The 55295-nt window shown below is 55.4% G+C and carries 56 protein-coding genes and 1 tRNA gene (2 of these 57 cut by a window edge); 22 read left to right on the forward strand and 35 right to left on the reverse strand.

Annotated features, from left to right (window positions below):
• Nucleotides 1–199 carry the end of an urease accessory protein UreG gene (gene ureG, locus IM267_RS14190; RefSeq protein ID WP_063867682.1) on the forward strand. The gene continues 419 nt to the left of window position 1, outside the view, so 199 of the gene's 618 nt are visible here — the last part of the coding sequence; its start codon lies beyond the left edge, outside the window; it ends in the stop codon at nt 197–199.
• Nucleotides 200–283: 84 nt separating this feature from the next.
• Here the strand turns inward: ureG and tsaD are convergent, their stop codons facing one another.
• On the reverse strand, nt 284–1297 hold the full coding sequence (gene tsaD / locus IM267_RS14195) for a tRNA (adenosine(37)-N6)-threonylcarbamoyltransferase complex transferase subunit TsaD (protein WP_193033628.1): 1014 nt from the start codon (nt 1295–1297) through the stop codon (nt 284–286).
• Between the two features lie 236 nt (nt 1298–1533).
• On the opposite strand from tsaD, the gene rpsU reads away from it, so the two are divergent.
• The 3 genes from rpsU to rpoD all read left to right on the forward strand — a co-directional run bounded on the left by rpsU (nt 1534) and on the right by rpoD (nt 5608).
• On the forward strand, nt 1534–1749 hold the full coding sequence (gene rpsU, locus IM267_RS14200; RefSeq protein ID WP_001144069.1) for a 30S ribosomal protein S21: 216 nt from the start codon (nt 1534–1536) through the stop codon (nt 1747–1749).
• 115 nt (nt 1750–1864) lie between these two features.
• Nucleotides 1865–3610 (forward strand): DNA primase, encoded by a 1746-nt coding sequence (dnaG, locus tag IM267_RS14205; RefSeq protein WP_063867680.1) that lies wholly within the window; start codon nt 1865–1867, stop codon nt 3608–3610.
• 153 nt (nt 3611–3763) lie between these two features.
• Nucleotides 3764–5608: an RNA polymerase sigma factor RpoD gene (gene rpoD / locus IM267_RS14210; RefSeq protein ID WP_006812010.1), complete on the forward strand. Its 1845-nt coding sequence runs from the start codon at nt 3764–3766 to the stop codon at nt 5606–5608.
• A gap of 102 nt (nt 5609–5710) precedes the next feature.
• Here the strand turns inward: rpoD and mug are convergent, their stop codons facing one another.
• Entirely contained in the window at nt 5711–6217 is a 507-nt protein-coding gene (gene mug, locus IM267_RS14215; protein WP_063451124.1) for a G/U mismatch-specific DNA glycosylase, read from the reverse strand.
• 124 nt (nt 6218–6341) lie between these two features.
• Between mug and IM267_RS14220 the strand changes: the two genes are divergently transcribed.
• Nucleotides 6342–6417, forward strand: a tRNA-Ile gene (locus IM267_RS14220).
• A 444-nt stretch (nt 6418–6861) separates the two neighbouring features.
• Here IM267_RS14220 and IM267_RS14225 read toward each other — a convergent pair.
• The 12 genes from IM267_RS14225 to IM267_RS14275 all read right to left on the reverse strand — a co-directional run bounded on the left by IM267_RS14225 (nt 6862) and on the right by IM267_RS14275 (nt 14816).
• Nucleotides 6862–7440 (reverse strand): hypothetical protein, encoded by a 579-nt coding sequence (locus IM267_RS14225; protein ID WP_045288659.1) that lies wholly within the window; start codon nt 7438–7440, stop codon nt 6862–6864.
• A 46-nt stretch (nt 7441–7486) separates the two neighbouring features.
• A complete protein-coding gene (locus IM267_RS14230) occupies nt 7487–7837 on the reverse strand; it encodes a hypothetical protein (protein WP_039274453.1) in 351 nt (116 codons plus the stop codon).
• Nucleotides 7834–8448, reverse strand: a complete 615-nt coding sequence (locus tag IM267_RS14235; RefSeq protein ID WP_039274456.1) for a tail assembly protein — start codon at nt 8446–8448, stop codon at nt 7834–7836. The genes IM267_RS14230 and IM267_RS14235 overlap by 4 nt, the downstream gene beginning before the upstream one ends.
• A gap of 13 nt (nt 8449–8461) precedes the next feature.
• Nucleotides 8462–10123: a terminase large subunit gene (locus tag IM267_RS14240; RefSeq protein WP_039274460.1), complete on the reverse strand. Its 1662-nt coding sequence runs from the start codon at nt 10121–10123 to the stop codon at nt 8462–8464.
• A complete protein-coding gene (locus IM267_RS14245) occupies nt 10107–10463 on the reverse strand; it encodes a phage terminase small subunit P27 family (protein WP_039274462.1) in 357 nt (118 codons plus the stop codon). The genes IM267_RS14240 and IM267_RS14245 overlap by 17 nt, the downstream gene beginning before the upstream one ends.
• Nucleotides 10464–10591: 128 nt before the next feature.
• Nucleotides 10592–10744 carry a hypothetical protein gene (locus IM267_RS21290; RefSeq protein WP_197347195.1) on the reverse strand — a complete coding sequence of 51 codons (153 nt, stop codon included), beginning with the start codon at nt 10742–10744 and terminating at the stop codon, nt 10592–10594.
• The gene (locus IM267_RS14250; RefSeq protein WP_039274465.1) at nt 10737–11180 is read right to left on the reverse strand and encodes an HNH endonuclease; all 444 of its coding nucleotides are present in this window, start codon (nt 11178–11180) and stop codon (nt 10737–10739) included. Before IM267_RS14250 ends, IM267_RS21290 begins: the two co-directional genes overlap by 8 nt.
• Nucleotides 11180–11473: a head-tail connector protein gene (locus IM267_RS14255; RefSeq protein WP_039274468.1), complete on the reverse strand. Its 294-nt coding sequence runs from the start codon at nt 11471–11473 to the stop codon at nt 11180–11182. Before IM267_RS14255 ends, IM267_RS14250 begins: the two co-directional genes overlap by 1 nt.
• Nucleotides 11466–11804 (reverse strand): phage head closure protein, encoded by a 339-nt coding sequence (locus IM267_RS14260; RefSeq protein ID WP_023304516.1) that lies wholly within the window; start codon nt 11802–11804, stop codon nt 11466–11468. The genes IM267_RS14255 and IM267_RS14260 overlap by 8 nt, the downstream gene beginning before the upstream one ends.
• Nucleotides 11801–13036, reverse strand: a complete 1236-nt coding sequence (locus IM267_RS14265) for a phage portal protein (RefSeq protein ID WP_039274471.1) — start codon at nt 13034–13036, stop codon at nt 11801–11803. The genes IM267_RS14260 and IM267_RS14265 overlap by 4 nt, the downstream gene beginning before the upstream one ends.
• A 1-nt stretch (nt 13037) precedes the next feature.
• Nucleotides 13038–13598, reverse strand: coding sequence for an HK97 family phage prohead protease (locus IM267_RS14270; RefSeq protein WP_039274474.1), 561 nt, complete (start codon nt 13596–13598; stop codon nt 13038–13040).
• A gap of 51 nt (nt 13599–13649) precedes the next feature.
• On the reverse strand, nt 13650–14816 hold the full coding sequence (locus IM267_RS14275; RefSeq protein ID WP_039274477.1) for a phage major capsid protein: 1167 nt from the start codon (nt 14814–14816) through the stop codon (nt 13650–13652).
• A gap of 258 nt (nt 14817–15074) precedes the next feature.
• On the opposite strand from IM267_RS14275, the gene IM267_RS14280 reads away from it, so the two are divergent.
• Complete coding sequence (locus tag IM267_RS14280; protein WP_039274480.1) at nt 15075–15848, forward strand: hypothetical protein; 774 nt, start codon at nt 15075–15077, stop codon at nt 15846–15848.
• 631 nt (nt 15849–16479) lie between these two features.
• On the opposite strand, the gene IM267_RS14285 is transcribed toward IM267_RS14280, so the two are convergent.
• From IM267_RS14285 to IM267_RS21560, 5 genes are read right to left on the reverse strand one after another with little or no spacing between them, the layout of a single operon-like run.
• Nucleotides 16480–17844 carry a helicase RepA family protein gene (locus IM267_RS14285; protein WP_063927086.1) on the reverse strand — a complete coding sequence of 455 codons (1365 nt, stop codon included), beginning with the start codon at nt 17842–17844 and terminating at the stop codon, nt 16480–16482.
• Nucleotides 17841–18209: a hypothetical protein gene (locus tag IM267_RS14290; RefSeq protein WP_039274484.1), complete on the reverse strand. Its 369-nt coding sequence runs from the start codon at nt 18207–18209 to the stop codon at nt 17841–17843. The genes IM267_RS14285 and IM267_RS14290 overlap by 4 nt, the downstream gene beginning before the upstream one ends.
• On the reverse strand, nt 18206–18427 hold the full coding sequence (locus IM267_RS14295) for a hypothetical protein (RefSeq protein ID WP_006178882.1): 222 nt from the start codon (nt 18425–18427) through the stop codon (nt 18206–18208). The genes IM267_RS14290 and IM267_RS14295 overlap by 4 nt, the downstream gene beginning before the upstream one ends.
• Nucleotides 18420–18605 carry a hypothetical protein gene (locus IM267_RS14300; RefSeq protein WP_014072027.1) on the reverse strand — a complete coding sequence of 62 codons (186 nt, stop codon included), beginning with the start codon at nt 18603–18605 and terminating at the stop codon, nt 18420–18422. The genes IM267_RS14295 and IM267_RS14300 overlap by 8 nt, the downstream gene beginning before the upstream one ends.
• Nucleotides 18598–19119, reverse strand: a complete 522-nt coding sequence (locus IM267_RS21560; RefSeq protein ID WP_341474817.1) for a host cell division inhibitor Icd-like protein — start codon at nt 19117–19119, stop codon at nt 18598–18600. The genes IM267_RS14300 and IM267_RS21560 overlap by 8 nt, the downstream gene beginning before the upstream one ends.
• Here IM267_RS21560 and IM267_RS21305 point away from each other — a divergent pair.
• Nucleotides 19004–19300, forward strand: coding sequence for a YlcI/YnfO family protein (locus IM267_RS21305; protein WP_014072029.1), 297 nt, complete (start codon nt 19004–19006; stop codon nt 19298–19300). The genes IM267_RS21560 and IM267_RS21305 overlap by 116 nt on opposite strands.
• Before the next feature lie 309 nt (nt 19301–19609).
• On the opposite strand, the gene IM267_RS14310 is transcribed toward IM267_RS21305, so the two are convergent.
• The 4 genes from IM267_RS14310 to IM267_RS14325 form a co-directional block, all read right to left on the reverse strand.
• The gene (locus IM267_RS14310; protein ID WP_039274487.1) at nt 19610–20389 is read right to left on the reverse strand and encodes a phage antirepressor KilAC domain-containing protein; all 780 of its coding nucleotides are present in this window, start codon (nt 20387–20389) and stop codon (nt 19610–19612) included.
• A gap of 8 nt (nt 20390–20397) precedes the next feature.
• On the reverse strand, nt 20398–20607 hold the full coding sequence (locus IM267_RS14315; protein ID WP_071882736.1) for a helix-turn-helix domain-containing protein: 210 nt from the start codon (nt 20605–20607) through the stop codon (nt 20398–20400).
• A gap of 142 nt (nt 20608–20749) precedes the next feature.
• On the reverse strand, nt 20750–21475 hold the full coding sequence (locus IM267_RS21310) for a hypothetical protein (protein ID WP_226848088.1): 726 nt from the start codon (nt 21473–21475) through the stop codon (nt 20750–20752).
• Nucleotides 21472–22893: an integrase family protein gene (locus tag IM267_RS14325; RefSeq protein WP_039274488.1), complete on the reverse strand. Its 1422-nt coding sequence runs from the start codon at nt 22891–22893 to the stop codon at nt 21472–21474. Before IM267_RS14325 ends, IM267_RS21310 begins: the two co-directional genes overlap by 4 nt.
• Nucleotides 22894–23335: 442 nt before the next feature.
• Here IM267_RS14325 and IM267_RS14330 point away from each other — a divergent pair, with 442 nt between their 5' ends.
• Both IM267_RS14330 and IM267_RS14335 read left to right on the forward strand, forming a co-directional pair.
• The gene (locus IM267_RS14330) at nt 23336–23908 is read left to right on the forward strand and encodes a serine acetyltransferase (protein ID WP_193033630.1); all 573 of its coding nucleotides are present in this window, start codon (nt 23336–23338) and stop codon (nt 23906–23908) included.
• A gap of 212 nt (nt 23909–24120) precedes the next feature.
• Complete coding sequence (locus tag IM267_RS14335; protein WP_193033631.1) at nt 24121–25290, forward strand: DNA repair protein; 1170 nt, start codon at nt 24121–24123, stop codon at nt 25288–25290.
• Here IM267_RS14335 and IM267_RS14340 read toward each other — a convergent pair whose 3' ends face one another.
• Complete coding sequence (locus IM267_RS14340; protein ID WP_193033632.1) at nt 25291–26055, reverse strand: siderophore-interacting protein; 765 nt, start codon at nt 26053–26055, stop codon at nt 25291–25293.
• Between the two features lie 145 nt (nt 26056–26200).
• Between IM267_RS14340 and IM267_RS14345 the strand changes: the two genes are divergently transcribed.
• On the forward strand, nt 26201–26695 hold the full coding sequence (locus IM267_RS14345) for a PadR family transcriptional regulator (RefSeq protein ID WP_193033633.1): 495 nt from the start codon (nt 26201–26203) through the stop codon (nt 26693–26695).
• Here the strand turns inward: IM267_RS14345 and IM267_RS14350 are convergent.
• Together IM267_RS14350 and IM267_RS14355 are read right to left on the reverse strand one after the other, a co-directional pair.
• Nucleotides 26692–28251, reverse strand: coding sequence for a methyl-accepting chemotaxis protein (locus IM267_RS14350; protein WP_193033634.1), 1560 nt, complete (start codon nt 28249–28251; stop codon nt 26692–26694). The genes IM267_RS14345 and IM267_RS14350 overlap by 4 nt on opposite strands.
• Before the next feature lie 240 nt (nt 28252–28491).
• A complete protein-coding gene (locus tag IM267_RS14355; RefSeq protein WP_193033635.1) occupies nt 28492–30012 on the reverse strand; it encodes a PAS domain-containing methyl-accepting chemotaxis protein in 1521 nt (506 codons plus the stop codon).
• Nucleotides 30013–30434: 422 nt separating this feature from the next.
• Here IM267_RS14355 and ygjG point away from each other — a divergent pair, with 422 nt between their 5' ends.
• Nucleotides 30435–31814, forward strand: coding sequence for a putrescine aminotransferase (ygjG, locus tag IM267_RS14360; protein ID WP_052682963.1), 1380 nt, complete (start codon nt 30435–30437; stop codon nt 31812–31814).
• Nucleotides 31815–31957: 143 nt separating this feature from the next.
• Here the strand turns inward: ygjG and lsrG are convergent, their stop codons facing one another.
• Genes lsrG through lsrA form a run of 6 tightly spaced genes read right to left on the reverse strand, consistent with a single transcriptional unit; the run spans nt 31958 to nt 37643 of the window.
• Nucleotides 31958–32251: a (4S)-4-hydroxy-5-phosphonooxypentane-2,3-dione isomerase gene (lsrG, locus tag IM267_RS14365; protein ID WP_193033636.1), complete on the reverse strand. Its 294-nt coding sequence runs from the start codon at nt 32249–32251 to the stop codon at nt 31958–31960.
• Nucleotides 32248–33135 (reverse strand): 3-hydroxy-5-phosphonooxypentane-2,4-dione thiolase, encoded by an 888-nt coding sequence (gene lsrF, locus IM267_RS14370; RefSeq protein ID WP_193033637.1) that lies wholly within the window; start codon nt 33133–33135, stop codon nt 32248–32250. The genes lsrG and lsrF overlap by 4 nt, the downstream gene beginning before the upstream one ends.
• Before the next feature lie 11 nt (nt 33136–33146).
• Entirely contained in the window at nt 33147–34148 is a 1002-nt protein-coding gene (lsrB, locus tag IM267_RS14375; protein ID WP_107533906.1) for an autoinducer 2 ABC transporter substrate-binding protein LsrB, read from the reverse strand.
• Between the two features lies 1 nt (nt 34149).
• Nucleotides 34150–35127 carry an autoinducer 2 ABC transporter permease LsrD gene (lsrD, locus tag IM267_RS14380; RefSeq protein WP_193033638.1) on the reverse strand — a complete coding sequence of 326 codons (978 nt, stop codon included), beginning with the start codon at nt 35125–35127 and terminating at the stop codon, nt 34150–34152.
• A complete protein-coding gene (lsrC, locus tag IM267_RS14385) occupies nt 35128–36159 on the reverse strand; it encodes an autoinducer 2 ABC transporter permease LsrC (RefSeq protein WP_193033651.1) in 1032 nt (343 codons plus the stop codon).
• On the reverse strand, nt 36159–37643 hold the full coding sequence (gene lsrA, locus IM267_RS14390; RefSeq protein WP_193033652.1) for an autoinducer 2 ABC transporter ATP-binding protein LsrA: 1485 nt from the start codon (nt 37641–37643) through the stop codon (nt 36159–36161). The genes lsrC and lsrA overlap by 1 nt, the downstream gene beginning before the upstream one ends.
• Before the next feature lie 215 nt (nt 37644–37858).
• Between lsrA and lsrR the strand changes: the two genes are divergently transcribed.
• The 3 genes from lsrR (at nt 37859) to IM267_RS14405 (ending at nt 42650) form a co-directional block, all read left to right on the forward strand.
• The gene (gene lsrR / locus IM267_RS14395) at nt 37859–38830 is read left to right on the forward strand and encodes a transcriptional regulator LsrR (RefSeq protein ID WP_193033639.1); all 972 of its coding nucleotides are present in this window, start codon (nt 37859–37861) and stop codon (nt 38828–38830) included.
• Between the two features lie 32 nt (nt 38831–38862).
• Nucleotides 38863–40443: an autoinducer-2 kinase gene (lsrK, locus tag IM267_RS14400; RefSeq protein WP_193033640.1), complete on the forward strand. Its 1581-nt coding sequence runs from the start codon at nt 38863–38865 to the stop codon at nt 40441–40443.
• 185 nt (nt 40444–40628) lie between these two features.
• Nucleotides 40629–42650, forward strand: coding sequence for an NADPH-dependent 2,4-dienoyl-CoA reductase (locus tag IM267_RS14405; RefSeq protein WP_193033641.1), 2022 nt, complete (start codon nt 40629–40631; stop codon nt 42648–42650).
• An 82-nt stretch (nt 42651–42732) separates the two neighbouring features.
• Here IM267_RS14405 and rlmG read toward each other — a convergent pair whose 3' ends face one another.
• Nucleotides 42733–43869 carry a 23S rRNA (guanine(1835)-N(2))-methyltransferase RlmG gene (gene rlmG / locus IM267_RS14410; RefSeq protein ID WP_193033642.1) on the reverse strand — a complete coding sequence of 379 codons (1137 nt, stop codon included), beginning with the start codon at nt 43867–43869 and terminating at the stop codon, nt 42733–42735.
• A gap of 83 nt (nt 43870–43952) precedes the next feature.
• Here rlmG and IM267_RS14415 point away from each other — a divergent pair, with 83 nt between their 5' ends.
• From IM267_RS14415 to sstT, 4 genes are all read left to right on the forward strand, one after another.
• Nucleotides 43953–44456 (forward strand): YgjP-like metallopeptidase domain-containing protein, encoded by a 504-nt coding sequence (locus IM267_RS14415; RefSeq protein ID WP_063451100.1) that lies wholly within the window; start codon nt 43953–43955, stop codon nt 44454–44456.
• 70 nt (nt 44457–44526) lie between these two features.
• Complete coding sequence (locus IM267_RS14420) at nt 44527–45525, forward strand: Gfo/Idh/MocA family protein (protein WP_193033643.1); 999 nt, start codon at nt 44527–44529, stop codon at nt 45523–45525.
• Nucleotides 45526–45777: 252 nt separating this feature from the next.
• Nucleotides 45778–46743: a TerC family protein gene (locus IM267_RS14425; RefSeq protein WP_063867641.1), complete on the forward strand. Its 966-nt coding sequence runs from the start codon at nt 45778–45780 to the stop codon at nt 46741–46743.
• A gap of 257 nt (nt 46744–47000) precedes the next feature.
• Nucleotides 47001–48242, forward strand: a complete 1242-nt coding sequence (sstT, locus tag IM267_RS14430) for a serine/threonine transporter SstT (protein WP_193033644.1) — start codon at nt 47001–47003, stop codon at nt 48240–48242.
• Nucleotides 48243–48328: 86 nt separating this feature from the next.
• Here sstT and IM267_RS14435 read toward each other — a convergent pair whose 3' ends face one another.
• Nucleotides 48329–49816: a UxaA family hydrolase gene (locus IM267_RS14435; protein ID WP_193033645.1), complete on the reverse strand. Its 1488-nt coding sequence runs from the start codon at nt 49814–49816 to the stop codon at nt 48329–48331.
• 16 nt (nt 49817–49832) lie between these two features.
• On the reverse strand, nt 49833–51245 hold the full coding sequence (gene uxaC, locus IM267_RS14440) for a glucuronate isomerase (protein WP_107533925.1): 1413 nt from the start codon (nt 51243–51245) through the stop codon (nt 49833–49835).
• 475 nt (nt 51246–51720) lie between these two features.
• On the opposite strand from uxaC, the gene IM267_RS14445 reads away from it, so the two are divergent.
• The 4 genes from IM267_RS14445 to mzrA all read left to right on the forward strand — a co-directional run.
• Nucleotides 51721–53019: an MFS transporter gene (locus tag IM267_RS14445; RefSeq protein ID WP_063451094.1), complete on the forward strand. Its 1299-nt coding sequence runs from the start codon at nt 51721–51723 to the stop codon at nt 53017–53019.
• Nucleotides 53020–53199: 180 nt separating this feature from the next.
• The gene (gene exuR, locus IM267_RS14450; RefSeq protein ID WP_063451093.1) at nt 53200–53976 is read left to right on the forward strand and encodes a transcriptional regulator ExuR; all 777 of its coding nucleotides are present in this window, start codon (nt 53200–53202) and stop codon (nt 53974–53976) included.
• A gap of 341 nt (nt 53977–54317) precedes the next feature.
• On the forward strand, nt 54318–54980 hold the full coding sequence (gene yqjA, locus IM267_RS14455) for a DedA family general envelope maintenance protein YqjA (RefSeq protein ID WP_022649475.1): 663 nt from the start codon (nt 54318–54320) through the stop codon (nt 54978–54980).
• 2 nt (nt 54981–54982) lie between these two features.
• Nucleotides 54983–55295: the 5' portion of an EnvZ/OmpR regulon moderator MzrA gene (gene mzrA, locus IM267_RS14460; RefSeq protein ID WP_063867631.1), read on the forward strand. 71 nt of this gene lie beyond the right edge of the window; only the first 313 of its 384 coding nucleotides appear in the window; it begins with the start codon at nt 54983–54985; its stop codon lies off the right edge, out of view.

The raw sequence follows: 55295 nt of genomic DNA on the forward strand, positions 1-55295 counted from the left end.
GGGGATCACCAAATCCGATTTCCTGGTGATCAACAAAACCGATCTTGCGCCCTACGTGGGGGCGTCGCTGGAGGTGATGGAGCGCGATACCAACCGCATGCGCGGCGAGCGCCCGTGGACGTTTACCAACCTGAAGGCGGGTGACGGTCTGGGTACGATTATTGCGTTTCTGGAAGAGAAAGGGATGCTGCGGGTGTAGTGCGGATATTGCCCGGTGGCGCTGCGCTTACCGGGCCTACAAAACCGTAGGCCGGGCAAACGAAGTGCCGCCCGGCAAAAAAACTCACGCCTCCGGCAGTTCCGCCAGCGGCCAGCGCGGACGGACGGACACGCTCAGGTCAGCCGTGGCGCCGGCGTTCAGGCGCACCATCCCGGCGTAGGCGATCATCGCCCCGTTATCGGTACAGAATTCCGGACGCGCATAGAACACTTCCCCGCGACGCTTTTGCATCATTTCGGCGAGCTTCGCGCGCAGCGTACGGTTGGCGCTGACGCCGCCCGCCATCACCAGGCGCTTAAACCCGGTCTGATCCAGCGCGCGCTTGCACTTAATCATCAGCGTATCCACCACCGCGTCTTCAAACGCGCGGGCGATGTCGGCGCGGGTCTGCTCGCTGTCGTCGTTATTGCGGATGGTGTTCGCCGCGAAGGTTTTCAGCCCGGAGAAGCTGAAATCCAGCCCCGGACGGTCGGTCATCGGACGCGGGAAAACAAAGCGCCCTTCCGTTCCCTGCGACGCCATTTTAGAGAGCATCGGGCCGCCCGGGTAATCCAGGCCCAGCAGCTTGGCGGTTTTATCGAAGGCTTCACCGGTGGCGTCGTCGATCGATTCCCCCAGCAGCTCGTACTTGCCAATACCCGTTACGCTAATCAGCTGGGTATGCCCGCCGGAAACCAGCAGCGCCACAAACGGGAACTCGGGCGGATTGTCTTCCAGCATCGGCGCCAGAAGATGCCCTTCCATGTGGTGAACCGGAATGGCGGGAACGTCCCACGCGAAGGCCAGCGAACGCCCTACCGTTGCGCCGACCAGCAGCGCACCGACCAGGCCCGGCCCTGCGGTATAGGCTACGGCATCAATATCTTTTGCACTCAACCCGGCCTCTTTCAGCGCCGCCTGAATCAGGGGAACCGTCTTACGCACGTGGTCACGAGAGGCCAGTTCAGGCACGACGCCGCCGTAGTCAGCGTGCAATTTCACCTGACTATACAGCTGGTTGGCCAGAAGCCCTTTTTCGTCGTCGTAAATGGCGATGCCGGTTTCATCGCAGGATGTTTCAATACCCAGTACACGCATGACTTGTTTTACCTCGTTTCAATACCGCGCAGTGTAGAGCCTGGGCGGATTGTTGTAAAACTTTGTTCGCCCCAGGAAGAAGCCTCGTGTATACTCCTCACCCTTATTAAAGTCCCTTTCAAAATCGCATCGGTGCTTTACAAAGCAGCAGCATTTGCAGTAAAATTCCGCACCATTTTGAAATAAGCTGGCGTTGATGCCAGCGGCAAACCGAATTTATTAAAGGTGAGAGTTACATGCCGGTAATTAAAGTACGTGAAAACGAGCCGTTCGACGTAGCACTGCGTCGCTTCAAACGTTCATGCGAGAAAGCAGGTGTTCTGGCTGAAGTTCGTCGTCGTGAGTTTTATGAAAAACCAACGACCGAACGTAAGCGCGCTAAAGCTTCCGCTGTGAAACGTCACGCGAAGAAACTGGCTCGCGAAAACGCACGCCGTACTCGTCTGTACTAATCTGTTGAGGGCCAACGCCCTCAATTGACAGACAGAGTTGTAGTCGTAAGGCCGTGCTTCCGGAAGGAATGCGCGGCTTGTTTTCGTTTATAAGTCGCTTAAATTTTTGGGGCATATGGCCGGAAGAATCCCACGCGTTTTCATCAATGACCTGCTTGCCAGAACCGACATCGTCGATCTCATCGACGCGCGGGTGAAGCTAAAAAAGCAGGGCAAGAACTACCATGCGTGCTGTCCGTTCCATAACGAAAAAACCCCCTCTTTCACCGTAAACGGTGAAAAGCAGTTCTACCATTGCTTCGGCTGTGGCGCACACGGTAATGCCGTCGATTTTTTGATGAACTACGACAAGCTCGAGTTCGTTGAAACCGTTGAAGAGCTGGCGGCGATGCATAACCTTGAAGTGCCGTATGAAGCGGGCAGTGGGCCAAGTCAGATCGAGCGCCATCAGCGGCAAACGCTGTATCAACTGATGGATGGCCTGAATTCGTTTTATCAACAGTCTCTTAAGCACTCTGCGGCTGAGCCTGCGCGTCAGTATCTGAACAAGCGCGGACTGAGCGACGATGTGATTGCGCGTTTCGCTATTGGTTACGCCCCGCCCGGCTGGGACAACGTGTTAAAGCGTTTTGGCGGCAATAGCGAAGATCGTAAATCCCTCATCGACGCAGGCATGCTGGTCACCAACGACCAGGGACGAAGCTACGACCGCTTCCGTGAACGGGTGATGTTCCCGATCCGCGACAAGCGTGGCCGGGTGATCGGTTTTGGTGGTCGCGTGCTGGGTGATGCCCTGCCGAAATACCTCAACTCCCCGGAAACCGATATTTTCCATAAGGGCCGCCAGCTGTACGGTCTTTATGAAGCGCAGCAGGAAAATGCGGAACCTCCGCGGCTTCTGGTCGTCGAAGGTTATATGGACGTCGTTGCGCTGGCGCAGTACGACATTAACTATGCCGTTGCGTCACTGGGTACGTCCACTACGGCGGACCATATCCAGCTGCTGTTTCGCGTCACCAACAACGTGATTTGCTGCTACGACGGTGACCGCGCAGGACGCGACGCGGCCTGGCGCGCGCTGGAAACCGCGCTGCCGTACATGACCGACGGTCGTCAGTTACGCTTTATGTTCCTGCCCGACGGTGAAGACCCGGATACGCTGGTGCGTAAAGAGGGCAAAGCGGCATTTGAAGCACGGATGGAGCAGGCACAGCCGCTCTCCACGTTTCTGTTTAACAGCCTGATGCCGCAGGTGGATTTGAGTACCCCGGACGGGCGCGCGCGGCTCAGTACGCTGGCGCTGCCGTTAATCAGCCAGGTGCCCGGCGAAACGCTGCGCATCTATCTGCGACAGGAGCTAGGCAACAAGCTCGGCATACTGGACGACAGCCAGCTTGAACGTTTAATGCCAAAGCAGGCTGAAAACGGTACGGCACGTCCGGCGCCTCAGCTAAAACGCACAACCATGCGTATACTGATAGGGTTACTGGTGCAAAACCCCGAACTTGCTCCGCAAGTGCCGTCGCTGGCGGGTTTGAACCACGAAAAATTGCCCGGACTTGGCTTATTTTCAGAATTGGTCAACACTTGTTTGTCTCAGCCAGGTCTGACCACCGGACAACTTTTAGAGCATTATCGCGGCACAAAAGAGGCCGCTACCCTTGAAAAACTGTCGATGTGGGACGATATAGCAGATAAGGATATCGCAGAAAAAACGTTCACCGACTCACTCAACCATATGTTTGATTCGATGCTTGAGCTGCGCCAGGAAGAGTTGATAGCTCGCGAGCGCACCCATGGCTTAAGCAGCGAAGAACGCCGGGAGCTCTGGATGATTAACCAGGAACTGGCGAAGAAATAAAAAATTTAACGGCTTAAGTGCCGAATATCGATCGGGAAGCCCCCGGCAGCCGCACTGAGAGGCAGCGGCAAAAATATAAGTACGCCCTCGCTTTAAAGGTTGGCAGCCTCATCGCCGACACCAATCAAACGAATTAAGTGTGGATACCGTCTTATGGAGCAAAACCCGCAGTCACAGCTGAAACTTCTTGTCCAACGCGGTAAGGAGCAAGGCTATCTGACCTATGCCGAGGTCAATGACCATCTGCCGGAAGATATCGTCGATTCAGATCAGATCGAAGATATCATCCAAATGATCAATGACATGGGCATTCAGGTGATGGAAGAAGCACCGGATGCCGATGATCTGTTGCTGGCTGAAACCTCCAACAACACTGACGAAGATGCGGAAGAAGCTGCTGCACAGGTCCTGTCCAGCGTGGAATCTGAAATCGGGCGTACCACTGACCCGGTCCGCATGTACATGCGCGAAATGGGTACCGTTGAACTGTTGACCCGCGAAGGCGAAATTGACATCGCAAAACGCATCGAAGACGGGATCAACCAGGTTCAGTGCTCTGTTGCCGAATACCCGGAAGCGATTACCTATCTGCTGGAGCAGTACGATCGCGTTGAAGCGGAAGAAGCGCGTCTGTCCGATCTGATCACTGGCTTTGTCGACCCGAACGCTGAAGAAGATATGGCGCCAACCGCCACTCACGTCGGTTCTGAGCTGTCTCAGGAAGAGATGGATGACGACGAAGACGAAGATGAAGAAGAAGACGACGACAGCAGCGACGACGACAACAGCATCGACCCGGAACTGGCGCGAGAGAAGTTTGCCGAGCTGCGTACCCAGTACGAAGTGACGCGTGACACCATCAAAGCGAAAGGCCGCAGCCATGCCGCCGCTCAGGAAGAGATCCTGAAACTGTCTGAAGTGTTCAAGCAGTTCCGCCTGGTGCCAAAACAGTTCGACTACCTGGTTAACAGCATGCGCGTGATGATGGATCGCGTACGTACCCAGGAACGCATCATCATGAAGCTGTGCGTTGAACAGTGCAAAATGCCGAAGAAGAACTTCATTACCCTCTTCACCGGCAATGAAACCAGCGAAACCTGGTTCAACGCCGCTATCGCGATGAACAAGCCGTGGTCTGAAAAGCTGCACGACGTGAAAGAAGACGTCCAGCGCGGCCTGCAAAAGCTGCATCAGATTGAAGAAGAGACCGGCCTGACCATCGAGCAGGTGAAAGACATCAACCGTCGTATGTCTATCGGTGAAGCGAAAGCCCGCCGTGCGAAGAAAGAGATGGTTGAAGCGAACTTACGTCTGGTTATCTCTATCGCCAAGAAATACACCAACCGTGGTCTGCAATTCCTGGATCTGATTCAGGAAGGCAACATCGGTCTGATGAAAGCGGTAGACAAGTTTGAATACCGTCGTGGTTACAAGTTCTCCACCTATGCTACATGGTGGATCCGTCAGGCGATTACCCGCTCTATTGCAGACCAGGCGCGCACCATCCGTATTCCGGTGCATATGATTGAGACCATCAACAAACTCAACCGTATTTCCCGCCAGATGTTGCAGGAGATGGGCCGCGAGCCGACGCCGGAAGAGCTGGCTGAACGCATGCTGATGCCGGAAGACAAGATCCGTAAAGTGCTGAAAATCGCTAAAGAGCCTATCTCCATGGAAACACCAATCGGTGACGATGAAGATTCGCATCTGGGTGATTTCATCGAGGATACCACCCTCGAGCTGCCGCTAGACTCGGCCACCACCGAGAGCCTGCGTGCCGCCACGCACGACGTTCTGGCTGGCCTGACCGCCCGTGAAGCCAAAGTGCTGCGTATGCGTTTCGGTATCGACATGAACACCGACCATACGCTGGAAGAAGTGGGTAAACAGTTCGACGTTACCCGCGAACGTATCCGTCAGATCGAAGCGAAGGCGCTGCGTAAGCTGCGTCACCCAAGCCGCTCTGAAGTGCTGCGTAGCTTCCTGGACGACTAACCCAGGTAAACAGCAAAAAGCTCCCAATCGGGAGCTTTTTTTTTGTTTATTCCCTCTCGCTGTGGAAGAGGGCCAGGGTGAGGGCCTCAGGCCGCAGAGGCTCTAAAGCCCCCGCACCATCAGCGCCTCATCAAGTTCCCGGTATGCCTCCACCAGCTTATCCAGCGTCGCCCTGTTCAGCCCGCTCGGATTCGGCAGCACCCACACCTGCGTTACGCCAATAGTAATGTTTTGCTTACCCCACTGAGCACCGCGCTGGCTGAACGCCTGCTCGTAGGCCTGCTTGCCGAGGATCGCCAGCGCTGCGGGCTGATAGTCTTCAATCTTCTTCACCAGTTCCCGCCCGCCGGTGCGCAGCTCATGCAGATTCACTTCGCTTGCCTGCACCGTGGGTCGCTCGACCAGCATGGTGATACCGCAGCGCGTATCCAGCAGCTGCTGCTCTTCTTCCGGCTTAAGCTGTTTTTCGGTAAAACCGGCCTGATGGATCACCTTCCAGAAGCGATTTCCCGGATGAGCAAAGTGAAAACCGGTGTGCGCCGATGACTTGCCCGGATTGATACCGCAGAACACCACCCGCAGGCCAGGGGCCAGAATATCGTTAATCATCTCTACTCCTGTTTATGCATCATAAGATAAGTATAAAGGATTGATTATGCATTGTTTATAAAAACAGCAGGCAGGTGCGAATGGCTGGATTGCTGAGGGGAGTTACTTTATAATTCACCGCCACGGCCCCTTAGCTCAGTGGTTAGAGCAGGCGACTCATAATCGCTTGGTCGCTGGTTCAAGTCCAGCAGGGGCCACCAAATTTTCAATGACTTACGCTATAGTTAGTTATTCAGAAATTCTCTAGGATACCTATAGGATACTTCGACTAGGTATCATCGAGTAATGATTTGGCTGAAAAGCCTAAACGTCCAGTTGGGTCGTAGCGGCCACTTTCACTGGAAAGATGTCCTAAGAAAAAAAGCGCTACGGGTCTGAACACCTTACTCCCAACTCTGTAAGAGACGGTAAGGACCTTTGTGGAGAGATTCAATGAATCAGTACATAAAGGGCTCAGACCTGCTGTCAGCACGCGTGATTGCCATTACTGGTTTAATCATTGCCCTCGGCAACATAGGTTTAGGCCCATTAGCTGTGGTGACAGCATGTATTGTTTTAGTGTACATGCTTAAGTAAAGACAGCGTAACAAGCCCGGCCCGGCTTTTGCCGGGCCCCCTTCGGGGGGATATGACACCCAATTGAACTAATTGAAGTCAAACTCATCCGCAATCTCGTTAAATAAAGCTTGGAATTTGTCCCAATCAGCAGCCCCATTCCTTTTTCGAATATTCAAATTGCCATGCCCTTTGACTCTATCGGTGAGTACACTTGTGGCTAATGACCAATAATCTTTTAATTTTTCATCATCACATTTAACTGGGACAGGGTAACGGCCAGTCCAAACGATGGCGGCAGTATAAAATTTCAGTAATTCTTTTCTCTTTGGATTAACCGATATCTCCGCCAAATTAGCCAAATGATTCAAATCATGTATCCCGGGAACTTTTTTTGAACGCTGGACAACTACTGCTTTCATGATTAATTCTAAAGCTAACCCACAAAGCATGTGGTAAACGGGATTACACGCAACCTCAAGCGAGAATCCACCGCCATACCCCATTTTCTGTTGAATATCTTTTGACTCCATCGATATCCATAAAACATGCGCCGAAGCTCTTAAGTCCGATGCTCTGTTAAACCAGTGGTTTGGATGCAAGCGTTGTTCCGTAATGGTTTTTCTATTCTTGATCCAAAAATCATAATCATCGTCGTACTCACTCATGCCCCCTCCTTCTTGTTTGGGGTCTCTTGCTTTAAGATGATGCTCATCAGTTGATAGCCTGACTGCGTACTGAAAACAAATGTTCGTTTTCAATCAGTGCCTCATTCATATACTTACACCATCCGGAAAAAATAGCCTCGTCAGTACCAGGATAACCCACCAGAAAAGATATCAGAATGTCGTCAGTGAGTTTGTCCTGCTGATCCCAGTCAACAATAAACTGTCGAAACAGTGCATATGACTTCGCCGGGTCTTTGTTTTGCCAAGTTTCAACAACGATATCGAACGGAGGTACGATGTAAGTCACCAGCACCGGCAATGGATCGTACTTAGTCGGGATAAATACCTCTCGGGTAAAAATCTCACCTTCCGGCCAGAGTTGCGCCTGATTTGTCAAAGTTGATCCTCCACATAGATACCTGCTGAGATTATTGCACCGCCGATACGGCGCTTACCGTAAAGCAATGGTACCGGATAACCTTGCGCAGCAGTATTAGTAACGCCACCAAATGCGTATGAAGCCTTATTATCGGCATCCTGTTTGCTGGCCAAGCCCGTGGGCTGAGGAGATAGCATTTGCACAATTCCACCAGCAATCATGGCTGCGCCAAGCTTCCATGCAACCGGCCCCCATGTACCACCGCCCCAAGCCTGCCCCACCGTAACCCCAATTGCCCCTACCACTACCAGCACCGCGCCGAGAATAGTTTGCAGTACCCCTGCTTTTTTGCTGCCGATTAACACAGGCACGATATGAATCTCGCGCCCATTGTTCGGAAACTCCAGGTCATCTGCTCCAATGTTCTTTTTCCCGACATAAATTGCATACGTTAAACCACGAGCCCTGCTTGAATTCATGTATTTTTCGAACCCGGGAATCGTTACGGCAAGAGCCCGGAAAGCCTCATGCGTAGTCCGTACCAGGCGCTGGTGAGTTCTACCGAATGTCTTGCCGAGCGGGCCAAACATACGGATGGTAGCAAGTGTTTCATTGTTAGCTGTATTCATCGTTTTACTCCTGTCAGATACCGTTAAATGTCGCCAGCCGTTGTTTATGGCTGTCGCTCATATCGAAAGCAAAATCCTCATGCTCAGCCTGGAATGTGCCGAATGCCATTAGTGCAGAGACCGCCGGGTCTATCTTGTTGGAGGATTTCTTTTTATTGGGCTTAATGTTGGCGTTAGCGTCGGACTCCATCACCACGTTACCAATCGCCCAGGCCAGAACCGGATCGCCACGGTGGCGCACCACTCTGCGATTAACGAACACCTCAAAGGATTTCGCTACCGGACTGAATTTGAGATAGGTTTGCGGGAATGGCTCCACATCAAGCCCCGCCCCCTGCAGCTGGGTGCGCAGATGCGTGGCGTTCCACGTATCGAAACCCACCAGCCTGATATTGAAGGTTTCAGCGTCGCGCAGAATATCGTCACGGATGCGGTCATAGTCGATACAGTCGCCGGGGGTGGTGCGTATCCAGCCCGCTTTCACCCACTGGCGGTAGATGGCGCGGTTTTTGTTGGCGACGTTAAGTAGCTGGGCTTCCGGCAGATAATGACGGGTCAGCAGGCGGATCTCCCTGTCGAACGGGAACGCGTAGCTCACGCTGGTGATGTCGCTGGTAGAGGACAGGTCAAATCCGGCGTAGCACTCCATTCCGGCGAGGTCTTTTTCTTCGTAGTCGAGTTGGCAGGCATCCCATGCGCCGGCACCCATCCACGGAGTGGAACCCTGACACCAGATATTGAAACGTTTGGTCAGCATTTCGACCCACTGCGACGGTATGCCCCGCGCTTTCTGGATAGTGGACTCCAGTTTCGCCGCGTCAACGGACACATGCAGGTTAGGGTTAGCCTTGATCCACATTTCCGGCTGCTCAACCTCGCTTTCGTCGTCCAGCTCGTAGATCAGGACAAACAGCGAATCGTTGCTCTCTTCCCCGGCCAGAATCTGGCAGCAGTAGTCATAGTGCTGTTTACAGGCAGAGACAACGTTACTCCCGGCGGTCGTGATGGCGAACAAAATCGCCTCAGGACGTGCGCCCATACCCAGCTCAAGTGCGGAATAAACGCCGTTATCCGGGTGAAGGTGGTATTCATCGACAATTGCCAGGCTGGGGTTAGTTCCTTCAATGGTGGCCGCTTTCGCCGCCAGCGGCTTTAACAGGCTGTTGCTCTTCGGGAAAATGACCTTATGCGCCTGAATATTGACGCGCTTTTTCAGCGGTTTTGACAGCAGGCACATCTGGCGGGCATCGTCGAACACGATTCGGGCCTGATCCCGGCTCACCGCCGCCGTGTAGATATCCTGCTGGCCCTTTTCCATCACCAGAAACCAGTTAGCCAGCATGGCGGCCACAGTGGATTTAGCATTCTTGCGTGGAACCTCAATGAAGGCGCTGCTGTATTTCCGGCGTCCTGACTCCCTGACCTTAAAGCCCAGCAGGTTAGCAAAGGCGAACTGTTGCCACGGTTCCAGCTCGATAGGCTGGCCCCGGAGCGGGCCTTTGACGTGCGGACAGAGCCGGGAGAACGCAATAAACCGTTCTACGGTCGCCGTATCGAACTCAAAACGGGGGTCATTCAGGTCTGAAAAGTACCTTTCAACGGCCTGTTTTACGCGCTTACAGGCCGGAATTTCACCGGATTTAATGGCGTTTGCGTAATCATTCCAGACGGTCAAGATCGTCCTCCTCTTCCGTTTCTATCGGATTACGGCGGCGGCTTACCGGATCAAAGCCCAGCAGCGACGACATTTTTATGAGAATTTTTTCGGCATCCGCTTTTGCGCTCAGTGCCGGGTTACGGCTCTCACCGCCCTGGCTGTTCACAATGCTGAACCCCCGCGTGGCAAGGTCTTCCACGGCTTTGCGGTACATCGAGTAGTTGACGCAGTACAGCTCAAGATTGTTCCAGTCGGCAGGCGTCAGATCCCCGCGCTCCGCCAGCTGCTTCGCCTTTGCTTTCCACTGCTGCGCCGCGATTTCATCAAGGTAGGCGGGCGGTTTGGGTGGTCTTGCCATAACTTACTGTTTTCCTGTCTGTTTTATTTTCAAAAAAATTACCGTGCGTAAAAATTTGAGGGGGCGGGTGGTTCCTCGCCCGGAGGGGTTTGTCCTAAAAACCTCCCCCACCCCGTCCATGCGCACTGTCAGCGGTTGCGGAAGCATTCCATAAGCTCCCGGTCACGCTGGCTCATGCGCTTTGCTACGGGCTTCGTGCGCGCTCTCTGTCTGGCTGGTTGCCATGCCTCGCGCTGCTTTATCAGCCCACTAATCAGGCGCTGCTGTTCCTGCTCAGTCATTGTTTGCCTCATAGATCCAGTCGGTGCGATGACGTGCTGCTTCCTCCTGCTCACGGAACTTACCGGCTTTACGCTGCTGCTTAGTCACCGGGTCTGTTGTAGTTGTCTTCCGGCCATGACAGGCAGCACATAACGACTGGTGATTACTGGCGGGCCAGAACAGCACATCGGCCTCACCCTCGATAGGGATGATGTGATCGACGATAGTTGCCGATGTATAGACGCCAGCCTTGAGACAGTGGACACACAGCGGATTAGCTTTCAGAAAATGACGACGGTATTCGCCCCAGCGGTTGGAGTAACCACGCTCTGTTCGTGTACCTCTTCGGCTGTCGCTTTGTCGGCGGGCATCCCGCTTATGCTCATCACACTTGCCGGACTTCACCCGCTTATTACATCCCGGCTCAGTGCACCGGCGCATTGGTTGCCACGGCATCAGTACACCCCGACATCTCGGTAGACAGACCACAACGCAGAGACAGCCATCGGTATCTCTTTGGCGTCGGTATCACCAATCATCGTGCGGTACTCGTACAGCTGAGAGACGTACATCAGACAGCCGATCTTGATAGCAGGGGTGAACTCCAGACCGTTATCAAATCGCTTACCGATATGCTTCTGGCAGACCTCCAGCGCCGCTTCTATGTACGCCTGTATCAGTGTGTCTTCATAATCATCATCAATACGGCAATGCAGCTTTGCTTCTTCGAGTTCGATTAACTCACTCATTGAAAATGCCTCCCTTACACAGCAGCTCAAGCCGGGTGTGATCCACATCAGGAATGACGGCCACGATGCCGTAAACCTGCCCCCTGACGTTTGGCGAGCGGTACAGAATGCGGTTTGCGGTGGTGATATCGTCGCGGTAGCGCGTCCAGATTCGCACAGTGGCTTCGGAGTAAAGCGCCCCGGAAGACATGCGCTCACGCCCGCTGATAGCACGAATTTCAGCCCAGACGGTGGCAAGGTCAGCCCATTCATAGATAACCTGACCAGTCGGGTCGCGGTGAGATTCAGACTTTTGAAAGGTAACGCGGCGTTTCATCTTTCCGGCTCTCATTCGTCACCTTCCTTACCGTCTTTGCTGATCTTCACTTCCTGCTTCCATGCCTGGCTGAATTCGTCACCACCTTCACGCGGCGGCATCCCCTCACGTTCACGGGCTTCGTTCGGGTTCATAATCCCGTTCTTAATGCCGCGCTCATAAGTGGCGTAGCGTTCGGTTGGCGTGGCGCGGAGAAGGTCAGCGGAGTCAAACTCCACCTGATAGCGGGTTCCCGGAACCGGAGAGGCCACCAGCAGCGCAGATTTGATTTGTTGTTCGAAGTTCGCCAGCCACGGGCGCATCGTCATGGTGAGGAATGCGCGGCTCGCTTCACTAAAGTTGCTGTAGGTGCTGTTGCTGTATTCCTGGAGGAAAATAGGCGACACGTTGAACATGCGGGCAATGTCTTCGATGGTGAAGCGACGGGAGGCCAGCCATTCAGCATCCTGATTGCTCATGCCAAGCTGCTTGTAGTCCATCCCCCCTTCAAGGATCGGCGTTTTCCCGGCGTTTTTGGCCCCTTTGTAGCGCTCCAGAGCATCCATTGCCTGTTTGCCCTTCACGCTGTCGAGCCACTCTTTAGTGATCACCACACCCGCCGCCATCATGCCATCTTTCATAATGCTGGCACCGTGGCGCTGCTGGGCCAGCCCTAACCCCAGCGCCTCACGGCAGACGGTGATAGGCGAACGCCCCAGAAAACCATCATCGGTGGAGTAACGCAGGTGCAGAATCTCTTCCTGTAGATAGGTGCGCACAGCCCCGGTAAACGGCTCTGTAACGGTGTATTTGTACTTATGCTGGCCGATACGCTCAGGAACAACCGCCCCCGGAGCATACGGGTGCAGGGATTGCGGCTGACCGTCGCGGCCCCACTGGATCACCGCATAGGCGTTACCATTCAGCAGACAATGGCGCATCATCGTGCGTTTAAACTGATAAGGCGTCTGGCAGTCGTTCGGCTGCTCGTTCAGCAGAAAATCCACCGGATGATTACTCAGCCATTCTCGCGCCTCACGACCATTATCATTACGGACGCGGTAGAGATAGCAGGGCATTGTTGCCACCGCCTCACTGATAACTGATACGGCGTTCATGACCGCCGGCAGAGATTCCGCAGTACCCGCAGACACATACTCGCCTGATCCGGTATTTGGAATCCCTGCCATCGCCAGCCACTCATCAATGGTCATACTGCGCTGTTCGGAGGGTTCAGACTTACGGCCAAACGGCCAGATATTCCACATATCAAAGCCCCGCTAATTCAGCCCAGCGGCGACGGTTATCGCCAGCGCGGCGCAGTTCAGGATGTTGGGAGAAAAGCGAACGGTGCGCGATTTCCACGCCAGACTCAGGATAAGCAGGTATAGAGGTAACGGTAATCTCCCGCAGTTCGGCAGCGGTAACAGTGCGCAGGTATGGAGACTGAGCAATATCCCACGCCTCTTTCAGCGCACGAAAACCGAAGCTCATGCCAGAGATATCCCCGCGCTCCACCAGCTCCAGCACATCGTTGCCAAGCTGGGTATTCGGCGGGGTCAGCTCGAAGCGCAGCCCGGTATCGTCTTCGGACAGCACCAGCGTGCCGGATTTGGTGCGGCCCAGCAGCTGGGTATAGTTATGCTCGTACAGCGCACGCACATCGCTACCGGATGCCAGGCTGTCTTTAAACGCTCCCGGCGCAAACTGCTCGCGGAACTCGTCCCAGATAATTTCTGAGAGACTGTTCCAGCGCACGGCATAGCCCACCAGCTTTTTGTTGCTGGCGCTCACTTCGGAGGTACGGATTTCAAAATCGATGGTTTTCATTACTGGACTCCACAGAGGGCAAAAAGGGGCCGCAGCCCCTTAAACGTCAAATCAGGAACCGGAGCCGGAAAGCTCAAGCACCTTGATGGCGTTGGAGTCCACCACGCCGCCGCCCAGGTATTTATCGGTATGCACCTTGTAGAAACCCGGTTCGGTGATGTTGTCAGGGCGGGTACGCACGCCAGTGGTGTGATCCACGATGAAATAGCCGCGCTTGAAGTCGCCTACCGCGAGGAATGCTTTACCTGCCTCCGCATCCGGCATGGTTTCCAGATACTGCACAGGACGGCCCAGCAGCGTATCGGGAGAACCGGCAACCAGACGATCGCGCCAGATGTAATCCCCGTTGCCGTTTTTCAGCTTTTGCAGTTTGGCTGCGGTGTTGGAGTTCATCACCCATACGGCGTTTTTGCGGTATTTGGCTTTCAGCTTATACAGCAGGTCGATCAGGCCATCAGAGGAAACGTCAGCCGCTTCCATCTTCTCCAACGTGCCGAACGGACGGGTTTTATCGGCAGTGGCCGCGCGAGGGTAAGACAGGAAGCCTTTGGATTTTTTATCACCGTCGCCGTTCACAAAGTCGCTTTCTTCGGTAGCGGTGAAGGTGTCGGCGATTTCAGAAGACAGCCAGCCCAGAATATCCACCTCGGAGAAGTCGAGAATCTCCTGAGTGGTTTTCGGGTAGGCGTAGATCGGGTTGAGTTTGATATCAACGCGCTCCATCTTCGGCGTACTGGTTTCGGTACGTGCCTCACCTTCGGTACCGCGATGAACGGTAGTGCCGCCCACAGATACCAGCTTCTGGTATTCGTTGGTTTTGGTGGTCTTCACCGTTGCGATCGAGCGCATCACGCTATCATCCTGCAACTGGCGCATGATCTCTTTGTCCAGCTCAGGGATAACGGTATAACCGCCGTCAGCCTGCACCAGCGTGGAGAGAGAGCGGGTATCACCGGTCATGATGTAGTGGCGCAGCTCGTCGTTGCTTACTGGCTCACCTTCAACGGAAGTACCTGGCAGATTGCGCTGATCGTCGGCGACGGCTTCAAGACGGGTGATTTCAACTTCAAGCGCATCAGCCTGGGCGCGGAGTTCATCGAACTTTTTGCCCTCTTCTTCGTTCAGGCTGCGCTTTTCGGTGTCGGCTTTGTCCAGCATGGAACGCATCTGTGTTTTGAGTGCGGCTTTCTGCTGGCGTAATTCGAGTAGTTTCTTCATGGAGTGGTTTCCGTAACAATTAACGTTGAGACGTGAAACCAGCGCTTGGAGGGGAGGCCGTTAAATCTTTTTCTGCCTCTCGCAGGCTGTACTCGCTACAGCTTGACTTAACGGCCAGTGGCGGCTCACGTCTGAGTGCCACTCTTCAAGATATACATGAGAATATTAAATAAAACCCCCTCTTGAGTAAGAAGGAGGAAGGAGTAGAATCAGGTATAAGTAATTTACAATTCTCTCCAAATTGATACGGGTGTGTGGATGCAGGGATATAAAGAGTTTTTAGAATCCTTACAAAAAATGACTGACGTTCGGTTGAATATCGCTATATTGCTGACTTGCTTAGCCGCTATCATCTTATCTTCACCAGACCATTTCATTTTAGATCCAGTTCCCAAATTGATTCCACAAAGTTTAATCCTAATAACTTCAATTCGCTTGGTGTTTTCTGTCATTAATACTATACACACTATGATATCCAAGAAAATAGAGAAACAAAAATTAGAAGCACAAGCTCTAAGTGAAAAACAAAACAAAGAGCGTGAAAAAGAATTGCTAAAAGATAAAATTAGTTCTTCCATTGATGAACTGGATGTCTTTCAACTTTACATAATAAAAAAACTAATTGGCAAAAATAATGCTTCACATGCTAAAGGTGCTACGTTGTTTTCTTTATGCAATTTAAATATCACCTATGTTGTTGCAACAGGAGAACGCTCACAGAGTGTGGCGTTAACAAGTATCGCAAAAGATATACTTGAGAAAAAATTCAATAATGACATTTCTCAATTGGAAAAAAACGCTGCAACCAGAGCGTTTAATGCCATGGCTGAAAAGGAAATATCTTCATTTAAATTACTTTTAGAAAAAGATGTCACAAAAACAACATGGACAGATCGCAATGGAAGATTACATTACTCACCTAGCGAATATATTTTTAGAAATTTCAGTGATTCCATCATCTTTGAACAGCCGCAAAAAGGCTATGAATATACATTAAACTCTAATTTAAGAAGCATACTTGAAAAGTATTGATAGATAGCCGCCAACAAGCGGCCATCTTTCATCACTTGCGGTTAGGATGACATTTTGTCACTAATGCTTTGTAAGTATTCAATCAACGTTTCCAATTGTTCCCGGTTTGTAGTCAAGATCTCCTCTGATAAAGTGCTTCGCAGAAAGTCATGGTGATCGATCCAGAAGAATGCCCCATCAGACAAGGCCTTTCGGTATTCCTCTGTGCTCATCGTGTCCAGGTCATGCAGCCCGTATTGGTCCTTGTGAGTTTTAATATCCTGTATTGTGATTGGCATAAAATCTCCTTAATGAATTTTTTCGCCGCGTTCCGGCATATCTTTACCATATTTAAGCGACATCTGGAGTCGGTTTAATACCTCCTCCGCTTGAGCCATGACCCTTTGCCAGATCGATAGTCGTTTTTATAATTCCCTTGCTTACTCCTGATTTGTCCATGATGCCGCACTTAGCGCCGCGTTTAGCAATGCCGCACTTAGCGCCGCACCAGTTTTCTCAAAAAATTACGCAAACCCAGTAATGACGGGGGTTTCAGTGAAATGCCGCACTTAGCGCGTGTATACAGGGACTAAGAGCGGCATTTGGTCATAAAACATACTAAATGCCGCACGTGCCGCACTTACCGCCGCATTTACTCGACTGTTACTGGGTAAAGGTTCTCACCCTCGATGCGAATGATTTGCTCACTCTCCAGCTTGTCCAGCCAGCGCGGGAATGACTTTCTCACTTTGTCTGCACCCAGCGTTGCACGTAGATCGTCTTTAATGACGGAGATAGTGCATGGCTCCCCCTTAGCTGTGCGGCTGCGTACTGCCTGCCATAGTGCATGGTGGTTATCGCTAAGACGGGAGACATTGGCCAGTTCAGGCTCAACCTCTTTAGCCTCTCTCGGCTGATCGTGCACAACCAGAGAGCAAACAAGCTCACCATCTTCATCGGTGTAAAGCTCTGCCGTTCTCAGGTCATACGCTTTACGCTCTGGCTCCTCCGCGTCTTTCATCTTGGTACAGGTCAGAATAAGCGCCTTTCCATCCCCTTCACGCTTAACGTTAAATTCAGTATCAAGCGCAGCACGGAAAGCACTGGAACCGCGAGCGCCTTTCCCTTCATCCTTGCCGGAGTGGTGAACTACCAGCACCGTTGCACCCGTTTTCTGTTTGATAACGTCACACCCCTCAATAAACGCCCCCATATCACGAGCATCGTTCTCGTCATTCCCCCCAAAACAACGGGCCAGCGTATCGATCACCACCATGCGAACCGGCACACCACATTCGACTTCAATCTGCCTGGCAGCCAGAAGAACTTCTGTGACCTCTGACTCACGCACAGGGAACACCGGACGATTGACCAGCCAGAGGTTGTCTGCCTGTGTGCCGTGCGCCTGCTCCCAAGCCTTTATACGCCGGGGAACGCCTACGCCCCCCTCACCAACCACATACAGCACCGCGCCGGGAGTGACCTTCTTCCCCGCCCATGGAAGACCCGCAGCGATGTGACAGGCCCACGATACGGCAAGAAAACTCTTATACGAACCGCTTGGGCCGTAAATGCTGCACAGAGACTGAGCTGGAAGAAAGTGTTTAAGGATATAGTCCTGACGGATATCAAAGCCCTCAGAACCGCGAGAGAGAGGCAGCTTTGTCCTGAACTTTGCTCCAGCATCAGGGAAGACGCGGTGAATGCGCTGCACGTCAGACAGCATGGCATTCATTTCCCCTTCGCCTATCTCTTCCACCAGCACAGAACGCCGCGCGGTAATCATTTGTTTGCGGTCCGTGTCGAGATACCCGGCATCACAAAGCTCCTCATACGGCATTGCTGCTATCTGGTTGAGGCGAGCCACCAGCTTTCCGTAACGGGTAGTGGGGTCCTTATGCTGGTGGAGGGCTTTATCCAAATCGCTGCGACTGTACTGCTTGCCATGCGCCCATAGATATGAACAGGTGAACAAGGCATCAGATACAGTTTCTACAGCTGTCAGTTGTACCGTCATTTTGGTATGCCTCCGCTCATCTGGAATTTGCCGATCAGAGGATGGAACCAGTACGCAGAGCCATATTTGCGCTTAGCACTGCGCAACACCAGCCGCGCCGCTTCCCTGAACTTTTCATCAGGCGCAACGAACCCGCCAGATTTCAGCTTAACCAGCATCACCCCTGTGTTTTTCGCCAGCTCCTCAGCCTTTTTGGTTGAGATACCGTATTCAGCGGCCAGTGTTGCTACTGGCGTCATACCCGGAGGGATTTCTCCTCCCTGACTATCGGTGAGTGACTTAATCTGTGCCTCAAGATGCAAAATCTTTTCAACCAGCAGATCAACGCGGTTAGCCAGCTCGTTGAATTTCACGTTACTGATCATTTGCGTTCCCCTTCAGCTGGAAGGACGAATGACTTATCCAAAGCGTTAGCCAGATCATCAGCTAAGCGCGATGCAATATCCATTAAAGCCATCAGGTGGATGCGCTTCTTTTCATCGTTAGCTATAGCTACAAAAGCTGCACACGAAAGAAGAGCCGAAACCTCTTGAGCAGTGGTCAATAAGTCCTGATCGCTCTTGTAGGTATAAAGGTTATCCATTGATCGCCCCCTTTGAATTCTGCTCTATCATGCTTGCCGCCAGTTGATCCGATACTCGTCTGGCCAGGCTGATTAGGTTTTCACGCTCTACCTGATCAACGTCGCACTCTTCGACAACCATCAACAACGCAGCCAGTTCACAGGCTATTGACGCACTTTTATTGGTTAATTCACGCATGGCGTACCTCCACAACCTGAAAGACATGGAATGGGAGGCGAGCAGCAAAAATGAGGTTTACCCCCGGCATAGTGTTGCGGGCTTCCTGTTCGCTGGATGCGTTGACGTAGATCACCAATGGTTTGGCGGTAGGGTAGCGCTCAGAAGCGGAGAGAAATCTCCATGTAAATTCCGGGCGAGTTTGGGTAGACTTCTTGAAAGCCATAGCTGTTACCTCAGATAACGGTTTGGTTAGAGGCCCGTTGGTGTTGGTAGCGCCAGCGGGCTTCGTCTTTTCTGTACCCTGATTATCAATCAAGGTGTAAGTAACTTTATTTTTAGGTGGCTTACATGTCAATGCTTTTGTGTAAGACTGATTCTGTGTATATTGTCTTACACCAGCATACGGAGGATTGCAGATGGCTACAGGCCCCAAAAACACGAAGTCACAATCATTAACCGCCCGCATCCCACACGATGTCATAGAGGGAATGGAGTCCGTCAAACGGAACGACGAAAGCAATGCAGCGTTCATCGTAGCCGCCATGCGCGGGGAGATCGCCCGACGCCAAGCAGAAGGAAACGGGGAAAATATCCTTGTTTCTTCCCTCGATACGCTAGCGCAGGTAGAAAAGATTGGAGTCAAAGCCTCCGAAGAGATCGGACAACTTATCAGCGTTGTTCGTGACGAACTCCAGCGCAGGAAGGCCAAGTAAGCAGACAAGGAGTGATACCCGATATCTTGATAACGGTCGAAACTACGGGATTTTCCCGGGGTATGCTGCATTGCAGTACACCCGGCACTCTGTTCCAGTTCTCCCGAAGTTTCGGGAGATTGGGTATGCGGCAATGCCGTACACCTTAAACAGCCCAATTTCTGGGTAGTTTCACGTAACCTCGCCAATGGCGCAGTTCCTGCAATCACAGGAGCGCTCAGGCTTTGACCACCAGCATTAACCCTGGTATCCTGACTTTGCTTGATTTTTTCGTAGTGGCATTGGCAGCTCTGCAAAGCTGCCTTTGTTTTATTTAGCGTCAGCATTCGGCACCTCCGGCAATACACCATCAGCGATCAGTTTCTTCGTTAACCACTGCTCACCCTTCCCCGTCAGCATCGTTGTGAATGAGGCTCTTACCTCGCCATTCGTTTCATACGTTCCCTGGCGTACGGCAAAATAACCGCTATCGATATAACGCTGCATAGGTAAGTTGTGGCGCTGGCCGCCATTGATGAGTATTCCATGTTGCCTCATCCAGCCGAATAATTTGATGGGGCCAAGCCCTACGGCTTTGGCATAGTTGGGAATGGAAATACCCTTGCTGATCTCCGCCACGCGATCAGCAAAATCAACTTTTGGCGCAGCGGCCAGCAGCCGGTTTTCAAGTTCACTTGCCTTTTCTGCCAGATCAGCAGCAAGGCGCAGGGCGTCCGGTAACGTCTGCGGGATATTAGCGGCGGCTTTTGCCTGACGTTCGCAGTTGATGAAGTAGCGGCGAACCTCCCGCCCTTTTTCGTTGCGCTCAACCATTGCCAGCTCTTTACCCATGTCGATGGTGATCAGGTAATCATGTGCAATTTGTTGGCGGTATTTTGAGCTCCCCGAAACGGGGGCGCTCAAATTTTCTACCACAGTAAAATCTACGCCAGCAGTAAAACCATACTGGCTGATGCGTCCTTTTATCCATGTGGTGAAATCACGCCCAACGCCAAGAAAAGAATGAAGACGTTTTGCGCTCACAAGCGCGGCTGGTTGCCCGTCGATACTTCCCGCTGTAACCGGGATAAGCTCTGGTAATTTTCCCATGCTGATTCTCAGGCTGTTTGCGTGCGACGGGTTGATGCCAGATAGCTATCGAGATCTGACCTCATGTAGATAACCTTGCGACCAACCTTATGGTGTGGAATTTCCACCTTTCCGGTATGAGCCCAATTAGCTAGAGTTTGAGAATTAACACCAAGATAAGCGGCCGCTTCTGCACGGGTAAGGCGCTCTAACGAGAAAGGAGAATTGACTAACTTCATATTTATCACCGTGTATTAATGGTTAACAGCGGTGATAAATATCCATGATAGGGTAGCGAATTATCAGCCCAATAACAGGCTACTGGTTCTCAACTGCCGGATGCGACAACACAATAACCAGTAACGCCCCCCCAGCAGCCAGCTATTGGGGGAATACTAATTCAAGTCGTGTATATTTTTCTGGTTTTGGGGGCCTCAATCCAGAGAGGGAGATCCAGTTATCTAATGCGTTACGACTTACCTTGCCATGATAATGAGCAGCCAAGGCATCAAGCAGCGCTGTTTTTGCACCACAAGGATATTTTTCCCAAGTTAGTTTAATGACTTCAATAACCTCTGAATAATATGGGCTACGGGGTCTTTTCGCCTTTTCTCTCTGAGCATCTGAAATCGCCTTTTGCGCTATTTCATTAAACTCCCTAATGGATATTTCGTCACTAAAAACACCTTCCATTAGCAATTTAATGCCAATTCTTGCAAGATTATCACCGTTATTCTTCATTCCTAAAAAATGTAACGCAAGCGCAGCATTCAATGCTGTTATTCCATCACCTGATAATGGTATATCGGTTAAAAATGGTGTTTGTTTTTCATCCATATACAACAATGTGTTGATTGACTGGTCATCCACCCCAGTTTTAGCGCTCTCAATTCCAATAAAATAGAGAAATTCTTCAATGGGATTATCAGAGCATTCGAAATAATGAATTATATTGTTAACCATATTTCGCGCCAAGCTTGCAGAGGTATCATTCTTAAATCCATAGCGCAAGGTTGAAATAGCCGTAGAATCAGCACCATCAATAAAAAGCTCGTTTATAAACGTAGCCACAATTGTAGCTCTAATACTCATTTCACCATGAGTCATAGCTTAAAGCCCTTTTTATCATTTGATATTGCGAAGATTAATTTTCTTTTCTCTTCTTCGCTCAGATTCGCCAAAGCAGACATTAATTGAGTATTAATATCTTTTTTACTTTCAATCAACCCAGCATATTCAAGTATTGCTCGTTCTATTCTTGAAGCTGGCTCCATAAGTTCATCAGCACTGAAATGAAGATAGCCCTGGGTAACATCAGCGCTTCTCATCGTTCGGTGGTTGAGCAGGCGTTTCAGGATATAATTACCAACCCCCACCAGCTCAGCAACGGTGCCGAAAGTTCGGCGGCCGTCATGCCATTTGAAAGGGATAGGCTTTAGCAGGTCTGGGTTTGGTTCTGGTACGGTGGCAGCACTTATGCGATCGATAATGTGCCTGTACTCTTTAATTACTCCCTTATCACCAGGAAAAACCAATAATCCATCTGCCGCTTTCATCTTGGCTCGGCGGCGAAATAATTTCAGTAGAGTTTCAGTAATGGGGAGTTCAAGCGGATCGCCGTTTTTTGTGGTATCAATCCAAAAATATCGGCCTCCAAGATTAACTCTATCCCAACTAAGCTCTAAAATTTCAGACTTACGCAGTCCGGTAAAAATAGCCATTTCCACAGCATCACAAACCGCCGCTGCTATATCATCGCGCCCCTGTTCGGCAAACTCTCGCACGGACGATAAGGCGCTAAACCATCTGCCAAGCTCATTGGTGCGGATACGTTCAGTCTTCCTCACGGTACCATGCCATTTGCGCTTTGTGCTCAGTACCATTGTAGGCGGGTCCGGAAGAAGCGTTTTCCCTTCCTCGTCACGGTAATGATCGTGCGCGAAGCGGTATATAGCACGAAGCACCCTAGCCCAGAGATCGGCCTGTGCTTTACTGCCGGTTCCAACCCCTGCGCGTAGCGTTGATTTATCAGCACCAAACCACACAGAACCATCAGTAACGGCTTTGTGTCTGGTTTCCACCCGTTCACGGCTGATAGAGGCGATTGGTTGTTTCATCCAGTCACCAGAGAAATTTTGCAGGATGGAACGATACTGTTTTGCTGTATCGGCGCTTAACCGTTCATCACGGCTTTTGATATAGGTGTCCAGCGCATCATTAAGCGTAACCAAAGCCTTCTCATTAATGCGCTTTTCGACGTTAGGGTTTCTGCCTGTAGTGGCTACGTCTCCCAGCAGTTCGAGAGCCTTTGCCCTGGCATTATCAATAGTAAGATCGGGAAATCTGCCTAAGGTGGCCCGTATAAATTTGCCATTACGCTTTCTGGAGATACAGAAGCTCTTCGCGCCACTTATCCCCACCCGGAGCCGTAGTCCGTTAACAACGGTATCACCATACTCCACCTGACCACGTTCCGCAGGTGGCAGACTTTCGAGTTTTGCTTTCGTGAATTTGAATGTTTCCACAACCCCCCCTTACCAAGCGATCAGGGTATCCTGAGAATCGCTTGTTTTGCTCTAGGATACCTATAGGATACCGCAAACGAGTATTTTAGAGTATTTCTGGTTATTTATACAGTAAATTAAAAATCATTAAGTAACTGAAAATTATAGATAAGTATTTTTAGGTAAGAAGTTGCGTCCTAACTCATAATCGCTTGGTCGCTGGTTCAAGTCCAGCAGGGGCCACCAAATTTTAGCTTTAGAATCATCCAGTTAAGCCACTCCCGCGAGTGGCTTTTTTGTTACTTAATGCATGGGTGAGGCAAAAGTGTCGCACAAAAGTAAGAGTGCTCCCTCCCCTCAAGATTATGACAAGCCCTCTCCACATAACTACTACGCCAAAAAGTTGCTTTCCGTAGACTTTTGACTTTAAATTCCCGCGACAAATGAAAGGGAAAGATAAGTAATGGATAAACAAGCCAGATCAACTCATTTACATGAATGCTTACGTCAGGAAGTAATGATGAGTTCTAAGACATTTTCGTGGTTCAGTGTGCTGCATAAAGCTATCAAATGCCCGGATCGCCGCTTCCACTTCTGGTGGCGCATCGCGTCGCACTGGCATCGCTCGGGCAACAAGTTCCTGAAAAAACGAGCCGCTAAATTAAACAGAAACCTCATTTTCAAATATGGAACTGAGATTCAGTTGGGGGCGCACATCGGACCCGGCATGGTGATTACTCATCATCACGGGATTGTAATAAATGGTTCGGCTGTAATAGGTCATTCTCTCCGGATAAGACAAAACATCACGATTGGCATTACCGGCGCGAATGTTAATAAAGGACCAATATCCATTGTAATTGGCAACAACGTCAGTATTGGTGCGGGTTCCTGCATCATCGCAGATAAGATTCGCATCGGTGACAACGTTGTAATCGGCGCTATGTCATTTGTGAACAAAGACATTCCCAGCAACACCACCGTCTATAGCGAAAAGACTTTGCATGTCATGTCTAACAAATTACATGCAGCATGAGCAGACACTGCTACACATTTCAGTCGAATGAAAGCCCCTCGCCTGCCCGTGTAGCTCCCTCAGCCGGCTGACCCCTGAGGTTCCCCTTCACAACCCCTAAAAACTAAAGAAATCCCCCATCGCGCCGATCATCATCCGTGTGTATTATTTCCTGTAGCGTTGACCACAACTACCCTTAACTCAAATACTTAAGCGCCAGAGCGAAAGGCATCATGAGCACACCGATCAAACGGCTAGAAATCATTAAAAATGCCATTGAGCTGGAAGATGACGACATCATCCAGAGCCAGCTGAAACGCCTCAAAGATGAAGCCTTTGACGATGATCTCCTGTCCATCGTCGCGGCGCTTGAGCAGCAAAACTACACCGCTGCCATCCGTGCTATCACCACCTGGCTGCAAAGCCAGCGTGCCGTTGCCCCGTGGCGCGATCCGCAGCTGGCGGCCAGCAAGCTGGAGCTGAAAGCCCTGGAGGAGCGCCTGCGTGACCTGATTGACCGCCGTAACGCCCGGGTGCAGCAGCTTGATGAGTTCAACGATCTCTATTTTTCGCGCCTCGGGCCGCTGATGCAGCAGATCCTCGTCCTGCGTAAAACGCTGGCGGAGCTAAACCTGCGTCGTCAGCAGGCGGAGGCGCGTCGCCGGGAAGAGGATTACCGCCGCTGCCAGCGCTATATGGCGCAGGCCGTAGAGGTTCTGTCGACGCTCACCCAGCGCTGGCAAGAACTGCCTGCGGATTCCGTTCAGGCGGCAGAGGCGCGCAAGCATCTTCAGCAGCAAAGTCATCTGATTGCCACCCTGCTGGCCGAAGCGCAGGAGCTGGAGACCGGACTAACGCGTGAAGAAGAGCCGGCGCGTCAGGCGCGCGATGAGGCCAACGAAGAGTACAGGAAGTATCGCGAACAGCATCATGATGCCGAAGCGCGCCTGCGTAAAGGCAAGGCTCTTTCTGAAGAGGATCGGAACGAACTGAAGCGGCTCTGGCGCCAGGCGAGCAAGCTATGCCACCCGGATCTGGTTGCCGATGACTTAAAAGAAGAAGCCAACCGGATGATGGTGCAACTCAACCAGGCCAAACAGCGCGGCGACGTGAAGGCCATACGCTCGCTGGTCGCCCGTCTGCAACACGGGTTCGAACCGATGATGGCGAGCGACAGGCTGAACGACCTGGAACGTATTCGTAAAAAGATGGCGCAGGTGCGTGAGCAAATCGACGCCCTGGTGAGCGAACTGGCAGAGCTGGAGAAGGAAGAATCCTGGCTGCTCGTCTCGTCGCTCAGCAATATGGAAGCCTACTTTGCCCAGCAGGAGAAAGCGCTGAAAGAGGTATGCGCCTCGCTCGAACATCAGGTGAGCGAAGCGCAGCTGGATCCCGCCGCCTGACTACTTTGCGTGCCAGTACGCGCTGGCACGCACCAGCTGCGGGTCAATCGCATCGGTTTCAAACTGACGGCTCAGGGTTTTCACCACCTTTCCCTCTCCGGTCAGCCAGATAAAGTAGTCCTCTTCCGGCACGGTCAGCGCGGCCAGTTGCTCCGCCACCGCCTGCTCGCTGTGGCCGATAACCCAGGTGATGTTGAACTCGCTCAGGTGCGCCAGGTAGTCTTTATACGACGCATCGCCCACGGTGACGATGGCGTGGATCGCCGGGCGAACCGGCAGTTTTGCGATGCCTTCCAGACGACGGCGCAGCGCGGGCATGCCCGACTCGTCGCACACGTACAGCTGCCAGGCATAATCTTCCGGCACCACCAGCGAACCGCGCGGACCGCCGATGGTCAGCTTGTCGCCCGCCTTCGCCTCTACCGCCCAGTTGCTGGCAATGCCGCCATCATGAACGAAGAAATCGAGCACCAGCTCATTTTTTTCGTCATTGTACAGCGGAGTGTAGTCACGCGCCTGCGGGCGCACGCCGTCGCCCCAATTAATGCCTTCATCGGTGACGACAGGCGGCACGAAGGTCGTGCCCGGTGCCGGGAAAAAGACTTTGGTATGGTCGTCAAAGCCGCGTGAGCTAAAGCCCTCCAGCGCCTCGCCGCCTAACACAATGCGCTGAAATCCTGGGCTGACGCGCCCGGCGCGGAGCACGTTCAGCTCGCGAAAACGCAGGTCGTTGCGGACACGTTGAGGGTAACGGGTAGATGCCATGGTGATGCCCTTCTCAGGTGAATACGATATATCGGAATAAATTTTTAATGATAATGATTGCTATTAACTCAGAAATCAAGATTTTTTAGATTGCATCTGAATATATCTAAGATATAGTTTAGATATATCAAATTAAGGAAAAAACATGCGACACGAACACGACGGCGGCGGACGCCGGCCACGATTTTTTGGCCATGGCGATTTACGGCTGGTGATCCTGGACATCCTGACGCGCAGCGCGAGCCACGGTTACGAGCTGATTAAGGAGATCGAGAACCTGACGCAGGGTCATTACACGCCAAGCCCCGGGGTGATTTACCCGACGCTGGATTATTTGCAGGATCAGGCGCTGATCGCCATTACCGAAGAAGAGAACGGCCGTAAGCGGATTGCGATTAAAGCCGCCGGAGAGCAGTGGCTGGAAGCTAACCGGGAACAGCTGGAGCAGATCCAGACGCGTATCAAGGCGCGTTCCGTCGGGTTCCAGCTGCGCAAGAACCCGCAGATGAAGCGGGCTTTAGATAACTTCAAAGCGGTGCTGGATCTGAAGGTGAACCAGGGAGAGCTCAGCGACGCGCAGCTCAAACAGATTATCGGCGTGATTGACCGCGCGGCGCTGGAGATCTCCCAGCTGGATTAAGCCAGCACGCCGTCGCTCACGCGGAACACGCGCACCAGCTCTTTCAGGTGCATCGCCTGTTCGTTCAGGGATGCCGCCGCCGCAACAGACTCCTCCACCAGCGCGGAGTTCTGCTGGGTGGTGGCGTCTATCAGGCCAATCGCGCTGTTGATCTGCGAGATGCCTTCCGTCTGCTCGTGGCTGGCCTGGCGGATTTCACGCAGGATAACGTCCATCTCCTCCACGTTACCGACCATCCCGTTGATAAGCCCGCTGGCTTTCTCCACAAGGTTCATGCCGTCCTGCGTCTGGCTTGTCGAACTTTCGATCAGCTGGCGGATCTCACTTGCGGATGTCGCACTCTTCTGCGCGAGCTGGCGTACTTCGCCCGCCACCACCGCAAAACCACGGCCATGCTCACCCGCCCGGGCCGCTTCGACCGCCGCATTGAGCGCCAGAATGTTCGTCTGGAAGGCAATCGCATCGATCAGGTCGATAATGTCGGACATCCGGTTCGATGTTTCGTTAATCAGGCGCATTTTGCTGGTAACCTGCTTCATCATCTCCCCGTTGTTTTTCACCACCGCAGCCGCATCGGCAGACAGGTTGGTCGCTTCCCCGGTGTGCGAGGCGGTGTTCTTCACCGTGGCGGTGATCTGCTCCATCGACGCCGCCGTCTGTTCAACAGAACTGGCCTGCTCCTCCGTGCGCGCGGCCAGATCCTGATTGCCGGCGACAATCTGCGCGGCGGCGCTGGAGATGTTTTCCGACCCGGTCTGCACCTGCTGCACAATCTCCAGCAGGCGCGTTTTCATCTCCATCAGTGCGGTAAGAAGCAGTCCGGTTTCATCTTTACCGTGCGAGGTAATGCTGCGCGTCAGATCGCCATCGGCTATGGCTTGTGCAAAATTCACCGCGTCGTTCAGCGGTCGCGTAATGGATCGCACAATGAGCCAGCCAATCAGGCTGGCTGCCGCGACGCTGAACAGCGTAATCACGATCAGCAGGAGACGATTGGTGCGGAAATCGCCTTCCACCTGCACGCCCGCGCTCTGCATTGCCCGGTCCTGGATCGCAATCAGCGCCTGCACTTTCGCTTTGTAGGACTGTTGCAGGTTCAGGGTGTTGGTCATCATCTCGTTTATGGCAGCCGCACGGTCGTTATTTTGCACGGCCTGCAAAATGCGATAGCGTGAGTCGAGATATTGCTGACGTACGCCGCGGATATCCGCCAGCGCCTGTTGAGATTTCTTATCCTTGAGAGCGTTGTCCAGCTCGCTCAGGATTGCGGTGATGCGCTCGCTGATGGCCTTCAGGCGCTGCTCTGACTGCGTCGTGTACGTCCCCTGTTCGTCCAGCAGCATAAGCTGCTGTGTGCTTATAAATTCCTGGAAGTTGTCGATTAGCTGGTTCGCTTTAACCGTGGTTGGATAGTCGCTGGTAAGGATGGTTTGCATTCCATTGTTTGCCCGATTCAGGCTCATCAGAGACAAACTTGCGCTGACGACCATCAGGACAATAAATAATCCAAACGCCAGAAATAATTTCGTGCCGATCTTTACGTCATGTATGAACATATTTACCCCATCGATGTGATTATTTCTCAGACGATCGCTGTTATCGGAAGAAAACTTGCTAACTTTATGACTTTGATCGTTTTTTTCTTTTTCACTCGTAAGAAAGTCGGGGCGCAAGAATTAAAAATCGGCAGGTTTTTTTAGTTACTTAATATTTCATTAACAACATAACTTATACTGAAAAACAAAAAAGCCGTTTACCCCCGGGGGAATAAACGGCTTTTTCGAAGCAGGCATTTCTTAATGCAGCACGGTAACCGCATCTTCAAGGCGTCCGGCCCGATGCTTAACCATCGCGGAAATCTGTGCGCTCTCTTCGACCAGGTCCGCATTTTTTTGCGTAATGCTGTCCAGCTCCGCCACGGCACGCGTCAGCTCGGTCAATCCCGTGGCCTGCTCGGAGGTGGCATGGCTGATCTGCGCGATAAGCTGCGTGACGTTTTTCACCTGCTCGACAATATCATCCATCGTACGACCCGCAGCGTGTACCTGACTGGCGCCGGACTGCACTTTGCTGGCGCTGGCGTCGATCAGCTTGCGAATATCGTTCGCCGCATTCGCGCTGCGGCTGGCAAGATGGCGCACTTCGCCTGCCACCACCGCAAAGCCTTTCCCCTGCTCGCCCGCGCGGGCCGCCTCAACCGCAGCGTTCAGCGCCAGAATATTGGTCTGGAAGGCGATATCGTTGATAAGAGACGTAATTGAGCCAATGCGCTGGGTACTGTCGGCAATGTCATCCATGGTTTTCACCACGGTCTGCATCACGGTGCCTCCCTGCGTGGCCGCGCTGCTGGCGGCCATCGACAGCTTGTCGACTTCGGCTGCGGTCTCAGAGTTGCTCTGCACCGACGCCGCCATCTGGTTCATCGTGGCCACGGTCTGCTGCACGTTCGCCACGGTCTGGCGCGTGCGGTCGTTGAGATCTTCATTGCCCTGCGCCAGCCTGTCGCTACCGTCACGCACGCTCACGACCTGGCTGGACACGTCGTTGATCAGCCAGCAGCACATCAGCCCCAGCTGTCCGACGGCCCGCAGCGTCAGGCCCAGCTCGTCGCTGCGGTTAAGATGCTGAACGCTGTTACGCTCTCCGGTGGCGACCTTCAGCGCCTGGCGCGCCACGTTTTCAACCGGGCGGACGATCTGCTGTTCAAACACCAGGGTGCCAAGCAGCATCACCACAGCCGCCGCTACCAGCGACGTCCATCCCGCAGCACTGGCAACCAGCGTTGCGGCCATCACCGCAAACAGTACCGCCATTACGCTACGCACGCGCCAGCGCAGCGGCATCGCCGGTAATTTACCGAGCCAGCCTTTGCGCACCACCAGCCCTTTATGAATGCGTTTTTTGCAGCGTCCTTCGTTGAGCGCCTTGTAAAGCGGCTCCACCGCAGCTATCTCCTCCTCCGTGGCGCGAGTACGAATCGACATATAGCCTGTCTTCTGGCCATTACGCACCATCGGTACCGCATTCGCGCGTACCCAATAGTGATCGCCATTTTTACGTCGGTTTTTGACAATCCCGCTCCAGGGCTCGCCTTTTTGCAGCGTGTACCACATGTCGGCAAAAGCCGCTTTCGGCATATCCGGATGGCGCACGATATTGTGCGGCTGCCCAAGCAGCTCCTGGAGCGTAAAGCCGCTCACCTGCACAAAGGTGTCGTTAGTGTGGGTCATGTAGCTGTGGAGGTCGGTGGTCGACATAAGCGTGGTGTCATCGTCCAGCGGATATTCATTCTGGGTGACATAGTCAGGAGAGGACATAGTGAGCATCCCTTGCAGGTTATTTGAATGTTAATTTTGTGGCTTATGTTTTTTCGGCGATAAAAAATTTATCTTTAGTTGTTAAATATGATTGAGATCGCAAATTCGGGTTAAACCGCACTTTTCGTACGTTTTTCTAATTAATTGATTTAAAATACTTTCGTAATGAAACTACCCACAAAGCATGATCCTGTAATGCACCCTTACGTCGCATTCCCTGCCCTGGAGCAGTGCAATTGCTGAAACCTCATCACCGACCCGTTATCCCTTATTCCGTGCGGCGCGCAATGGCATGATTAAATATTGCGCAACTTTGATTTAACCTGGCGTTTATCCCGATTTTCGTTAAGCCCTCTGAGGTGGCGTAATCCCTGCAATACTTACCTCAGTATCATGTGATACGCGATCCCCGGGAGCATATTTTGAACAGGTTACCTTCCAGCGCCTCGGCTCTTGCCTGTACCGCGCACGCACTGAATCTCATTGAAAAGCGAACGCTCGATCATGAGGAGATGAAACAACTTAACCGAGAGGTCATTGATTACTTTAAAGAGCACGTCAATCCTGGTTTTCTGGAGTATCGCAAATCTGTTACCGCCGGCGGGGATTACGGAGCCGTAGAGTGGCAAGCGGGCAGTCTGAATACGCTTGTCGACACCCAGGGACAGGAGTTTATTGATTGCCTGGGTGGTTTTGGTATCTTCAACGTGGGGCACCGTAATCCAGTTGTGGTTTCCGCCGTACAGAATCAACTTGCGAAACAACCTCTCCATAGCCAGGAGCTACTCGACCCGCTTCGCGCCATGCTCGCGAAAACGCTGGCGGCCTTAACGCCCGGCAAGCTGAAGTACAGCTTCTTTAGCAACAGCGGTACGGAATCGGTCGAAGCGGCAATCAAGCTCGCCAAAGCGTACCAGTCACCGCGCGGGAAATTCACCTTCATTGCCACCAGCGGCGCGTTCCACGGTAAATCCCTGGGTGCGCTGTCTGCGACCGCTAAATCCACTTTCCGCAAGCCGTTTATGCCGCTGCTGCCGGGCTTCCGCCACGTGCCGTTCGGCGACATTAACGCCATGCGTACCGTGCTGAGCGAATGCCGTAAAACCGGTGACGACGTGGCGGCGGTGATCCTGGAACCGATTCAGGGTGAAGGCGGCGTGATTTTGCCTCCGCAGGGTTATCTGCCCGCCGTGCGTCAGCTGTGCGATGAGTTTGGCGCGCTGCTGATCCTCGACGAAGTGCAGACCGGGATGGGGCGCACGGGCAGGATGTTTGCCTGCGAGCACGAGAACGTCCAGCCGGATATTCTCTGCCTGGCAAAAGCGCTCGGCGGCGGCGTGATGCCGATTGGCGCGACGGTTGCTACCGAGGAGGTGTTCTCCGTGCTGTTCGACAATCCGTTCCTGCACACCACCACCTTTGGCGGTAACCCGCTGGCCTGTGCGGCGGCGCTGGCGACCATCAACGTGCTGCTGGAGCAGAACCTGCCCGCGCAGGCGGAGCAGAAAGGCGATATGCTGCTGGACGGCTTCCGTCAGCTGGGCCGGGAATACCCGGACCTGGTGCAGGAGGCCCGCGGCAAAGGCATGCTGATGGCGATTGAGTTTGTTGATAACGAAATCGGCTACAGCTTCGCGAGCGAAATGTTCCGCCAGCGGGTTCTCGTGGCAGGAACGCTCAACAACTCGAAAACCATTCGCATTGAACCGCCGCTGACGCTCACCATTGAGCAGTGCGAGCAGGTGCTGAAGGCGGCGCGCAAGGCGCTGGCGGCACTGCGGGTAAGCGTGGAGGAAGCCTGAAAAACGCCGGGTGGCGCTACGCTTACCCGGCCTACAAAATCAACACAACCCCGTACCCGTAGGCCCGGTAAGCGTAGCGCCACCGGGCAAACCCGGCACCACACCGCGCAGGCCCGGTAAGCGCAGCGCCACCGGGCAAAACGTTACTCCGGCAACAACCCGACGAAACAGCGCTTTTTGCGCGGTTCCGACATCAGCTCTTCGAGCTTATCCACGCACGTCAGATAGTGCGGGGTTTGCTTGTGCGCCAGCACCGCCGCTTCGTCCTTATAGGCCTCGTAGATAAAGAACCGGGTTTTCACCCGCGGGTCCTGCAACACGTCAAAGCGCAGGTTGCCCGGCTCCCTGATGGCTCCCTCGTGGTTGGCGCGAAACACCTCCAGAAACTCGTCCACCCGCTCGGGCTTGATGTTGATCTCCACTAACGTCACGTTCATTTTGCTTCTCCCTGTTTCTCTTCCTGCCAGAACTGGAACGCCTCCCAGGCGCTCACGTTCTCGTGAACCACTTTTTTCACCGCCTTCAGCATGGCGAGCGGCGCGCTGGACTGGAAGATGTTGCGCCCCATGTCCACGCCCGACGCGCCCTGGTCAATCGCCCGCCAGCACATCTCCAGCGCCTCGAGCTCCGGCAGCTTTTTGCCCCCGGCGATGACGATCGGCACCGGGCAGCTGGCGGTCACTTTTTCAAAGCCCTCGTCCACGTAGTAGGTTTTGACGAACTGCGCCCCCATCTCGGCGGCGATGCGGCTGGCCAGCGAGAAGTAGCGCGCGTCGCGCGCCATCTCCTTGCCGACGCCCGTTACCGCCAGCGTCGGCATGCCGTAGCGCGCGCCCGCGTCAACCAGCTTGATGATGTTGTTGATAGACTGATGCTCAAACTCGCTTCCGATGTACACCTGCGCCGCCACCGCGCAGACGTTCAGGCGCAGGGCATCCTCCATCGCCACCGCCACGCACTCGTTCGACAGCTCGCCCAGAATGGAGTTACCGCCGGAGGCGCGCAGCACCACCGGTTTGTTCGTCGCGGCGGGCACCTGGCTCCTGAGGATACCGCGCGTGCACATCAGCACGTCGGTTTCGCCAAACAGCGGCGCAATAGAGAGATCGATACGCTCGAGGCCTGTAGTTGGCCCCTGAAAGTAGCCGTGGTCAAAGGCCAGCATCACCGTGCGGTTGCTCTGCGGATTGAAGATGCGCGAAAGCCGGGATTGCATGCCCCAGTCGAGCGAGCCGCAGCCCTTCAGGGTGTACGGTACGTTGACCTGCGGCGTACCGATGCCAAAATCCTTGCCGTCTTTGATGTCGTCTAAATCAGCCATTTGCTCCCCCGTCAGAAATCGTATTTGCTGATGTTCTCTTTGGTGAACACCACCCGCTCCGGCAGCAGCACGATGCCGTTGCCCTTCGCCTCATACTGATAGCCCTGCACGCTGTTCGGCTCCACCTTCAGCGTCCCGATACCTTTTACGTCTACGCTGTCGCCAGGGTTAAGATCGCCCTTTTTCAACAGGCGATCGGCGACGTTGACCGCAATTTTGCCCTGCTGCACCACGTCCCACAGGCCGAAGGCCTTCACCGTCCCGCGCTCAACGTACGGACGCATGACGTTCGGCGTGCTGAAGCCGACAATCGCCACCCCTTCCCGCTTCAGGTTCTCCGCCGCCTGCGCCGCCGCCGGCAGGGCGTTGGCGTCCGGGGCGATGATCGCGTCCAGATCCGGATACGCTTTTAAGATCCCCTCGGCGGTTTGCAGGGATTTGGTGGCGTCGTTATAGCCAAACTGGGTGGTCACGACCTGCCACTGCGGGTGATCTTTCTCGATTTTCGCCTTCGCCTCTTTCACCCACTGGTTCTGGTCGGTGACGGTGGGGCTGGAGTAGAAGAACGCCACTTTGGCATTCGGTTTGGTGACCTGTTTGCCCGCCATCTCCACCAGCAGGCCGCCCAGCTGTTCCGGCGTCCCCTGGTTGATATAAATGCTGCGGCACTCCGGTTTGGTGTCGGAATCCCAGGTCAGTACCTTTACGCCGCGCTGCATCGCGCGCTTCAGCGCCGGGCAGAGGCCGTCCGGCGACACGGCGGAGACGATAATGGCGTTATAGCCCTGGTTGACGAAGTTGTTGATGAGCTGCACCTGGCCGGAAACGCTCGGCTCGGTCGGGCCGTCGTAGGTCACGTCCACGCCAAGATCTTTTCCCGCCTCTTTCGCGCCGTTGCCGCCGCTGGTGAAGAAACCCACGCCCACCAGCTTGGGGATAAAGGCAATACGGTCCGCCGCCTGCGCCGAAGCGAAGCTGAGAGCCATTGCCAGGACGAGCAGTTTTGTTTTCATCTTACGCTCCGGATAGTTTTCTGAAGAGAGATCGCACCCATTCGCGGTGCAGACTCAGCGAACGTCCCATCACCACCACAACCAGCAGCGCCCCCGACAGCGCGCTCGACACCTGGTTAGGGATGCCGACCATCTGTAAACCCTGCTGGAGATACCCCACCAGCAGCGCCGCCAGCGCCGTACCCAGCACCGACCCTGAACCGCCGTAAATATTGGCCCCGCCGAGTACGGCGGCGGTGAGCGCGGGCATCAGCAAATCGCGCCCCAGATCCGAACGCGCAGAGCCGAAATAGGAGACCATCACCAGCGCGGCCACCGCCGACGCCACGCCCACCAGACCGTACAGCGCGTACGGCATGCCGTTCACCGACAACGCCGCATAGCGCGCCGCGCGCGGGTTTTGCCCAATCAAAAACAGATGGCGGCCAAAGCGCCCGCGATGGGTAATCAGCCAGAAGAAGGCGGTAATCACCGCGAACAGCACCAGCGGGATCGGCAGCCCCAGCACCGTGAGGTTAGCGAACGCGGTAAAACCGTCCGGGAAGCCGCCGATGCCCTCGTAGCCCGTCGCCCCCGCTATGCCGGAGAGCAGCAGCGCGCCGCCGCCGTAGAGGTAGAGCGTGCCGAGGGTAATGACTAAAGGGCTGATGCCGGTGTAGTGGATCAGCGCCGCATTCACCAGTCCGCACAGCAGGCCAAGCAGCAGCGTCAGCGGAACGGCGACCGCCATGGGCCACCCCGCCTGCATCATCACCCCCAGCGCGATGGCGCACAGGCCGATGGTGGAGCCCAGCGAAATGTCGATCCCGCCGCTGATAATCACCAGCGTCAGCGGCAGCGCCACGATGCCGATGCAGATGAAATCGCTGGTGCTGAACAGCAGCATGTTAACGTCGAGCATGCGCGGGTTAATGGCGCCGAAGAGCAGGATCTCCAGCACCAGCAATATCAGCAGCGCGCTTTCCCAGTTGAGCCTCATTTACGCCACCTCTTTGTTGCGTTTGGGAAACGGGGTAACGTGCTTTCCCCCTCTGTTGCCAGGCTGGAATCGGCCGTACTTCAGCGCCCGCTGATGGCGTGACAGCGCCTGGCGCAGCCGCCCGTCGAGCACCAGCACGCCCAGCAGCACCAGCCCGGCGATGAAGTCGTTCCACCACGCCGGCAGCCTGAACAGCACCAGCACGGTGTCGATTTGAGTCAGGAAGAACGCGCCGAGGAACGCACCGACCAGCGTGCCGGTGCCGCCCAGCAGCGAAATGCCGCCGAGCACGCAGGCGGCAATGGCCTTCATCTCCAGCCCGCTGCCGGTCTGGTTGGGCACAAAGCCAATCTGCGCGGCAAAGACAATCCCGGCACAGGCCGCCAGCATGCCGTTGAGGGTGAAGGCGATCATGCGCGTGCGGTTCACCGCCACGCCCAGCTGGCGCGCGGCGGCGAGGTTATCCCCCACCGCGTAAAAATCACGCCCGAACGCGGTGCGCGACAGCGTCCACGCGCCAACGACCACGAGCATCAACACTCCCACGCCGAGCGGTGAAATGCCGATGGCGGCAGGTTCAGAGAGAGACTTCAGCCCCGGCGGCAGCCCTTCAATCCACTTTCCGCCCGTCCAGAGCAGCATCGCGCCGCGGTACAGCCCCAGCGTACCGAGGGTGGCGACAATCGCCGGAATGCGCAGGCCCACCACCAGAAAACCGTTGAACGCCCCCGCCAGCGCGCCAATCGACAGCGCGAAGAGAATGGAAACGGGCAGGCTGTAGCCGCCGTTGAGCGCCACGCCCACGGCAATGGCGGACAGCCCGACGGTTGAGCCCACGGAGACGTCGATATTGCGGGTCAGCATCACCAGCGCGGCGCCGATGGCCAGCAGGATCAGGATCTGCGCGCTGGCGAAGATCATCCCCAGCGTTTGCAGGCTGAAGTAGGACGGATTCAGCGCCACCAGCACGGCGAACAGCGCCAGAATGGCGAGAAACGCGCTCAGCTCGCGGTTTTTGAGTAAGATCTTCATCATTGACCTCCAAACGCCAGCGCCATCATCCGGTCGAGGCTGACGGCGTGGCGCGGCAGCTCGCCGCTGAGTACGCCCTGATGCATCACCAGCACGCGGTCCGCGAGGCCGAGAAATTCATCGAGATCGCTTGAGATCATCAGCACCGCAACGTTCTGCGCCGCCACGCTTTTAATGAGCTGGTAGATATCGGCGCGTGCCGACACGTCCACGCCGCGCGTCGGCTCATCGACGATCAGCAACAAAGGATTGGCCTCCAGGCAGCGCGCCAGCAGCACCTTCTGTTGATTGCCGCCTGAGAGTGTGCGCACGGTTTGATCCGCATGGTTGAGCTTGATCCCCAGCGCCCGGTGATAGCGCTCCACCACCGCAGACTCCCGCTTTCGCTGCTGCCAGGGCGACGGCTCGTTCAGCGCCACCGTGTTCCAGCGCACAGGCGCGTCGAGAAACAGGCCAGACACCTGCCTGTCTTCCGGCAGATAAACCAGCCCTTTTTCCAGACGTGAACCCACCGGATCGGTGGTGATCTCCCGGCTCTCCAGCCACACCCGCCCGCCGCGTACGGGACGCAGGCCGTAGAGCGTTTCGGCAAACTCGGTGCGCCCGGAACCCACCAGTCCGGCAAGGCCGACGATCTCCCCGGCGTAAATCTCCAGGCTGAGATCGATAAAGCCCTCTCCGGTGAGATCTTCCACGCGCAGCACCGGAAAATCCTGCGGCTGGGTGCGGCGGTTGCCCGGCAGCGCCAGCCACAGCTTTTGCGCATCGCTTAAGCCTTTCTCGCGGCTGACCGGCGTCATGGCGGCGATCAGGGCGCTGTCGTCAAACTGGGCGGTTTCGCCGCTGAGCACTACCGCGCCGTCGCGCATCACCGAAACGTGGCTCGACAGCATGCGGATTTCCGGCAGCTTATGCGAGATAAAGACAATCCCGACGCCGAGCGCCTGTAAGGCCCGGATCTGGCGAAACAGCCGTTCGGTTTCGCCGGGCGTCAGCGAGGCCGTGGGCTCGTCGAGGATCAGAATTCTGGCGTTGCGCATCAGCCCGCGCAGGATCTCCACCATCTGCTGGTCCGCCACTTCCAGGGTGCTGGCGGTGGCGTCGAGATTAAGCTGACATTGCAGCTGCTGGAGTTTCTCCGCCAGCCGCTTTTCCCGATCGCGCTCTCGCGGCAGGCGGAACAGGATGTTTTCCCGCACGGTCAGGTTGGGGAAAAGCAGAGGCTCCTGCGGCACCAGATAAATGCCTAACCGGTGCGCCTGCGCCGGGGTAAGCCGTGCAAACGACTCGCCCGCAACCGAAAGTTCACCGCTATCCGGCGTTTCCACCCCGGCGATGATCTTCATTAGCGTCGATTTTCCCGCGCCGTTACCGCCCATCAGCGCGTGCACCTGCCCCGCAAGCAGCGTGAAATCAATGCCTTTTAAGACCGGCACGCCTGAGAACTGCTTGCTGATATTCCGCGCGTTGAGAAGTGGTGTCATCATCGCTCCGATATTGAACAAATGATTTTTAGATTTAATAATGTTCAAAAGCGTAGACGGTGAACTATATTTACAACCGTGCAGGGATCACAGTTTTATCGATTGATATTCAGATTAACCAGAAACGATCTAAAAGATCCGTTTTGCCGCGTGGCTCACATTTTCACGCCGCGCCATTACGAACATATGATCTAAATTTTTATAAGAGTTCAATTATGAGCGATAAACGCACTGCGGAAGAAGGACGGTTTGCCGGGCTGGCACTAGCAGAAGAGGAGCTGGTGGCGCGCGTCGCCTGGTGCTACTACCACGACGGGCTGACCCAGAATGATATCGGCGAACGGCTCGGTTTGCCGCGCCTGAAGATCTCCCGCCTGCTGGAGAAAGGCCGTCAGTCGGGGGTGATCCGCGTGCAGATCAACTCCCGCTACGAGGGCTGCCTGGCGCTGGAAACTGAGCTACAGCAGCGCTTTGGCCTGAAGCTGGTGCGCGTGATGCCCGCCCTCAATACCCCGCCGATGAACGTGCGGTTAGGCATTGGCGCGGCGCAGTCGCTGATGGGCGTGCTGGCGCCCGGCCAGCTGTTAGCGGTGGGCTTCGGTGAAACCACCATGAGCAGTCTGCAACACTTAAGCGGCTTTATCAGCTCGCAGCAGATCCGCCTGGTGACGCTTTCCGGCGGCGTGGGGCCGTATATGACCGGTATCGGCCAGCTGGATGCGGCCTGTAGCGTCAGCATGATCCCCGCCCCGCTTCGCGTTTCATCCGCTGAAGTCGCCGGGATCTTAAAGCGCGAAACCAGCGTGCGGGACGTGATCCTCGCCGCGACCGCCGCTGACGTGGCGGTGGTCGGCATTGGTTCCGTGAACCAGCGCCGTGACGCGACGATACTGCGCTCCGGCTATATCAGCGAAGGTGAACAGCTGATGTACGCCCGTAAAGGGGCGGTGGGCGATATCCTCGGCTATTTCCTTAACGCCGAAGGGGTATGCGTCGAGGAGCTGGAGATCCACAAAGAATTACTGGGCGTCACGCTCGATGAACTGGCGCAACTGCCCACCATCGTCGGCGTGGCCGGAGGGGAAGAGAAAGCCGATGCGATTTACGCCGCACTGAAAGGTCGCCGTATTAATGGCCTGGTGACGGAAGAGACGACAGCCCGCGCGGTGCTGGCTCTGGCCGAATAAGAGTCGCCCTGCGCTAACAGCGAGGCAAGCTCATGAGTTACCTTTTAGCGTTAGATGCAGGGACAGGCAGCGTTCGCGCCGTGATTTTCGATTTACAGGGCAACCAGATTGCCGTCGGCCAGGCCGAGTGGAAGCACCTGAGCGTGGAGAACGTGCCGGGATCGATGGAATTCGACCTCGACACCAACTGGCAGCTGGCCTGCCGGTGCATTCATCAGGCGCTGGAGCGCGCGCGCCTGAGCGCGGCGGATATTCAGTCTGTCGCCTGCTGTTCGATGCGCGAAGGGATCGTGCTGTACGATCGCAGCGGCGAGGCCATCTGGGCCTGCGCCAACGTTGACGCCCGCGCCAGCCGCGAGGTAGCTGAACTCAAAGAGATCCACGACTATCGTTTTGAATCCGAAGTGTATGACGTTTCCGGGCAGACGCTTGCCCTTAGCGCCATGCCGCGCCTGCTCTGGCTGGCGCATCATCGCCCTGATATTTATCGTAAGGCCGCCACTATCACCATGATCAGCGACTGGCTGGAGGCAAAGCTTTCCGGCGAGCTGGCGGTGGACCCGTCCAATGCGGGCACCACCGGCATGCTGGATCTCTTTTCACGCGACTGGCGTCCGGCACTGCTCGACATGGCCGGGCTGCGCGCCGATATCCTCTCGCCGGTGAAAGAGACCGGCACCGTGCTGGGTGCTATCACCAAAGAAGCCGCGCAGCAGAGCGGCCTGCGCGAAGGCACCCCGGTCGTGATGGGCGGTGGCGACGTGCAGCTGGGCTGCCTGGGGCTGGGCGTGGTCCGCGCCGGACAAACGGCGGTGCTGGGCGGCACCTTCTGGCAGCAGGTGGTTAACCTGCCGCAGGTGCGCACCGACCCTGAGATGAACATCCGCGTGAACCCGCACGTTATTCCCGGCATGGCGCAGGCGGAGTCGATCAGCTTCTTTACCGGGCTGACCATGCGCTGGTTCCGCGACGCCTTTTGCGCCGAGGAAAAGCTGATTGCCGAGCGGATGGGGATGGACACCTATTCCCTGCTGGAAGAGATGGCGGGCCGCGTACCCGCTGGCTCCCACGGCGTAATGCCAATCTTCTCCGACGCGATGCATTTCAAGCAGTGGTACCACGCCGCGCCGTCGTTTATTAACCTCTCCATCGACCCGGAAAAGTGCAACAAAGCGACGCTGTTCCGCGCCCTGGAGGAGAACGCGGCAATCGTCTCGGCCTGTAACCTGACGCAGATTTCGCGCTTCTCCGGCGTGACGTTTGATAGCCTGGTGTTTGCGGGCGGCGGCGCGAAGGGCGCCCTGTGGAGCCAGATTTTAAGCGACGTCACCGGTCTGCCGGTGCGCGTGCCGGAAGTCAAAGAGGCAACGGCGCTCGGCTGCGCCATTGCCGCCGGAACGGGCGCGGGGCTGTTTTCGGATATGGCCTCGACGGGCGAGCGGCTGGTGAAGTGGAGCCGCGAGTTTACGCCAAACCCGCAGCACCGGGAGCTGTACGACGGCATGATGCAGAAGTGGCAGGCGGTGTACGCCGACCAGCTCGGCCTGGTGGACAGCGGGCTGACGACGTCGATGTGGCAGGCGCCGGGGTTAGCGCGGGCAGCGATGCCGTAAATAACGCCGGATGGCGCTGCGCTTATCCGTCCTGGGGTTTTGTAGCCCCGGTAAGCGTAGCGCCACCGGGGAAGTTCTTTGAGATCTATCACAATCATTCGATCCCGCTTTTACCTTTCTGCTGCCGCTGGCTAAATTAGTAACTCATCCGACCACATAACAATAATTTTACACTGGAAGAGACTATGAGCCGCTATCCGTCGCTATTCGCCCCCCTCGATCTGGGGTTTACCACCCTCAAAAACCGCGTGCTGATGGGCTCGATGCACACCGGGCTGGAGGAGCGTCCGGACGGGGCTGAACGTCTGGCGGCCTTCTACGCCGAGCGCGCGCGCCACGGGGTGGCGCTGATTGTCACCGGCGGCGTAGCCCCTGCCCCTACCGGCGTGACGATGGAGGGCGGTGCAGTTCTGAATGATGCGACACAGCTGCCGCATCACCGGATTGTCACGGACGCGGTGCATAACGAAGGCGGCAAAATCGCCCTGCAAATTCTGCATACCGGGCGCTACAGCTATCAGCCAAAGCTGGTTGCGCCATCGGCTATTCAGGCGCCAATTAACCGCTTTACCCCTCACGCCCTCAGCCACGACGAGATCCTGGCGCTGATCGACGATTTTGCCCGCTGCGCCGCGCTGGCGCGTGAGGCGGGTTACGACGGCGTGGAGGTGATGGGCTCTGAAGGCTATCTGATTAACGAGTTCCTCGCCGCCCGCACCAACCAGCGCGACGACGAATGGGGCGGCGACTATGCCCGCCGAATGCGCTTTGCCGTGGAAGTGGTGCGTGCGGTGCGTGAACGTGCGGGTGCGGATTTTATTATCATCTTCCGCCTGTCGATGCTCGACCTGGTGGAAGGCGGCGGCACGTTCGACGAAACCGTACAGCTGGCGCAGGCGATCGAAGCCGCAGGCGCCACGATTATCAACACCGGAATTGGCTGGCACGAAGCGCGCATTCCGACCATCGCCACGCCGGTGCCGCGCGCGGCGTTCAGTTGGGTAACGCGCAAGCTTAAAGGCAAAGTCTCCGTTCCGCTGGTAACGACGAATCGCATTAACGACCCGCAGGTGGCGGACGATGTGATCTCACGCGGCGACGCCGATATGGTATCGATGGCGCGTCCGTTCCTCGCGGATGCTGAACTGCTCTCTAAAGCGCAAAGCGGCCGTGCGGATGAGATCAACACCTGCATCGGCTGTAACCAGGCGTGTCTGGATCAGATCTTCGCCGGCAAAGTCACCTCATGCCTGGTGAACCCCCGCGCCTGCCATGAGACCAAAATACCGGTCGTCCCGGCGGTCAGTCAAAAACGCCTGGCCGTCGTGGGTGCCGGCCCCGCAGGCCTGGCGTTTGCGGTCAATGCCGCCACGCGCGGGCACCGCGTGACGCTGTTTGATGCCGCCGGTGAAATTGGCGGGCAGTTTAATATCGCCAAACAGATCCCCGGCAAAGAGGAGTTCTATGAAACCCTGCGCTATTACCGCCGGATGATCGACCTGACGGGTGTTGATCTGCGGCTTAACCAGTTTGTCAACGCGGCGGATCTCATCGACTTCGACGAGGTGATCCTCGCGAGCGGGATCGCCCCGCGCACGCCTGCGATCGAGGGCATCGATCATCCGAAGGTGTTGAGCTATCTGGACGTACTGCGCGATAAAGCGCCCGTTGGTGAAAAGGTGGCGATTATCGGCTGCGGCGGCATTGGCTTTGATACCGCGATGTATTTAAGCCAGCCGGGCGAGGCCACCAGCCAGAACATCGCCGAGTTTTGCGTGGAATGGGGCATTGATACCAGCCTCAGTCAGTCCGGGGGCCTGCGCCCGGAAGGTCCACAGCTGCCGAAAAGCCCGCGTCAGATCGTGATGCTCCAGCGTAAGGCCAGCAAGCCGGGCGAAGGGCTGGGCAAAACCACGGGCTGGATCCACCGCGCCACCCTGCTCTCACGCGGGGTGAAGATGATCCCGGGGGTGAGCTACCAGAAGATCGACGACGACGGGCTGCACGTGCTGATCGGCGGTGAACCGCAGCTGCTGCGCGTGGATCATGTGATTTTATGTGCCGGACAGGAGCCGAAGCGCGATCTGGCCGATCCGCTGCGCGAAGCCGGTAAAACGGTACATTTGATTGGCGGGTGCGATGTGGCGATGGAGCTGGATGCGCGGCGGGCGATTGCTCAGGGGACAACATTGGCATTAGCGATTTGATTTCTTGTCCGGTGGCGCTGCGCTTACCGGGCCTACAAAACCGTAGGCCTGTGCAAGCGCAGCGCCGCCAGGCAAAACCATCTTACCGACGACGCCCCAGCTTCACCGCTTTCAGCACCACAAACTTGTTGTTCGTCGCAATGGTGACGCAGTTACCGAAGATCTTTTTCAGCTTGTGGAAGTAGTCCAGGTGGCGGTTCGCCACGATGTACAGCTCGCCGTTGATTTTCAGGCAGCGGCGCGCGTGGTGGAACATCTCCCACGCGACGTTATCCGTCAGGGCGTGCTTCTGGTGGAACGGCGGGTTGCAGAACACGGCGTTAAAGCGGAAAGGCTCTACGCCGGAGAGCGCGTTGTTAATCATAAACTCGCAGCGATCCAGCGCGTCCGGCATGTTGGTTTCCACGTTCAGACGGCTGGAGGCCACCGCCATCGGCGACTCGTCGCTGAACACCACGCTGGCTTCCGGATTCTTCGCCAGCAGCGTCAGGCCAATCACCCCGTTGCCGCAGCCCAGATCGACAATTTCCCCTTCCAGATTTTCCGGCAGATGTTCCATAAAGAAACGCGCTCCGATGTCCAGACCGGTGCGTGAGAAAACGTTCGCATGGTTGTGGATGGTCCAGTCGGTGCCTTCCAGCGTCCAGCTCAGGGTCTCCGGCGCGTCGGCCAGTTCCGGCGCGCTAAAGGTACAGTTGATCAGGCGCGCTTTTTTCCAGGCGAGCGTGGTGGTGGTCGGACCGAGCACTTTCTCGAACAGCTCCAGCGTCGAGGTGTGAATATCGCGCGCCTTCGCACCCGCGATAATACGCGTTTCTGGCGTCACGACTTTACGCAGCGCGCGCAGCTGCTGTTCCAGCAGCGCCATGGTTTTGGGCACTTTGATCAGCACCACGCCCGGCGCCTGCGGGTAGTCCGCGGTGCTGTCGAGGAACTTCACGCTGGATTCGTCGATGTCGTTGTGACGCAGGTTTTCACGCGTCGCCAGCTCGCTCAGGTAAGAATCGCCGATGCTGTAAGGTGCGTGTTCCGCCAGCGCGCAGCCCAGCGCGCCAAACGCGTCATTCAGGATCAGAACCGGGCCGCGGATTTCAGTCTCATCCAACTGTTGCAGCAGATATTCATCCGCCGCTTCCCACGCCTGAAGCGGGTTTACGTCGTCCGTTTCCGGGAAACGTTTAAGGTTGAGTGAACGGAAACCGTTGTCTAAGTGGCTCATCGGCCCTCCTGAATGGTAAAATTTGGCGTATCCCTGAAAAGGGTGCGTGAGTATACCCGTTTTATTGTCGATTTGGGGCGTTGATGAACCAACTTACTTATCTCCAGGGCTACCCGGAGCATTTACTTTCCCAGGTTCGCAGCCTGATTGCCGAGCAGAAGCTCGGCGCGGTGCTGGAAAAACGCTATCCCGGCACCCACGATTTCGCGACCGATAAGGCGCTCTGGCAGTATACGCAGGATCTGAAAAACCGTTATCTCAGAAGCGCCCCGCCGATCAACAAGGTGATGTACGACAACAAGATCCACGTGCTGAAAAATGCGCTCGGCCTGCACACCGCCATCTCCCGCGTGCAGGGCGGCAAGCTAAAGGCTAAGGCGGAGATCCGCGTGGCGACCGTTTTCCGTAACGCGCCGGAAGCCTTTCTGCGGATGATCGTGGTGCACGAGCTGGCGCACCTGAAAGAGAAAGAGCACGACAAAGCCTTCTATTCCCTGTGCTGCCATATGGAGCCGCAGTACCACCAGCTGGAGTTTGATACCCGGCTGTGGCTGACGCATTTATCGTTAAAGAGTAATGCGCAGTAGCGCACGCGAAATGTCATGATGACGTGCTACAGTGGTTTTAAGTTCCCTGCTACGGAGTACGTAAACGTTTATGATACGTTTCGCAGTCATCGGTACGAACTGGATCACGCGCCAGTTCGTCGACGCCGCCCACGAAACCGGCAAATATAAGCTCACCGCAGTCTATTCCCGCAGCCTTGAGCAGGCGCAGAGTTTTGCGAATGACTACCTGGTTGAACATCTGTTCACCTCGCTCGATGAGATGGCGCAAAGCGACGCCATTGACGCGGTCTATATCGCCAGCCCGAATTCTCTGCATTTCACGCAAACGAAGCTGTTCCTCAGCCACAAAAAGCACGTGATCTGCGAGAAGCCGCTGGCCTCGAATATTGAGGAAGTGGAAGCCGCCATTCAGCTTGCCCGGGAAAACCAGGTGGTGCTGTTTGAAGCGTTCAAAACCGCCAGCCTGCCGAACTTCCTGCTGTTGCAGCAGTCCCTGCCGAAAATTGGCAAAGTGCGTAAAGCCTTTATCAACTACTGCCAGTATTCCTCGCGCTACCAGCGCTATCTGGACGGCGAAAACCCGAATACCTTTAACCCGGCCTTCTCGAATGGCTCAATTATGGATATCGGTTTTTACTGTCTGGCCTCTGCGGTCGCGCTGTGGGGTGAACCGCACGGCGTGACGGCCACCGCCAGCCTGCTGGAGAGCGGCGTGGACGCCCACGGTATCGTGGTGCTGGACTACGGTGATTTCAGCGTGACGTTGCAGCACTCGAAGGTCAGCGACTCCGTACTGCCAAGCGAAATTCAGGGCGAAGACGGCTCGCTGGTGATCGAAAAAATATCCGAATGCCAGAAGCTCAGCATCGTCCCGCGCGGCGGAAAAGCGCAGGAGCTGACGCAGCCTCAGCATATTAACACTATGCTTTATGAGGCAGAGGTCTTCGCCCGTCTGGTAGAAGACAACGAAGTGAACCACCCTGGGCTGGCGATCAGTCGCACCACGGCGAAGCTGCAAACGGAGATCCGCCGACAGACCGGCGTAGTCTTCCCCGCAGACGGCGTGAATGTGGAAGCCGTCGCGTAAAGCTGTGTAATGAAACCGTGCAGAGCATTGACGAAATCGATGGTCTGACATATTTTGTTACCTGCAAAGGGGAGTAACTTCTTCGCCGGTGGATCGTCATTACGATGCGTGCAAAACCGCATCCGGTCGCCGGGCAACCTTCATGGTTGTAAGTGAGACCTTGCCGGAAGGCGAGGTCTATGCATAAAAAGCTAACGGCTATCGTCTTCTGACCATAGCCGTTTTTGTTTTTTTATGTGTAAGGAAAATAGTATGCATTCTGTCGGCACTCCAATGCTGTGGGGCGGATTCGCGGTAGTCGTGCTCATCATGCTGGCAATCGACCTCTTTTTGCAGGGTCGTCGCGGCGAGCATGGCATGAGCGTCAAGCAAGCCGCCGTCTGGTCGCTGGTATGGGTATCCCTCTCACTCCTCTTCTGCGCCGTCTTCTGGTGGTACCTGGCCTCAACCGAAGGCCGTGCGGTGGCGGATCCTCAGGCACTCGCCTTCCTCACCGGCTATCTGATTGAAAAAGCGCTGGCGGTTGATAACGTCTTCGTCTGGCTGATGCTGTTCAGCTATTTTGCCGTGCCTGCGGCTCTGCAACGCCGCGTGCTGGTCTACGGCGTGCTGGGTGCCATCATCCTGCGTACCATCATGATCTTCGCCGGCAGCTGGCTGATTACCCAGTTCGAATGGCTGCTGTACGTGTTCGGCGCGTTCCTGCTGTTCACCGGGGTCAAAATGGCGCTGGCGAAAGAAGACGATACCGGTATCGGTGATAAGCCGCTGGTGAAGTGGATCCGTGGTCATCTGCGCATGACGGACAAAATCGAGAGCGAGCATTTCTTCGTGCGTAAGAACGGCCTGCTGTTCGCCACCCCGCTGCTGCTGGTGCTGATTCTGGTCGAGCTGAGCGACGTTATCTTTGCGGTGGACAGTATTCCGGCAATCTTCGCGGTCACCACCGACCCGTTCATCGTCCTGACCTCGAACCTGTTTGCGATCCTCGGCCTGCGTGCGATGTACTTCCTGCTGGCAGGGGCGGCAGAGCGCTTCTCCATGCTGAAGTACGGTCTGTCGGTGATTCTGGTCTTCATTGGTATCAAGATGCTGATTGTCGATTTCTACCATATCCCGATCGCCATTTCGCTCGGCGTGGTGTTTGGCATTCTGCTGGTGACGCTGGTTATCAATACCTGGGTTAACCGCCAGCACGATAAAAAGCAGCAGGTTTAGTGCGTTTTGCCCGGTGGCGCTGCGCTTACCGGGCCTACACGGACCCAATTCGTAGGCCGGGTAAGCGTAGCGCCACCCGGCCTTCCGTTAATTAATAGTTAAAAAACATGACGCAACACGTAAAATCCAGCATTTTACTCTTCCGCCTTTCCCCGCTTTCCTTGATACTCAACCAGGCAAACAAATATTTACATCCTGAAATAAATGTGACTTAGAGCACATCCAGGATGGAACACAATTTCACTTAGGAATTTAGTATGAGCACACAATCTAAGGGCCTGCTTGCGCGTCTGACGCAGGGCAGCCTGGTTAAACAAATCCTGGTAGGGCTGGTTCTGGGTATTCTGCTGGCGCTGGTGTCAAAACCTGCCGCGGAAGCAACAGGGCTTCTCGGAACGCTTTTCGTGGGCGCGCTGAAGGCCGTTGCGCCGGTGCTGGTACTGATGCTGGTGATGGCTTCTATCGCCAATCACCAGCACGGACAAAAAACCAACATTCGCCCGATTCTCTTTTTATATCTGCTGGGCACGTTTTCTGCTGCGCTGACCGCAGTGGTCTTTAGCTTCCTCTTCCCCTCCACGCTGCATCTGACCTCTGCGGCGGGCGACGTTACGCCGCCTTCAGGCATTGTGGAAGTGCTGCGCGGCCTGCTGATGAGCATGGTTTCTAACCCCATTGATGCCCTGCTGAATGCCAACTACATTGGCATCCTGGTGTGGGCGATCGGCCTGGGCTTCGCCCTGCGTCACGGCAACGAAACGACGAAAAATCTGGTCAACGACATGTCCAACGCCGTGACCTTTATCGTGAAGGTCGTGATTCGCTTTGCGCCCATCGGTATCTTCGGCCTGGTGTCGTCTACCCTGGCCACAACCGGCTTTGAGGCGCTGTGGGGCTACGCGCAGCTGCTGATGGTGCTGGTCGGCTGTATGCTGCTGGTGGCGCTGGTGATCAACCCGCTGCTGGTGTTCTGGCAGATCCGCCGTAACCCGTATCCGCTGGTGCTGACCTGCCTGCGCGAGAGCGGCGTATACGCCTTCTTTACCCGCAGCTCGGCGGCAAACATTCCGGTCAACATGGCGCTGGCGGAGAAGCTGAACCTGGATCGCGATACCTATTCGGTTTCAATTCCACTGGGAGCAACCGTGAACATGGCGGGTGCGGCGATCACCATCACCGTGCTGACGCTGGCGGCCGTGCATACGCTGGGTATTCCGGTCGATCTGCCAACTGCCCTGCTGCTGAGCGTGGTGGCATCGCTGTGCGCCTGTGGCGCCTCCGGCGTGGCGGGCGGCTCGCTGCTGCTGATCCCGCTGGCGTGCAATATGTTCGGTATCCCGAACGAGATTGCCATGCAGGTCGTCGCAGTCGGCTTTATTATCGGCGTATTGCAGGATTCCTGCGAAACGGCGCTGAACTCCTCTACCGACGTGCTGTTCACCGCTGCGGCCTGTCAGGCGGAAGACGCGCGTTTAGCGAAGAACGCCCTGCGAGGTTAAAAAGAAAAGCCCGGTGGCGGCTACGCCTTACCGGGCCTACAGAATACCGTATGTCGGGTAAGCGTTAGCGCCACCCGACATAACGCTTACAGCGTCACACCACTCTTAAAGAGCGCCAGCTCGCGGAAGTCGTTCTTCTCGTTACAGGTTTGCTTGCCGCTGGCAATTTCCACGATGACATCAACAAATTCATCGAGCAGCTGCGGCATCGCCTTGCCGTGGATCAGCTGGCCCGCGTCAAAGTCGATCCAGTGCTTTTTCTTCGCCGCCAGTTCGCTGTTGGTGGCGATTTTCACCGTCGGCACAAATCCGCCGTACGGCGTACCGCGACCGGTACTGAACAGCACCATGTGGCAGCCTGCCCCCGCCAGCGCACTGGTGGCGACCGCGTCGTTACCCGGCGCGCTCAGCAGGTTCAGACCGTGGGTTTTCAGCCTTTCGCCGTAGCGCAGCACGTCCACCACCTGGCTGGCCCCCGCTTTCTGGGTGCAGCCGAGGGATTTCTCTTCCAGCGTGGTGATGCCCCCCGCTTTGTTACCCGGCGACGGATTCTCATAAATCGGCTGGTTATGGGCGATGAAGTACTGCTTGAAGTCGTTGACCATGGTGACGGTCTTCTCAAACGTCTCTTCGTCGCGGCAGTGGCTCATCAGAATGCGCTCCGCGCCAAACATCTCCGGCACTTCGGTCAGCACCGTGGTGCCGCCGTTGGCAATCACGTAATCCGAGAAGCGGCCCAGCATTGGGTTAGCCGTAATGCCGGAAAGACCGTCAGATCCGCCGCATTCCAGGCCAAACTTCAGCTCGCTCAGCTTGCCCGGCTCGCGGCTGTCGTGGCGCATCACCTCATACAGCTGATGCAGCTGTTCAACGCCCGCTTCCACTTCGTCGTCCTGGTGCTGACACACCATAAAGTGCACGCGCGCAGGGTCGAATTCGCCCAGCGTGTCGCGGAAGGCATCCACCTGGTTGTTCTCGCAGCCCAGGCCGATCACCAGCACCGCGCCCGCATTCGGGTGGCGCACCATGTTTTGCAGCATGGTGCGGGTGTTGATGTGGTCGTCACCCAGCTGCGAACAGCCGTAAGTGTGGCTAAACAGGTGCACGCCGTCGGTGCCTTCAGCATCGTTGGTCTCTTTCAGGAAGCGCGTCTGGATTTGACGCGCGATCCCGTTCACGCAGCCGACGGTCGGAAGGATCCACAGCTCATTGCGGATCCCCACCTCGCCGCTGGCGCGGCGGTAGATCTGCACCTCACGATCGGCCGCCTGTCCTTCTTCTGGCTGGAAGTCAGGTTGATAGCTGTACTCGTCCAGATCGCTGAGATTGGTGCGGGTATTGTGCGAATGAATATATTCACCCGGCGCAATATCCGCCAGCGCATGACCGATGGGCAAACCGTACTTCACCACGTTCTCCCCTTTCGCGATGGGGATCAGGGCAAACTTATGTCCACGTCCAATGGCCTGGCGTAACGTTACCGACTGGTTGTCGAAGGTCACTTCCGTCCCTTCGGCTAAATCTGCCAGCGCGACGGCAACGTTATCCAGCGAATGGATTTTGATGTATTGCATATCAACCTCAAACGGCCTAGTTCAGTTCAATGGCGAAGTAGTCACGCGCATTGTTAAAGCAGATGTTTTTCACCATTTCGCCCAGCAGCTGGATATCCGCTGGCGCTTCACCCGCGTGCACCCAGCGGCCAATCATCTGGCACAGAATGCGGCGGAAATATTCATGACGGGTATAGGACAGGAAGCTGCGGCTGTCGGTCAGCATACCCACGAAGCGGCTTAACAGACCGAGCTGCGCCAGCTGCGTCATCTGACGCTCCATGCCGTCTTTCTGATCGTTGAACCACCAGCCGGAGCCGAACTGCATCTTGCCCGGCATACCTTCACCCTGGAAGTTGCCGATCATGGTGCCCAGCACTTCGTTATCGCGCGGGTTCAGGCAGTAAAGAATGGTTTTCGGCAGCAGGTTTTGCTCGTTCTGTTTGCTCAGCAGCTTAGACAGCTCTTCCGCCAGCGGGCGGTCGTTGATGGAGTCGAAGCCCACGTCCGCGCCCAGCAGTTTGAACTGACGCTGGTTGTTATTACGCAGCGCGCCGATGTGGTACTGCTGCACCCAGCCGCGACGGGCATATTCCGCGCCGAGGAACACCAGCACCGCCGTTTTGAACTGGGCGACTTCATGCTCGCTTAACTGTTCGCCGGAGAGACGACGCGCCAGAATGCTGTCCAGTTCGGCTTCGTTGGATTCCGCGAACAGCACCACGTCCAGCGCGTGGTCAGAAACTTTACAGCCGTGTGCGGCGAAGTGATCCAGACGTTTGGTCAGCGCAGATTGCAGATCGGCAAAACGGCGGATGTCGGTATCAGACACTTCCGCCAGTTTCGCCATGTAGTCGTTAAAGGTTGCCAGCTCGATGTTGAAGGCTTTATCCGGGCGCCAGCTTGGCAGCACCTTGATGTCAAACGTGCTGTCCTTCGCGACAACCGCGTGGTGCTCCAGGGAGTCGATCGGATCGTCGGTGGTGCCCACCATTTTCACGTTCATCTGCTTCATGATGCCGCGCGCCGAGAAGCTATCCTGCGCCAGCAGTTCGTTGCACTGGTCCCAGATTTCATCCGCAGTGGCGGGAGACAACAGCTTGCCGGTGATACCAAACGGACGACGCAGTTCGAGGTGTGTCCAGTGGTAAAGCGGGTTCCCGATGGTGTGCGGCACGGTAGCGGCCCAGGCGTCGAACTTCTCGCGATCGGTGGCGTCACCGGTACACAGGCGCTCGGCCACGCCGTTGGTGCGCATTGCGCGCCATTTATAGTGGTCACCCTTCAGCCAGATATCATACAGGTTTTTGAAACGATAATTTTCGGCAACCTGCTGCGGCGGTAAGTGGCAGTGGTAGTCGAAAATCGGCTGGTCTTTCGCGTAGTCGTGGTACAGGCGGCGAGCAAATTCGGTATCTAACAGAAAATCTTCGGTCATAAACGGCGTCATTATCGTCTTCCTCATTACGGGAGCGTCAGAAAGCTTATGTTCAGATGCTGCAAAGTTATCACACCAATTTCCAGAGTCCGACGTTTTTTTCGTGAGTTAGATCAATAAACGTCGACAAATAAATTACCCTCAAAGGGGTAAACCCTCCTGCAAGCCGCGCCATATCTGGCTTTGCGCGCGTCGCTTAATGACCACACAAAGATTCACACTTTTGTGATGTCACTCACCTTTTAAAGTTGTATGACAAGTTATCTTTTCGCCGTCGCAAACTATAAGCCGACGGAATGCATTACCGGTGTTTGATACATCGGATTTAACGGTACGGAAGCCGACTTAGCACGATTATTTATGGCAAGGTTCGGGCCGTTCCGGGACAGGTTCCCGGTTACGCCCCTCCCGTTACAGAACAGCTCCCGGCAACGGTTGAGTTGTTGCCGTGTCCCGACACGGAAATAACATAACGATGAGGTTTTACATGCGTAAAATTAAAGGGTTACGTTGGTACATGATTGCACTGGTGACGCTCGGCACCGTGCTGGGCTACCTGACACGTAACACCGTGGCAGCAGCGGCGCCAACGTTGATGGAAGAGTTGCATATCTCCACGCAGCAATACTCTTACATCATTGCGGCCTATTCTGCCGCTTACACCGTAATGCAGCCTGTTGCAGGTTATGTTCTTGATATTCTGGGTACAAAAATTGGTTATGCCTTCTTCGCCGTTGCCTGGGCCGTGTTCTGCGGCGCGACCGCACTGGCAGGCAGCTGGGGCGGTCTGGCGCTGGCGCGTGGCGCGGTAGGTGCCGCCGAAGCGGCGATGATCCCCGCAGGTCTGAAAGCCAGCTCTGAGTGGTTCCCGGCAAAAGAGCGTTCCATCGCGGTGGGTTACTTCAACGTGGGTTCATCCATCGGGGCGATGATTGCGCCGCCGCTCGTGGTGTGGGCTATCGTGATGCACAGCTGGCAGATGGCGTTCATCATCTCCGGGGTGCTGAGCTTCGCCTGGGCCATGGCGTGGCTGATTTTCTACAAGCACCCTCGCGACCAGAAAAAGCTGTCTACCGAAGAACGCGACTACATTATTAACGGCCAGGAATCTCAGCATCAGACCGATAACGGCAAAAAGATGTCCGTCTGGCAGATCCTGGGCACCCGTCAGTTCTGGGGTATCGCCCTGCCACGTTTCCTGGCAGAGCCGGCCTGGGGTACGTTCAACGCCTGGATCCCGCTGTTCATGTTTAAAGTTTACGGCTTTAACCTGAAAGAGATCGCGATGTTCGCCTGGATGCCAATGCTGTTTGCTGACCTGGGCTGTATCGTCGGCGGCTACCTGCCACCGCTGTTCCAGCGCTGGTTTGGCGTGAACCTGATTGTCTCCCGTAAGATGGTGGTGACCATGGGCGCGCTGCTGATGATCGGCCCGGGTATGATCGGCCTGTTCACCAGCCCTTACGTGGCTATCGCGCTGCTGTGTATCGGGGGCTTTGCTCACCAGTCCCTGTCTGGCGCGCTGATTACGCTCTCTTCCGACGTGTTTGGCCGTAACGAAGTGGCCACCGCCAACGGCCTGACCGGTATGGCCGCCTGGACAGCGAGCACGATGTTTGCCCTGGTGGTCGGCGCGCTGGCGGATACCATCGGCTTCAGCCCGCTGTTCGCGGTACTGGCTATCTTCGACCTGCTGGGTGCGGTGGTTATCTGGACGGTGCTGAAAAGCAAATCCGCCGACGAGCTGGCGAAAGAGTCCCTTGGGGGACCGGCGACGCAGAGTTAGCGTTGTTGTGCCGGGTGGCGCTACGCTTACCCGGCCTACAAAACCCGTAGGCCCGTGCAAGCGAAGCGCCGCCGGGCATTTAAAGGCCGCTGAGTAGCGGCTTTTTTAATGGCGAAATCTGGAGACTGGCACGCAAAAGTGGTATAACAAATCAATCGCCGTACCCTGCCTGGAGCGCATATGGAAATCACCGAATCACGTCGTTTATATCAACAACTTGCCGCCGAGCTGAAAGATCGCATCGAGCAAGGTGTCTATCTTGTCGGTGATAAACTGCCCGCCGAGCGTTTCATTGCGGATGAAAAAAGCGTCAGCCGCACCGTGGTGCGCGAAGCCATCATCATGCTGGAAGTGGAAGGCTACGTTGAGGTTCGCAAAGGTTCCGGCATTCACGTGATTTCCAACCAGGCCAAACACTCCCCCGCCCCGGACGAAAGCCTGGAATTTGCCAGCTACGGCCCGTTTGAGCTTCTCCAGGCTCGCCAGCTGATTGAGAGCAACATTGCGGAATTTGCGGCGACGCAGGTGACCAAGCAAGACATCATGAAGCTGATGGAAATTCAGGACCACGCGCGTAAAGAAAAATGCTTCCGCGATTCCGAATGGGACCTGCAATTCCACGTCCAGGTTGCTCTTGCGACTCAGAACACGGCGCTGGCGGCAATCGTTGAAAAAATGTGGACTCAGCGCGTTCACAACCCGTACTGGAAGAAATTGCACGATCACATTGATTCCCGCACGGTAGACAACTGGTGTGACGATCACGACCAGATCCTCAAGGCGCTGATTCGTAAGGATCCGCATGCGGCAAAACTGGCGATGTGGCAGCATCTGGAGAACACCAAACAGATGCTGTTTAATGAAACCAGCGATGACTTCGAATTTAACGCTGACCGCTATCTTTTTGCCGATAATCCGGTGGTTCACCTCGATACTGCGACCAATCTCGCAAAATAAGCCTTCGTACTGCCGGCAGGCGCACCGCCGCGCCCTCCGGCCAGACAGGGTAAGAAAACCTCTATAGTGTCAGCCTTTGTAAAATCTCTCGCTCCCCTCCGTGGCTTACGCCAAAATCGTGTTTCCCCTCAAATTCTGTGACGCAGAACGTCGGGCTTTGTTACAATTGGATTCACTTCGTTATTTTGTAAGTTAGTGCTTGCTAACCAGCCAATTAACAGGGAACAGTGTTGGCCACACCTCAATGTGTCCGCGAGCGACCATAATGAAATCATAACAATGTCGCCGTGCTGTTTTCCCGAATGACAGGCGTGACGTTAACCGATTTCCAGGAACACTGAATGGAACTTTTGACCCAACTACTGAATGCCCTCTGGGCTCAGGATTTCGAAACGCTGGCCAACCCATCCATGATTGGCATGCTCTACTTTGTGTTATTTATGATCCTGTTCCTTGAGAACGGCCTGCTGCCTGCCGCCTTTTTACCGGGCGACAGCCTGCTGGTGCTGGTTGGGGTGCTCTGTGCAAAAGGGGCGATGGCTTTCCCGCAAACGGTCCTGCTTTTGACCATCGCCGCCAGCCTGGGTTGCTGGGTGAGTTATATTCAGGGGCGATGGCTGGGCAACACGCGGATCGTCCAGAACTGGCTTTCGCATCTTCCGGCACATTACCACCAGCGAGCCCACCACCTGTTCCATAAGCACGGGCTTTCCGCCTTGCTGATCGGCCGCTTTATCGCCTTTGTACGCACCCTGCTGCCGACCATCGCGGGCCTGTCTGGCCTCAGCAGCGCGCGCTTCCAGTTCTTTAACTGGATGAGCGGCTTGCTGTGGGTTCTGATCCTGACCACGCTCGGCTACGCGCTCGGGAAAACGCCGGTCTTTATGAAGTATGAAGACCAGCTGATGTCTTGCCTGATGCTGCTGCCGGTCGTTCTGCTGGTGTTTGGCCTGGTCGGTTCACTGGTTGTACTGTGGAAGAAGAAATACGGAGCCAGGGGTTAACGATGGTTATCTCCCCGCTCGCCCTGCGTCGTTTCTCTTACGCCATCGTTGCGCTGATGATGTTCAGCGCCCTCATTCTGCTGTGGTCTGCGCTACAGCATCAGGAGTCGACGCTGGCTATCCGTCCTGTGAATCAAGGAACCAGCGTGCCGGATGGTTTTTCCATCTGGCATCATCTGGACGCTAACGGGATCCGCTTTAAGAGCATCACGCCGCAAGACGATGTCCTGCTGATAAAGTTTGACTCCAGTGCGCAAAGCGCCGCGGCGAAAGCGGTGCTGGACCGAACGCTGCCGCAGGGTTACATCATCGCGC

The sequence above is a fragment of the Enterobacter cloacae complex sp. P15RS genome, assembly GCF_014895905.1.
Lineage (GTDB): Bacteria > Pseudomonadota > Gammaproteobacteria > Enterobacterales > Enterobacteriaceae > Enterobacter > Enterobacter quasihormaechei.

What these genes read in the sequence shown, in the direction of transcription:
- IM267_RS14310 (WP_039274487.1), bottom strand. Translation starts at nt 20,389, where the DNA reads ATGGGAAAATTACCAGAGCTTATCCCGGTTACAGCGGGAAGTATCGAC.
- IM267_RS14340 (WP_193033632.1), bottom strand. Translation starts at nt 26,055, where the DNA reads ATGGCATCTACCCGTTACCCTCAACGTGTCCGCAACGACCTGCGTTTT.
- IM267_RS14225 (WP_045288659.1), bottom strand. Translation starts at nt 7,440, where the DNA reads ATGAGTGAGTACGACGATGATTATGATTTTTGGATCAAGAATAGAAAA.
- exuR (WP_063451093.1), top strand. Translation starts at nt 53,200, where the DNA reads ATGGAAATCACCGAATCACGTCGTTTATATCAACAACTTGCCGCCGAG.
- IM267_RS14265 (WP_039274471.1), bottom strand. Translation starts at nt 13,036, where the DNA reads ATGTGGAATATCTGGCCGTTTGGCCGTAAGTCTGAACCCTCCGAACAG.
- IM267_RS14280 (WP_039274480.1), top strand. Translation starts at nt 15,075, where the DNA reads ATGCAGGGATATAAAGAGTTTTTAGAATCCTTACAAAAAATGACTGAC.
- IM267_RS14350 (WP_193033634.1), bottom strand. Translation starts at nt 28,251, where the DNA reads ATGTTCATACATGACGTAAAGATCGGCACGAAATTATTTCTGGCGTTT.
- dnaG (WP_063867680.1), top strand. Translation starts at nt 1,865, where the DNA reads ATGGCCGGAAGAATCCCACGCGTTTTCATCAATGACCTGCTTGCCAGA.
- IM267_RS14275 (WP_039274477.1), bottom strand. Translation starts at nt 14,816, where the DNA reads ATGAAGAAACTACTCGAATTACGCCAGCAGAAAGCCGCACTCAAAACA.
- yqjA (WP_022649475.1), top strand. Translation starts at nt 54,318, where the DNA reads ATGGAACTTTTGACCCAACTACTGAATGCCCTCTGGGCTCAGGATTTC.
- lsrD (WP_193033638.1), bottom strand. Translation starts at nt 35,127, where the DNA reads ATGAGGCTCAACTGGGAAAGCGCGCTGCTGATATTGCTGGTGCTGGAG.
- IM267_RS14425 (WP_063867641.1), top strand. Translation starts at nt 45,778, where the DNA reads ATGCATTCTGTCGGCACTCCAATGCTGTGGGGCGGATTCGCGGTAGTC.
- IM267_RS14315 (WP_071882736.1), bottom strand. Translation starts at nt 20,607, where the DNA reads ATGAAGTTAGTCAATTCTCCTTTCTCGTTAGAGCGCCTTACCCGTGCA.
- rpoD (WP_006812010.1), top strand. Translation starts at nt 3,764, where the DNA reads ATGGAGCAAAACCCGCAGTCACAGCTGAAACTTCTTGTCCAACGCGGT.
- IM267_RS21310 (WP_226848088.1), bottom strand. Translation starts at nt 21,475, where the DNA reads ATGACTCATGGTGAAATGAGTATTAGAGCTACAATTGTGGCTACGTTT.
- IM267_RS14270 (WP_039274474.1), bottom strand. Translation starts at nt 13,598, where the DNA reads ATGAAAACCATCGATTTTGAAATCCGTACCTCCGAAGTGAGCGCCAGC.
- uxaC (WP_107533925.1), bottom strand. Translation starts at nt 51,245, where the DNA reads ATGACGCCGTTTATGACCGAAGATTTTCTGTTAGATACCGAATTTGCT.
- IM267_RS14415 (WP_063451100.1), top strand. Translation starts at nt 43,953, where the DNA reads ATGAACCAACTTACTTATCTCCAGGGCTACCCGGAGCATTTACTTTCC.
- IM267_RS14345 (WP_193033633.1), top strand. Translation starts at nt 26,201, where the DNA reads ATGCGACACGAACACGACGGCGGCGGACGCCGGCCACGATTTTTTGGC.
- lsrG (WP_193033636.1), bottom strand. Translation starts at nt 32,251, where the DNA reads ATGAACGTGACGTTAGTGGAGATCAACATCAAGCCCGAGCGGGTGGAC.
- IM267_RS14260 (WP_023304516.1), bottom strand. Translation starts at nt 11,804, where the DNA reads ATGAGAGCCGGAAAGATGAAACGCCGCGTTACCTTTCAAAAGTCTGAA.
- lsrK (WP_193033640.1), top strand. Translation starts at nt 38,863, where the DNA reads ATGAGTTACCTTTTAGCGTTAGATGCAGGGACAGGCAGCGTTCGCGCC.
- lsrC (WP_193033651.1), bottom strand. Translation starts at nt 36,159, where the DNA reads ATGAAGATCTTACTCAAAAACCGCGAGCTGAGCGCGTTTCTCGCCATT.
- IM267_RS14235 (WP_039274456.1), bottom strand. Translation starts at nt 8,448, where the DNA reads ATGAATACAGCTAACAATGAAACACTTGCTACCATCCGTATGTTTGGC.
- IM267_RS14435 (WP_193033645.1), bottom strand. Translation starts at nt 49,816, where the DNA reads ATGCAATACATCAAAATCCATTCGCTGGATAACGTTGCCGTCGCGCTG.
- lsrA (WP_193033652.1), bottom strand. Translation starts at nt 37,643, where the DNA reads ATGACACCACTTCTCAACGCGCGGAATATCAGCAAGCAGTTCTCAGGC.
- mug (WP_063451124.1), bottom strand. Translation starts at nt 6,217, where the DNA reads ATGATTAACGATATTCTGGCCCCTGGCCTGCGGGTGGTGTTCTGCGGT.
- IM267_RS21290 (WP_197347195.1), bottom strand. Translation starts at nt 10,744, where the DNA reads ATGACTGAGCAGGAACAGCAGCGCCTGATTAGTGGGCTGATAAAGCAG.
- IM267_RS14420 (WP_193033643.1), top strand. Translation starts at nt 44,527, where the DNA reads ATGATACGTTTCGCAGTCATCGGTACGAACTGGATCACGCGCCAGTTC.
- IM267_RS14445 (WP_063451094.1), top strand. Translation starts at nt 51,721, where the DNA reads ATGCGTAAAATTAAAGGGTTACGTTGGTACATGATTGCACTGGTGACG.
- IM267_RS14335 (WP_193033631.1), top strand. Translation starts at nt 24,121, where the DNA reads ATGAGCACACCGATCAAACGGCTAGAAATCATTAAAAATGCCATTGAG.
- IM267_RS14330 (WP_193033630.1), top strand. Translation starts at nt 23,336, where the DNA reads ATGGATAAACAAGCCAGATCAACTCATTTACATGAATGCTTACGTCAG.
- IM267_RS21305 (WP_014072029.1), top strand. Translation starts at nt 19,004, where the DNA reads ATGGCTACAGGCCCCAAAAACACGAAGTCACAATCATTAACCGCCCGC.
- rpsU (WP_001144069.1), top strand. Translation starts at nt 1,534, where the DNA reads ATGCCGGTAATTAAAGTACGTGAAAACGAGCCGTTCGACGTAGCACTG.
- lsrB (WP_107533906.1), bottom strand. Translation starts at nt 34,148, where the DNA reads ATGAAAACAAAACTGCTCGTCCTGGCAATGGCTCTCAGCTTCGCTTCG.
- IM267_RS14290 (WP_039274484.1), bottom strand. Translation starts at nt 18,209, where the DNA reads ATGATCAGTAACGTGAAATTCAACGAGCTGGCTAACCGCGTTGATCTG.
- IM267_RS14300 (WP_014072027.1), bottom strand. Translation starts at nt 18,605, where the DNA reads ATGCGTGAATTAACCAATAAAAGTGCGTCAATAGCCTGTGAACTGGCT.
- IM267_RS14295 (WP_006178882.1), bottom strand. Translation starts at nt 18,427, where the DNA reads ATGGATAACCTTTATACCTACAAGAGCGATCAGGACTTATTGACCACT.
- lsrF (WP_193033637.1), bottom strand. Translation starts at nt 33,135, where the DNA reads ATGGCTGATTTAGACGACATCAAAGACGGCAAGGATTTTGGCATCGGT.
- sstT (WP_193033644.1), top strand. Translation starts at nt 47,001, where the DNA reads ATGAGCACACAATCTAAGGGCCTGCTTGCGCGTCTGACGCAGGGCAGC.
- tsaD (WP_193033628.1), bottom strand. Translation starts at nt 1,297, where the DNA reads ATGCGTGTACTGGGTATTGAAACATCCTGCGATGAAACCGGCATCGCC.
- lsrR (WP_193033639.1), top strand. Translation starts at nt 37,859, where the DNA reads ATGAGCGATAAACGCACTGCGGAAGAAGGACGGTTTGCCGGGCTGGCA.
- IM267_RS14245 (WP_039274462.1), bottom strand. Translation starts at nt 10,463, where the DNA reads ATGGCAAGACCACCCAAACCGCCCGCCTACCTTGATGAAATCGCGGCG.
- rlmG (WP_193033642.1), bottom strand. Translation starts at nt 43,869, where the DNA reads ATGAGCCACTTAGACAACGGTTTCCGTTCACTCAACCTTAAACGTTTC.
- IM267_RS14355 (WP_193033635.1), bottom strand. Translation starts at nt 30,012, where the DNA reads ATGTCCTCTCCTGACTATGTCACCCAGAATGAATATCCGCTGGACGAT.
- IM267_RS14250 (WP_039274465.1), bottom strand. Translation starts at nt 11,180, where the DNA reads ATGCCGTGGCAACCAATGCGCCGGTGCACTGAGCCGGGATGTAATAAG.
- IM267_RS14405 (WP_193033641.1), top strand. Translation starts at nt 40,629, where the DNA reads ATGAGCCGCTATCCGTCGCTATTCGCCCCCCTCGATCTGGGGTTTACC.
- IM267_RS21560 (WP_341474817.1), bottom strand. Translation starts at nt 19,119, where the DNA reads ATGAACGCTGCATTGCTTTCGTCGTTCCGTTTGACGGACTCCATTCCC.
- IM267_RS14285 (WP_063927086.1), bottom strand. Translation starts at nt 17,844, where the DNA reads ATGACGGTACAACTGACAGCTGTAGAAACTGTATCTGATGCCTTGTTC.
- IM267_RS14255 (WP_039274468.1), bottom strand. Translation starts at nt 11,473, where the DNA reads ATGAGTGAGTTAATCGAACTCGAAGAAGCAAAGCTGCATTGCCGTATT.